The following is a 57,671-nucleotide window of genomic DNA, read 5'->3' as shown; positions in this document are numbered from 1 at the left end:
GACGGGCTGTTCGCCAGCCGCTTGAGGCACCGCTAGCAAGATCTTCAAGGGACGCTTCGGCGTCCCTTCGTCGTTTTCCGTTGCTTTTCTGTTCGGTTCCCGGTCGGCCCTCACCGTCTGATGTGCCCTGCACCTTCAGCAACGAAACCGAAATCACACCGCCGCGAGGAGCACAGGCGTACGGGGGTGCGGCCGCGCGCCCCGTGTACGGGCGGCCGCTCCGGGCCCTCGTGCCGGGGCGGCTCCGGGCAGGGGGCGGGCGGTAGAGTCCAACGGCGTGCATCTCAAGAGCCTGACACTGCGAGGATTCAAATCCTTCGCCTCCGCCACGACACTGCGTTTTGAACCCGGCATCACCTGTGTCGTGGGCCCCAACGGGTCGGGCAAGTCCAATGTCGTCGACGCCCTGTCCTGGGTCATGGGCGAGCAGGGCGCCAAGTCGCTGCGCGGCGGCAAGATGGAAGACGTGATCTTCGCCGGGACGACCGGCCGGCCGCCGCTGGGCCGCGCCGAGGTCTCGCTGACCATCGACAACTCCGACGGCGCCCTGCCCATCGACTACGCCGAGGTCACCATCACGCGGACGATGTTCCGCAACGGCGGCAGCGAGTACCAGCTCAACGGGGACACCTGCCGCCTCCTGGACATCCAGGAGCTGCTCTCGGACTCCGGCATCGGCCGGGAGATGCACGTCATCGTCGGGCAGGGCCAGCTCGACTCCGTCCTGCACGCCGACCCCATGGGGCGCCGCGCCTTCATCGAGGAGGCGGCCGGCGTCCTCAAGCACCGCAAGCGCAAGGAGAAGGCGCTGCGGAAGCTGGAGGCGATGAAGGCGAACCTGGCGCGCGTCCAGGATCTCACCGACGAGCTGCGGCGGCAGCTCAAGCCGCTGGGCCGGCAGGCCGCCGTCGCCCGCCGGGCCGCCGTCATCCAGGCCGACCTGCGCGACGCCCGGCTGCGGCTGCTCGCCGACGACCTCGTATCGCTTCGTGAAGCGCTGCGCGCGGAGATCGCTGACGAGGCGGCGCTCAAGCAGCGTAAGGAGACCGCCGAGCAGCGGCTCAAGGAGGCGACACGGCGCGAGGCCGCCCTGGAGGAGGAGGTACGGACGCTGACGCCACGCCTCCAGCGGGCCCAGCAGACGTACTACGAGCTGTCGCAGCTCGCCGAGCGGGTGCGCGGCACGGTCTCGCTGGCCGACGCGCGCGTCAAGAGCGCGACGGCCGCCCCGCCGGAGGAGCGGCGCGGCCGCGATCCGGAGGACCTGGAACGGGAGGCGGCCCGCGTCCGTGAGCAGGAGGCCGAGCTGGAAGCCGCGCTGGAGGCGGCGAGCCGGGCGCTGGAGGACACCGTCGAGCACCGGGCCGCCCTGGAGCGCCAGTTGGCGGACGAGGAGCGGCGGCTGCGGGACGCCGCGCGCGCCATGGCGGACCGGCGGGAGGGCCTGGCCAGGCTGCACGGGCAGGTCACCGCCGCGCGCGGCCGGGCGGCGTCGGCGCAGGCCGAGATCGGGCGGCTGGCGGCGGCCAGGGACGAAGCGCAGCAGCGCGCGGCCCACGCCCAGCAGCAGTACGAGACGCTCAAGGCCGAGGTGGACGGGCTGGACGCGGACGACGCCGACCTGTCGCGGCAGCACGAGGCCGCGAAGCAGGACCTGGCCGACGCGGAGGCCGCGCTGAGCGCCGCGCGCGACGCGCAGACGGCCGCCGAGCGGCAGCGCGCTGCGGTCTCCGCCCGGCACGAAGCGCTGGCCCTCGGGCTGCGCCGCAAGGACGGGACCGGCGCGCTGCTCGGCGCGGCCGACCGGCTGACCGGCCTGCTCGGCCCGGCCGCCGAACTGCTGACCGTCGCCCCGGGCCACGAGGTGCCGGTGGCGGCAGCACTCGGAGCGGCGGCGGACGCGGTGGCCGTGGCCGACCCGGCGACCGCTGCCGAAGCGATTCGCCTCCTGCGCAAGGAGGACGCGGGACGTGCCGCGATGGTGCTGGGCGCGGGCCCGGAGACGAGCCTGGACGTGGATTCCGGCGGCCTGCCGCTCGCGGCCGAACTGGTCAGCGGACCGGAGGAGTTGCTGCGTTCCGTACGGTGGCTGCTGCGCGGCGTCGTGGTCGTCGGCTCACTGGAGGACGCCGAGGAACTGGTGGCCTCCCGCCCGGAGCTGACGGCGGTGACCGCCGAAGGCGACGTCCTCGGAGCGCACTTCGCGCAGGGCGGGTCGGCCGGCGCGCCGACCCTGCTGGAAGTGCAGGCATCCGTCGACGAGGCCGCGGCCGAGGCCGCCGAACTGGGCGAACGCTGCGCGGAGCTGACCGCCGCGCACGAGGCGGCGCGGCAACGGCGGGACGCGTGTGCGCGGCTGGCCGAGGAGGCGGGGGAGCGGCGCAGCGCCGCCGACCGTGCGAAGTCCCGCGTCGCGGGCGACCTGGGCCGCCTCGGTGGCCAGGCACGCGGCGCCGCCGACGAGGCCGAGCGCTCGGCCGCGGCCGCCGCGAAGGCGGAAGAAGCACTCGAACGGGCGACCGAGGAGGCCGAGGAGCTGGCCGCCCGGCTGGCGGTGGCCGAGGAGGAGCCCGGCGACGAGGAGCCGGACACCTCCGTACGGGACCGGCTGGCCGCGGACGGCGCCAACGCGCGGCAGACGGAGATGGAGGCGCGCCTCCAGGCCCGTACGCACGAGGAGCGGGTCAAGGCCCTGGCGGGCCGGGCCGACGGTCTGGACCGCGCCGCGCGGGCCGAACGCGAGGCGCGGGCCCGTGCCGAGCAGCGGCGCGCCCGGGCCCGCCACGAGGCGGCGGTGGCGTCCGCGGTGGCCTCCGGGGCGCGGCAGTTGCTGGCGCACATCGAGGTCTCGGTCGTCCGGGCCGAGGAGGAGCGGCTGGCGGCGGAGCTGGCCAAGCAGGAGCGCGAGCAGGCGCTGGTGGCCGAGCGCAACGCGAGCCGGGAGCTGAAGGGCGAGCTGGACAAGCTGACGGACTCGGTGCACCGGGGCGAGGTGCTGGGCGCCGAGAAGCGGCTGCGGATCGAGCAACTGGAGGCCAAGGCGCTGGAGGAGCTGGGCGTCGAGCCCGCTGCGCTGGCGGCCGAGTACGGCCCCGACCAGCCCGTACCGCCGTCCCCGGCCGCGCAGGGCGAGGAGCTGCCGGAGGACCCGGAGCACCCGCGCAACCGGCCGGTGCCCTACGTACGGGCCGAGCAGGAGCAGCGGCTCAAGGCCGCCGAGCGGGCGTATCAGCAGCTCGGGAAGGTGAACCCGCTGGCGCTGGAGGAGTTCGCCGCGCTGGAGGAGCGGCACCAGTTCCTCAGCGAGCAGCTTGAAGACTTGAAGAAGACCCGGACCGACCTGCTGCGGGTGGTCAAGGAGGTCGACGAGCGGGTGGAGCAGGTCTTCACCGAGGCCTTCCACGACACCGCCAGGGAGTTCGAGGGCGTCTTCGCGCGGCTCTTCCCGGGCGGCGAGGGGCGGCTGGTGCTGACCGACCCGGACCACATGCTCACCACCGGGCTGGACGTGGAGGCCCGCCCGCCGGGCAAGAAGGTCAAGCGGCTGTCGCTGCTGTCGGGCGGTGAGCGCTCGCTGACCGCGGTGGCGCTGCTGGTCTCGATCTTCAAGGCGCGCCCCAGCCCGTTCTACGTGATGGACGAGGTCGAGGCGGCGCTGGACGACACCAATCTGCAGCGGCTGATCGGGATCATGGAGGAGCTGCAGGAGAGCTCCCAGTTGATCGTGATCACGCACCAGAAGCGGACGATGGAGGTCGCCGACGCGCTGTACGGGGTGTCGATGCAGGGCGACGGCGTCTCGAAGGTCATCAGCCAGCGGCTGCGCTGAGCGCGGCCCCGCGTAGCCGGTGCGGCGCCGGGTACTCGGTGTGACGTACACGATTACTACGGCCCGCTACGGTTCATAACTTGAACGCATCCTCCCGGAAGTCGCGCCGAAACAAATTCATTACGACCTATTGACTTCGAAACTTGAAGGCATAGGGTCTGCAATGTTGCTTTTACCTTCAAGTGGTGGGTCCCCCCAACCTATGCGCCACTGGAAGGGCCAGCCCCCTACGCCCGGCAGCGCAGCCGGGCACTGGAGTACACGTTGACCAGCACCGCGCCGCCGACGACTCCGGAAGGCCGCAAGGCCCAGCCGGACCACCTCGGCCACGTCATCTTCATCACCGCGGCTGCCGCGATGGGCGGCTTCCTCTTCGGCTATGACAGCTCCGTGATCAACGGCGCCGTCGAGGCGATCCGCGGCCGCTACGAAGTGGGCTCCGCGGGGCTCGCCCAGGTGATCGCCATCGCGCTGATCGGCTGCGCCATCGGCGCCGCCACGGCCGGCCGGATCGCCGACCGCATCGGCCGCATCCGTGTCATGCAGATCGCCGCGGCGCTCTTCACGGTCAGCGCGGTCGGCTCGGCGCTGCCGTTCGCCCTGTGGGACCTGGCCATGTGGCGCGTCCTGGGCGGCATCGCGATCGGTATGGCCTCGGTCATCGGCCCGGCCTACATCGCCGAGGTCGCGCCGCCCGCGTACCGGGGCCGCCTGGGCTCCTTCCAGCAGGCCGCGATCGTCATCGGCATCGCGATCTCGCAGTTGGTCAACTGGGGCATCCTCAACCTCGCCGGCGGCGACCAGCGCGGCAAGCTGGCGGGCCTGGAGGCCTGGCAGTGGATGCTCGGCGTGATGGTCGTACCGGCCGTGCTCTACGGCCTGCTCTCCTTCGCGATCCCCGAGTCGCCCCGCTTCCTGATCTCCGTCGGCAAGACCGCCAAGGCCAAGGAGGTGCTGGCCGAGGTCGAGGGCCACGGCGTCGACCTGGACACCCGCGTCGCGGAGATCAAGGAGGCGATGCGCCGGGAGCACAAGTCCAGCTTCAAGGACCTGCTGGGCGGCAGGTTCGGCTTCCTGCCGATCGTGTGGATCGGCATCGGCCTGTCGGTCTTCCAGCAGCTCGTCGGCATCAACGTGGCGTTCTACTACTCCTCGACGCTGTGGCAGTCCGTCGGCATCGACCCGAGCAGCTCGTTCTTCTACAGCTTCACCACCTCGATCATCAACATCATCGGCACCGTGATCGCGATGGTCTTCGTGGACCGGATCGGCCGCCGTCCGCTGGCGCTGATCGGTTCCGCCGGTATGGCCGTCGCCCTCGCGCTGGAGGCCTGGGCCTTCGCCTCGAAGACCGCGGACGGCACGCTGCCGACCGCCCAGGGCACGGTCGCCCTGGTCGCGGCCCATGCCTTCGTGCTCTTCTTCGCCCTGTCCTGGGGCGTCGTGGTCTGGGTCTTCCTCGGTGAGATGTTCCCGAACAAGATCCGCGCCGCTGCGCTCGGTGTCGCGGCGTGTGCGCAGTGGATCGCCAACTGGGCCATCACTGCCAGCTTCCCGAGCCTTTCCGACTGGAATCTTTCGGGTACCTACGTGATCTACATGATCTTCGCCCTGCTCTCGATCCCCTTCGTGCTGAAATTCGTGAAGGAGACCAAGGGCAAGGCGTTGGAGGAGATGGGCTAACACCCCCCGCCAGCCCTTCTCCTCAGTTGTGGGCGGCTGCCCCGGTCCGTGTGTCGGACCGGGGCAGCTCCTTTATTGCGCGTCGCGCCTTACGGGCACTTCTTTTCCTCGCGAATGGTTTTCCGTTGAAGCAAGAGGACGGGCCGGAGCCTCAGCGCTCCTTCAGGTGCGGAACGACCCGCTCCGCGAACAGGTGTACGGAACGCCACCCTTCGTCCACCGGCATCCCGCCGCACAGCGGATGCAGGATCAGCGACCCCGCCGGCCCCACCTCCCCGGCCAGCCGCACACACTCCTCCGGTGTCACGATGCGGTAGACCCCCTCCCGGCGCAGCGCTTCCACGTCGCCGGCGGTGGACCGCACGGCCGACTCCGCGCCGGGGGACTGCCACGAGGCGTACGTACGCGCCTCGTGCAGCAGATGCCCGCCGTACTCGGCCCAGGCCCGGTCCGGATCCTCGGACACGTGCAGCAGACTCGTGCGGGCGGAGGGCTGCAGCACCCAGCCCTCGGTCCCGTACTCGGCGCGCCGCGCGTGGTAGTACGCCTCCAGCTCGGGCAGATGCGCGCTGGGGAACAGGGGCAGCCCCAGCCGCGCGGCCCGGCGCGCGGCGGCCCGGGAACTGCCGCCGACCAGCAGCAGCGGATGGGGCTGGGTGTACGGGCGCGGGGTGACCCGCACCGTGCGGCCCCGATAGCGGAACGGCTCACCCTTCCAGGCGGCGAGCAGCGTCTCCAGCACCTCGTCCTGGAGCTTGCCCCGCCAGTGCCAGTCCCGGCCGTGCGCCGCGTACTCCTCGGGCCGGTAGCCGATGCCCGCCACGGTGACCAGCCGGCCGCCGCTCAGCAGATCCAGTACGGCGATCTCCTCGGCCAGCCGCAGCGGGTCGTGCAGCGGCGTGATCAGCGCGGAGACGGTGACGGTGATCCGCCGGGTGGCGCCCAGGACGGTGCCGGCGAACGCCAGCGGCGCCGGCATCCAGCCGTTGTCCGTGGCGTGGTGCTCCTCGGTCTGGACCGTGGTCAGGCCCCGGTCGTCGGCGAAGGCGGCCATCTCGACGGCCGCCCGGTAGCGCGCGCCGAGCGAGGCGGGGGTGGGGGAGGGATCGGCGAGGTTGAGGCGCAGGACCGTTACGGGCATGACGAACGTCCCCTTCACCGAGGCGGTGGGCCCGGTTGGCGAAGGGGACGCTAGCTGACGTCACATCAGGTGAGAAGGGTGCGGGCGCCGAATCAGCCGACCGGCGCCGGCTCCTCGGCCGGGACGGCGGCACCCGCGGGCACCGTCTCCCTCGGCTTCGGCAGCACCGCGAAGACCACCGCGGCGATCACGATCGTGGCCGCCCAGCCCAGGCCGTGCCTGCCCGGCCAGGTCTCGGCCAGCGGACCGGTGAACCAGGTGACCTTGGTCAGGCACAGGCCCACCACCAGGGCCGCGGCCCAGGCCGTCAGCGCCTGCCAGCAGAAGCCGCCCGCGTACCAGTAGCGGCTGGTGCGGCTCACGTTCATCAGGCTGTCGCCGTCGTAGCGCACGGCCATCTTCCGGCGGCGCGCCATGTCGACGGCGTACACCCCGATCCAGGCGGAGAAGGACACCGCGAGCAGCGTCAGGAAGGTGATGAACTGGCCGATGAAGTCCTTGGCCACCAGCATCATGAACGCGCCGCCGACCAGGCTGATGATCGCGTTGATGCTCACGGCCATGGCGCGGGGCAGCTTGACGCCCATGGTCTGCGCGGTGAAACCGGCCGAGTACATCGACAGGCTGTTGATCAGCAGCATCCCGACCAGCGCGGTGAGCAGGTAGGGCACCGCCAGCCAGGTCGGCAGCACCGAACCGAGGAACGACATCGGGTCGGTGTTCTGGTTGGCCAGGTCGGGCTTGGAGACGGCCATGATGCCGCCCATCAGCACCATCGGTACGAGCACCAGGGCCGCGCCGGAGATGGTGGTGCCGACGATCTTCTTGCCGGAGGCGGAGTGCGGCAGGTAGCGCGCGAAGTCCGGACCGGTGGGCACCCAGCTGATGCCGCCCGCCGCGATGGTGCCGATACCGGCGATCATCAGCGCGGTGCTGCCCGCCGACTGGGAGAAGATCTTCCCCCACGGCATCTCGGCGATCAGATAGACCAGCACCATGACGCTGAAGACGCTGAACAGGTACGTCGAGTACTTGTTGCAGACGTTGAGCGCCTTCCGGCCCATGCCGCTGACCAGGAACGTCGTCGCGACGAAGAGCAGCAGCGTGATCACGGTGAGGACGTTGTTGGCCTCGATGCCGAACAGCAGCTTCAGGACCGTCAGCACGGCGTACGCGCCACTGACCGCGTTGATCGTCTCCCAGCCGAAGCGGGCCACCCACAGGATCGCGCCCGGGAAGTAGTTGCCCCGCACGCCGAAGGCGGCGCGGGAGAGCATCGCGCCCGGCGCGCCGCCCCACTTGCCGGAGACCGACAGCACGCCGACCATCCCGAAGGAGAGGACGGAGGCGATGGCGGCCACGATCAGGACCTGCCAGAAGTTCAGACCGTTGGTGATCACCAGGGAGGCGCCCATGGTGAGCAGCAGCACGCTGATGTTGGCGGCGACCCAGGTCGGGAAGAGTTCCCGGACGCGGCCGTGGCGTTCGTGGTCGGGGACGGGCTCGATGCCTCGTTGCTCGACGGCGCCTTCGGTTTCAGGAGCGGACATGGTGTCCGTGGACGTGGTGCCCATGGTGCAGGTGTCTCCGTGCGGGTTCAGGCAGCGGCTGTGATGCCTGGCGAAGGGGAGGGGGTTGCCAGGACTCTACGCGCGTTGCGCAGCCGAGAGCTATCGTACTTTGATCCAACTTCGGTTCATACGCCTTGTTGTGTCCAACGACGACCGTGTACGGGCCCCGAACTCGTCCGAGCCTCCTGGATGATCGACTGAGACGCAGGTCAGGTGGGGTGAGTGGCGGTGCGGGAGGGGCCCCTCGGCGTCCGGTCGACGTAACGGAAAACGGCGGCACGCCCGGCGCGGGGGTGCGCGCTCCGGCGGGCGGGCGGCGTCGGACCGGGTCGTGCGGCCTACCTGCGCGGACGATCCGGGGCGGTGTTTTCACGCCCCGGAGTGTGGTATGCGATGTCCGGACTTTTCCTCCAGGGGGCGGCGAGCGGCCCCGCGGCAGGTGAACCCGGACAGGCGAGGTCCAGGTTCGGCGTGTGCGGTCCCGCACGGCAGGGTGTGACCGATACTGGACGGGTTATGGACATCGTCATCCTTGCTGTAGTCATCGCTGTGGTCGCGCTCGGCGCGATCAGCGGGCTCGTCGTCAGCAGCCGCAAGAAGAAGCAGCAGTTGCCGCCGGCCCCGCCGACCACCCCGTCCGTCACCGCGCCCCCTGCGGAACCGCAGGTCGGTGAGGACGCCGAGACCCCCGCGACGAAACCCGTCGCACGATAGAAGAAGTCGACCTGCCGCCGGCCGGGGCGCCCGTCGAGGCACCCGCCGAGGAGCCGGTGGCCGAAGCGCCGCCCGCCCCCGCCGCCCCCGAGGTCGAGGTCCCCGAGCCGACCGCCGGCCGGCTCGTACGGCTCCGCGCCCGGCTCTCCCGCTCCCAGAACTCGCTGGGCAAGGGTCTGCTCACGCTGCTCTCCCGCGAACACCTCGACGAGGACACCTGGGAGGAGATCGAGGACACGCTGCTCACCGCCGACGTGGGCGTCGCGCCCACCCAGGAACTGGTGGAGCGGCTGCGCGAGCGCGTGAAGGTGCTCGGCACCCGTACGCCCGAGGAACTGCGCGCACTGCTGCGCGAAGAGCTGCTCAAGCTGATCGGTACGGACCAGGACCGCGCGGTCGCCACCGACAACGCCGTGGGCAAGGACGGCCAGGAGATCCCCGGCGTCGTCATGGTCGTCGGCGTCAACGGCACCGGCAAGACCACGACCACCGGCAAGCTGGCCCGGGTCCTGGTCGCCGACGGCAAGTCGGTCGTCCTCGGCGCCGCCGACACCTTCCGTGCCGCCGCCGCTGACCAGCTCCAGACCTGGGGCGAGCGGGTCGGCGCCCGTACGGTCCGCGGTCCGGAGGGCGGCGACCCGGCGTCGATCGCCTTCGACGCGGTGAAGGAAGGTATCGCCGAGAGCGCCGACGTGGTCCTCATCGACACCGCGGGCCGGCTGCACACCAAGACCGGCCTGATGGACGAGCTGGGCAAGGTCAAGCGGGTCGTGGAGAAGCACGGCCCGGTCGGCGAGGTGCTCCTCGTCCTGGACGCCACCACCGGCCAGAACGGCCTGGTGCAGGCCCGCGTGTTCGCGGAGGTCGTGGACATCACCGGTGTCGTGCTGACCAAGCTGGACGGCACGGCCAAGGGCGGCATCATCGTCGCGGTCCAGCGGGAGCTGGGCGTACCGGTCAAGCTCGTCGGCCTGGGCGAGGGCGCGGACGACCTGGCGCCGTTCGAGCCGGAGGCATTCGTGGACGCCCTGATCGGCGACTAGGGCGGGCAGATGGCCTTATGGGCAGAGCCGGTTCGGTACGGCCCGGTCGGGTATGGCCGGTTCGAGTACGGCCGGGTCGGGCCTGGCCGGTTCGGGTACGGCCGGTTTCCAAGAGCCCCGCAGCGGATGATCGCTGCGGGGCTTTTTGGTGGGCGGGGGGAGTGGCGTGGCGGGCGGCGCGGTGCCGTCCGCGCCCGCGGTCACGCCGCCGACCGGTGGCACACGTACGCGAGGGTGCCCAGCAGCAGCCGGGCCTGCGGCGGCCGCCCGGCCGTGTCCAGGGTGGGCGGCCGCAGCCACCGCATCGGGCCGAGCCCGCCGAGGTCCGACGGCGGGGCTGTGACATGGTCGCCGGGGCCGCGCGGACACAGGTCGAGGGCGGCGTCGTCCCAGCCCATCCGGTAGAGCAGACCGGGCAGCCCGGCGGCGGCGCCGGGCGCCACGAAGAACAGGGCGCGGCCCGTCGGTGTGGCGGCCACCGGGCCGAGCGGCAGGCCCATCCGTTCCAGCCGTACGAGCGCGCTGCGCCCCGCCCCTTCCGGCACTTCGAGGATGTCGAAGGTCCGGCCCACCGGGAGCAGGACGGCCGCGCCGGGCGTCCTCGCCCAGACGTCGGCGGCCTTTTCCAGCGTCGCGCCGGCCGCCAGTCCGTCCGCGTGGGCCAGCGGGTGCGCGCCGGGGGCGGCGCAGTCGTCCGCACCGCACGAGCAGACCGTACGCCCGTTCCCGCCGCGGGCCGCGCGGGCGCCGGGCACCACGTCCCAGCCCCACAGTCCCGTGTACTCCGCCACCGCCGTGATCTCGGTCGAGCGGGAGCGACGCCGTGAACCGGACCGGATGTCGCGGATGCCGCCGATCGTGAAGCCCATGCCTCCTCCAACGGGTGGTACGTGCCAGTGGTTACGTGTCGGAGCGAAGGTGTGACGCTCCATCAGGAGAGGTCGGTTTCCGTGGCGCGTTGTGGTGCGGTGGGTGGTGCGGCGCGCGACGCGCGCCCGTGCGCGCTCCTTTCCGTCCGTCTCCTCTCGACCTGTGTCAAGTCAATCGCGAGGACCGGTCGGGGAGTTCATTCAAAGGGGTGGCGAATGGTGGCGTTTAGCGGATCGCCCTCGCCGTGGGCGTGATCGTAGGATTACTTTCGGTGCACTGCCTGGGGCGGGACGCCTCGGGTGTGGGTATGCCGGAGGCAACGCACCGGCGGGTGAACCCTCCCGAATCGGGTTGGCTCAATTCCGTGGTCGGGTAGGTCCATCCCGTACCGGTCGCCGCAACAGACGGCATCCTGTGGGAGGTTCAACGGCAACCTGTGGCAGATTCACGGGACGCGGCCGCGACGCACAGCGGCAGGACGGCCGTGCGGAACGGAGTGCGAACAGCGCGGTGGCGCGGTACCGAGGCGCGACGGCGACGAAGAGCGGCGACGGGCCGGCACGGCGGAGAAGCGGCAGCAGCAGGACCAGCGGTACGGAACACGCAGGTGTCACCGGTCGAGCGGGGCCGGGCACGACGAACAGCACACGCGGGCCGGCGGCAGGACACGCCGGACCGGCAGACGCAGGAAGCAGCAGAACGGGAAGTATCGCGAAGCGACACGGACGCGAAGTGCCGAAGACCGGAGCATCGGCGCCGACGACCGGTCGTACCGGCGCACCCCGTAGGGCCGACGGCTCTACGGGACGACCGGTCCTCCGGGACCGGCGGACCACCGTAGGGCGAGCGGAAGTACCGGAGCGACAGCAATACCGGGACGACAGCGGTACCGGAACATCGGCAGTACCGGAGCATTCGGCAGTACGGCAACGACAGCAGCACCGGAACATCGGCTCGAACGACAGCAATCCCACGACGTGGGCGCGGCGGCGCGGCAACCGGCCGCAGCGGCCACACGGCGGCCGGGCACCGGCGGGGCGGCACCCTCCACGTACCGCACCGGACCGGCACGGCGGCCGCGGCAAAGACTCCGCGCCGGCGCAATGAGGCACCGGGGCGGTCCGGACCGTATTAGCGGACGTATGGAAAAGAAACTCGGAAGCGGCGAAGAGCGGCGATGCGAAGCGATGACGCGGCGCAGTGAAGCAAGGCAGCAATCGGAATGGGGGCGTTCCAGTGGGCGGCAGTGGCGGCACCGGCGCTGACAAGCGCCCCAACGAACCGTTGGGCTCATGGTTCGTGCGCAGCGGCTGGTCGAAGGGCGAGCTGGCACGGCAGGTCAACCGGCGCGCCCGCCAGATGGGCGCGCACCACATCAGTACCGACACCTCGCGGGTACGGCGCTGGCTCGACGGCGAGCAGCCGCGCGAGCCCATCCCGCGCATCCTCTCCGAGCTGTTCTCGGAGCGGTTCGGGTGCGTGGTCGGCATCGAGGACCTCGGCCTGCGTTCCGCGCACCAGTCCCCGTCCGTCTCCGGCGTCGACCTGCCCTGGGCCGGCCCCCAGACCGTCTCGCTGATCAGCGAGTTCTCCCGCAGCGACCTGATGCTGGCGCGCCGCGGCTTCCTGGGCACCTCGCTGGCGCTGGCCGCCGGGCCCGCCCTCATCGAGCCGATGCAGCGCTGGCTGGTGCCGGTCTCGCCGGGCCAGGCGTCCGCCGCGCAGCAGGCGTCCCAGGAGCGTTCCCGGCGCTCCAACCGGCTGTCCACCCCGGAGCTGGACCTGTTGGAGTCAACGACCGTGATGTTCCGCCAGTGGGACGCCCAGTGCGGCGGCGGACTGCGCCGCAAGGCGGTTGTCGGACAGCTCCACGAGGTCACCGACCTGCTGCAGGAACCGCAGAGCGAAGAGGTCTCCAAGCGGCTGTTCAAGGTCGCCGCCGAACTGGCCGAACTGGCCGGGTGGATGAGTTACGACATCGGCCTGCAACCCACGGCGCAGAAGTACTTCGTGCTCGCCCTGCACGCCTCCAAGGAGGCCGGTGACCGCCCGCTGGGCTCGTACATCCTCTCCAGCATGAGCCGCCAGATGATCCACCTGGACCGCCCGGACGACGCACTGGAGCTCATCCACCTCGCGCAGTACGGCAGCCGCGAATCGGCCACGCCCCGTACGCAGGCGATGTTGTATGCGATGGAGGCGCGGGCGTACGCGAGCATGGGCCAGCCGAGCAAGGTCAAACGCGCCGTGCGGATGGCCGAGGACACCTTCGGCGACGCGTCGCCCGGCGACCCCGAGCCGGACTGGATCCGCTTCTTCTCGGAGGCCGAGCTGAACGCGGAGAACGCCCATTCCTACCGCGACCTCGCCTACGTGGCCGGGCGCAGCCCGACCTACGCCTCCCTCGCCAACCCCGTGATGCAGCGGGCGGTGGAGCTCTTCTCGCAGGACCGGGAGCACCAGCGTTCGTACGCGCTCAATCTGATCGGGATGGCGACGGTGCACCTGCTCCAGAAGGAGCCGGAGCAGTGCGCCGTCCTGGCGCAGCAGGCCATACCGCTGGCGAAGAAGGTCCGCTCGGAACGGGTCAACACCCGGCTGCGCAAGACCGTGGACACCGCGGCGCGGAACTTCGAGAGCGTGGCCGAAGTGATCCAGCTCAGCGACGAACTGGCCCAGCAACTGCCGGAAACCGGCGTGGAGGCCGTCTGACCGCACCCCCGGACCGCCCCCTTCCCGCCCCGTTTCTTCGACCGCATCTCCACAGACCCCGGCCGCGGCCCGTCACCCCGTACAGCTCGACTCGGCTCCCCCACGCCAGGTCAAACGGGTGACAGCCGCGGTCGGCTTTGTGGGTGGGGCAGCGGGTGGCCGGGAGCGGGGCGTCCGGTACGGGCGAGGTGCGGCGGTCCGGTTCGGACGTCGTCGTTTCGGTGGGTTGCGGGAGGTACCGGGCGTGGCGGGCTGATCTCGGAGTTCATGGGGGCGTAACACTGACGAGGGCTTCGTCACCGTGGGGAAACACCGACGGGTCATGGCCGAAACGGTGCTGCGACAACCTCGTGGCGAAAGTCGGCCCACCCGGAACCACGCCCGCACGGGCCGCATCGACGACAGGAGACGCCGATGCCCCCAGGCATCATGACGCTCGCGGCAGAAGAGGCCACCCTGAGTCCGGCCAACACCGGCTTCATGCTGATCTGCACCGCTCTGGTGATGCTCATGACCCCCGCCCTCGCCTTCTTCTACGGCGGCATGGTCCGGGTCAAGAGCGTGCTGAACATGCTGATGATGAGCTTCATCAGCCTGGGGATCGTCACCGTCCTGTGGGTGCTGTACGGCTTCGGGATCGCCTTCGGTCAGGACACCGGCGGCTTCCTCGGCCGGCCCGGCGACTTCGCCGGGCTCAGCGGCATCGGCCTGACCGAACTGTGGGGCACCACCTCCATCCCGGTCTACGTCTTCGCGGTCTTCCAGCTCATGTTCGCGGTGATCACCCCCGCGCTGATCAGCGGTGCCCTCGCGGACCGGGTGAAATTCACGGCGTGGGCGCTGTTCATCGCCCTGTGGGCCACCGTCGTCTACTTCCCCGTCGCGCACTGGGTGTGGGCGGAGGGCGGCTGGCTCTTCGACCTGGGGGTCATCGACTTCGCCGGCGGTACGGCCGTCCACATCAACGCGGGCGCCGCGGCCCTCGGCGTGATCTTCGTCGTCGGCCGCCGCATCGGCTTCAAGAAGGACCCGATGCGCCCGCACAGCCTGCCGCTGGTGATGCTCGGCGCCGGGCTGCTGTGGTTCGGCTGGTTCGGTTTCAACGCGGGCTCCTGGCTGAACAACGACGACGGCGTGGGCGCCGTCGCCTTCGTCAACACCCAGGTCGCCACGGCCGCCGCGATGCTCGGCTGGCTCGGGTACGAGAAGATCCGGCACGGCTCCTTCACCACCCTGGGCGCGGCCTCCGGTGCCGTGGCAGGGCTGGTCGCGATCACTCCGGCGTGCGGCGCGGTCAGCCCGCTGGGCGCGATCGGGGTGGGCGTCATCGCCGGAGTGCTGTGCGCGATGGCGGTCGGCCTGAAGTACCGGTTCGGGTACGACGACTCCCTCGACGTGGTCGGCGTCCACCTCGTCGGCGGCGTCGCCGGGTCCCTGCTGGTCGGCCTGTTCGCCACCGGCGGCGTACAGAGCGACGCCAAGGGACTCTTCTACGGCGGCGGCCTGGACCAACTGGGGAAGCAGGCCGTCGGTGTCGTCTCCGTGCTCCTGTACTCCCTCGTCGTCTCCTTCCTCCTCGCCAAGGTCATCGATGTGCTGATGGGCTTCCGGGTCTCCGAGGACGAGGAGGTCGCGGGCGTCGACCAGGCCGCGCACGCGGAGACGGCGTACGACTTCGGCGGCACGGGCGGTGGCGTGGTGGCGCGCGCGGGCGTGGGTACGGGGGGAGCGGCCTCAGCCGCCGGACCGGCCCTCGGCAGCGGCTCGTCCCCGTCCCGGGAAAAGGCGCGGGGGAAGGGCCACGATAAGAGTCATGGCACGGGCCGAGGCGCGAGCCGGGACTCGGACCAGGACGGGGACGAGGGCTCGGACACGAACCAGGGCAAGGGCGCGGGGCAGGGGAAGGGCCAGGGGCCGGCCCCGGCTTCCGGTAGCGAGAAGAGGGTGGACGCGTGAAGCTCATCACGGCAGTGATCAAGCCGTACCGGCTCGACGAGGTGAAGGAGGCCCTGCAGTCGTTCGGCGTACACGGCCTGACCGTCACCGAGGCCAGCGGATACGGCAGGCAGCGTGGACACACGGAGGTGTACCGGGGAGCGGAGTACACCGTCGACCTGGTCCCGAAGGTCCGCATCGAGGTCCTCGTGGACGACGCGGACGCCGACGAACTGATCGACATCGTGGTGAAGGCGGCCCGCACCGGCAAGATCGGCGACGGCAAGGTCTGGAGCCTCCCCGTCGAGGAAGCGGTCCGCGTCCGCACGGGCGAACGGGGGCCGGACGCGTTGTAGGTGCGGGTGCGGGTGCGGGTGCGGGTGCGGGTGCCGACGCGGGTCCGGGGCAGCGGGGATGGAATGGGCCGGGGCGGGGCGTCCTGGCCGTCGGCTCCGAGTACCGGCTGCGGGTCCCACCTCCTGAGTCCACCTCCGCCGCTGCCCTTGCCCCTGCTCCAGCGCCCGTCCCTGCTCGCGTTCTTGCAGAGCCGTACCCGCCACGGGTGGAGGAGCGCGAGTAGGAGCGCGAGGGCGGGGCCTTTGAAGATTCGGTATCTGGGGGCCGACATGACCAAGGAGCGCCTGAGTTGAGCGAGAGCGTGCGGAAGACGGCGGAGGACGGCGACCAGCGCGCCGCCGGTGCCGGAGCGGCCGGGCCGAACGCCGCCACGAGCCAGGCAGCGGACGCGACCACCGCCTTCACGGAAGCACCGGACAGCCCGCAGGACCCGCCCCCGCCCCCGGCCTCCGCGGACAGTAAAGACAGCTACGCCTCGGACCGGCTGCGGCTTCTGCAGGACACGGGCCAGGAAGGGGCTGCGCGCCGGGCCGCCCTCGCCCGGCTCACCGACGACTGGCTGGCCGGTCTGTTCGAGCGCGCGGCCGGCCGCACCGGCTCCGGCATCGCGCTGGTCGCCGTCGGCGGCTACGGCCGCGGCGAACTCTCCCCCCGCAGCGACCTGGACCTGCTCCTGCTCCACGACGGCAAAGCCGGCGCCCGCACGGTGGCCGAACTCGCCGACCGGCTCTGGTACCCCGTATGGGACCTGGGCCTCGCCCTGGACCACTCGGTACGGACGCCCGCCGAGGCCCGCAAAGCCGCTCGCGACGACGTCAAGGTCCAGCTCGGTCTGCTGGACGCCCGCCACCTGGCCGGCGACCCGGAACTGACCGGCGCCCTGCGCGGCACCGCGTTGGCCGACTGGCGCGAACAGGCCCCCAAACGCCTGCCGGAGCTGCGCGAGATCAGCCGCGAACGCGCCGACCGCCAAGGCGAGTTGCAGTACCTCCTGGAGCCGGACCTGAAGGAGGCCCGGGGCGGGCTGCGGGACGCCACCGCGCTGCGGGCGGTCGCCGCCTCCTGGCTGGCCGACGCACCGCGCGAGGGACTGGAGGCAGCCCGCACCCGCCTGCTGGACGTACGCGACGCGCTGCACCTGACAACCGGCCGCGCCACCGACCGGCTCTCTCTGCAGGAACAGGACCAGGTGGCCGAAGCGCTCGGTGTACTGGATGCGGACGTACTGCTGCGGCAGGTCTACGAATCCGCCCGCACCATCTCGTACGCGAGCGACGTCACCTGGCGTGAAGTCGGGCGGGTGCTGCGGTCCCGGTCCGTACGCCCCGTACTGCGCGGGCTGTTGCGGGGCCGTACGGCCGGAGGCGGGCCGGGGCGGGGAGAGCGGTCTCCGCTCGCCGAGGGCGTGGTCGAACTGGACGGCGAAGCCGTCCTGGCGCGGACGGCGCGGCCGGACCGCGACCCGGTGCTTCCCCTGCGCGCCGCTGCCGCCGCCGCGCAGGCCGGACTGCCGCTGTCCCTGCACGCCGTGCGCCGACTGCGGACGGGTGCCGCCACCCGGCCCCTGCCCGTGCCGTGGCCGGCCGAGGCACGCGAACAACTGGTCACCCTGCTGGGCGCGGGCGCACAGACCGTACCCGTCTGGGAGGCGCTGGAGGCGGAAGGGATCGTCACCTGGCTGCTGCCCGATTGGGAGCGGGTGCGCTGTCGTCCGCAGCGCAACGCCGTGCACCGCTGGACCGTCGACCGGCACCTGATCGAGACGGCCGTCCGCGCCGCGGCGCTCACCCGCCGCGTGCACCGCCCCGACCTGCTGCTGATCGCGGCTCTGCTGCACGACATCGGCAAGGGCTGGCCCGGTGACCACTCCGTCTCCGGCGAGACGATCGCCCGGGACATGGCGGCCAGGATCGGCTTCGACGCCCGGGACGTGACGGTGATCGCCACGCTCGTACGGCACCATCTGCTGCTCATCGAGACGGCCACCCGCCGGGACCTGTCCGATCCGGCGACGATCGAGGCGGTCGCGGACACGGTGGGCAGTACCGGCACGCTGGAACTGCTGCATGCCCTCACCGAGGCCGACGCACTGGCGACCGGACCCGCGGCCTGGAGCGCCTGGCGTGGGTCGCTCGTCGCCGATCTGGTGAAACGCGTCACGGCGCGGCTGGCGGGGGAGACCGCACCACAAGGACGCCCGGCGGACGAGCCGACCGCCGAGCAGGAGCGCCTGGCCGTCGAGGCGTGGCGTACCGGAGGCCCGGTCCTCACCCTGCGCACCCGGGCGGAGGGCCACGGCGAAACGGACCCGCCCACCGGTCCCGTCGCAGGTCCGGGCGCCGCGGCAGCTCCGGATCCGGATCCGGAGCCGGTGGGCGTCGAACTGCTGATGGCCGTACCGGACCAGCCCGGCGTGCTGCCTGCCGCAGCGGGCGTCCTCGCCATGCACCGCCTGACCGTCCGCGCCGCGGACCTGCGCAGCGTCGATCCCGGCGGCGAGGGGCCGGTGCTGCTGCTGAGCTGGCGAGTGGCCGCCGAATACGGCTCTCTCCCGCAGACCGTACGGCTGCGGGCGGACCTCGTACGGGCCCTGGACGGTTCGCTGGACGTGTCGGCCCGGCTGGCCGAGCGCGAGCAGGCGTACGCGCGCCGCTCGCGCGGAATGCAGGCCCCGCCGCCCCGGGTGACGGTCGCCTCCGGCTCCTCGCAGTTGGCAACCGTGATCGAGGTACGGGCCCAGGACGCCCAGGGACTGCTGCACCGGATCGGCCGCGCACTGGAGTCCGCGCGGGTCACCGTACGCAGCGCCCATGTGAGCACGCTGGGAGCGAACGCGGTGGATGCGTTCTACGTCACGGACGAGAAGGGAGCCCCCCTGGCAGACGAGGTGGCCGTGGAAGTGGCACGGACGGTGGAGAACGCCTTGAAGTAGCCACGCAGGCCGCCTGCCCGGTGCGGGGCGGAGCACCGATGCCGTGCCCGATGCGGGCCCGGACTCCGGAACCAGCAAGATCAACAACACGGGGATCATCGCCACAGACGGGAATGCCTCCGCAGGCCGCACCGTCTCGGCAGGCCGCACCGCCTCCGCAGGTCGGATCCCCTCCGCAGACCGCACGGCGCCCGCAGGCCGCCCCGCCTCCGCACGCCGTCCCGCTCCCGTCGACGGCACGGGCTCTCCTGACACCGCGCCTCCGTGAGACGGTGGGTGCTGCGGGATGCGCAAGGGGCGCCCGCGCTGGTTGCGCACCGGGCCCGCCGTCGTACGGGGGCCTGCCCCGGCGCCCTTCCCCGGCGGGCAGGGACACGTTGCTTGCCTGTGCGGATACCCTAGAAGCCGACTTGACCCTGCCCCCGACCCCGAGGATCGACGACCGCCGTGTTCGATACGCTTTCCGACCGCTTGGCGAGTACTTTCAAAAACCTCCGGGGCAAAGGCCGCTTGAGCGAGGCGGACATCGACGCCACGGCGCGCGAGATCCGGATCGCCCTGCTGGAGGCCGATGTCGCGCTGCCCGTCGTCCGCGCCTTCATCAAGCAGGTCAAGGAGCGGGCGACCGGCGTCGAGGTCTCCCAGGCGCTGAACCCCGCCCAGCAGGTCATCAAGATCGTCAACGAGGAGCTCGTCGGCATCCTCGGCGGCGAGACCCGCCGGCTGCGGTTCGCCAAGAACCCGCCGACCGTCATCATGCTGGCCGGTCTGCAGGGTGCCGGTAAGACGACCCTCGCCGGAAAGCTCGGCAACTGGCTCAAGCAGCAGGGCCACGCCCCGCTGCTGGTCGCCTGTGACCTGCAGCGCCCGAACGCCGTCAACCAGCTCTCGGTCGTCGCCGAGCGCGCCGACGTCGCCATCTTCGCGCCGGAGCCGGGCAACGGTGTCGGCGACCCGGTCAAGGTCGCTCAGGACTCGATCGAGTTCGCCCGCTCCAAGCAGCACGACGTGGTCATCGTCGACACCGCCGGCCGCCTCGGCATCGACCAGGAACTGATGCAGCAGGCCGCGGACATCCGCGACGCGGTCAAGCCGGACGAGGTCCTCTTCGTCGTCGACGCGATGATCGGCCAGGACGCGGTCAACACCGCCGAGGCGTTCCGCGACGGCGTCGGCTTCGACGGCGTGGTCCTCTCCAAGCTGGACGGCGACGCCCGCGGTGGTGCCGCGCTCTCCATCGCGCACGTCACCGGCAAGCAGATCATGTTCGCCTCCAACGGCGAGAAGCTGGACGACTTCGACGCGTTCCACCCGGACCGCATGGCGTCCCGCATCCTCGGCATGGGCGACATGCTCACGCTGATCGAGAAGGCCGAGCAGACCTTCAGCCAGCAAGAGGCCGAGAAGATGGCCTCGAAGCTGGCGAGCAGCAAGGGCAAGGACTTCACGCTCGACGACTTCCTGGCCCAGATGGAGCAGGTCCGCAAGATGGGCTCCATCTCCAAGCTCCTCGGGATGCTGCCCGGCATGGGGCAGATGAAGGAGCAGATCAACAACCTCGACGAGCGTGAGGTCGACCGTACGGCCGCGATCATCAAGTCGATGACGCCGGCCGAGCGCCAGGAGCCGACGATCATCAACGGCTCGCGCCGCGCCCGTATCGCCAAGGGCTCCGGTGTCGACGTCAGCGCGGTCAAGAACCTGGTCGAGCGGTTCTTCGAAGCCCGCAAGATGATGTCGAAGATGGCCCAGGGCGGCGGCATGCCGGGAATGCCTGGCATGCCGGGGATGCCGGGCATGGGTGGCGGCGCCAAGAAGAAGAAGCAGCAGAAGCAGGCCAAGGGCAAGCGCAAGAGCGGCAACCCGATGAAGCGGAAGGCCGAGGAAGAGGCAGCCGCCGCCCGCCGCGAGGCCGCACAGTCCGGCAATCCGCTGGGGCTGCCGCAGGGCGACGACGCGAAGAACTTTGAACTGCCCGACGAGTTCAAGAAGTTCATGGGCTGACGCCCGCACCGGCCCCCGGGCGGCACCCGCCGCCTCCGGGGCCGTGCACGGCGTTTGGATGTGTGATCGAGCCCCTGGCCGGAGCCCCGGCCGGGGGCTCGTCCGTACGGTCATGTCGGTACACCCGCCGATCCGGCCGCCGGCCTGAGGAGTGGAGCGCCGCTGCCGAGGGCGGTGGCACCCAGCCCCAGGGCAACCGCCGCTGTGGCCCCCACGTCCGCCAAGGTCCGGGCCGTCGGCAGCCGGTCCGGCCGGACGGCCTCAGGGCGGTGGATCAGCACCGGGACGTACTCCCGGGTGTGACAGGCGTGACCGATCACCGGGTCGTTGCCATGATCACCGGTGACGATCAGACGGTCGCCGGGGGAGGAGAGCAACGGCAGCAGTGTGCTCAGACCCGTATCGGTCCGCCGGAGCACGGCGGCGTACCTGAGGGCGTCCTGTTGGTGCCCCGCCAGGTCGGTCTCCTGGACGTTGCTGACGATCAGTGCCGTGCCCGGAGCCCGGCGGAGGGCGTCGAGGGTGAGCGCGAAGACGTCGGTGGTGCCCACGGCAGGGCGGCGCACCGCCGCGTCGCAGGCCAGCACCTCCGCGGCCTTGCCTACGAGCGTGACGGGGACACCCGCGCCCGCCACCAGCTCCGGCAGCCGGCGGCCCCGGTCCAACGGTGCGCCGAGGTGCTGCACCGCCAGCCCGCCGTTCCGGTAGAAGCCGCTCGCCGGGGTGTCCAGACCGACCGTGCCGAGGGCGCCCTCCCGTACGTAGGCGGGCAGCGGAGCGTCGGCGTGGCCGCCCACGGCGATCACCCGGGCGACGGGCGCCACCGAGCGCACCACCTGGGCGATGCGGAGAACGTCCGCGAACGAGACGTCCGCCAAGCAGCCGGAGACGTTCCAGTTGACGCCCGGGTCCGCCTCCAGGTTGTCGTGGACGAGAATCCGCCTGTCCACCACCAGCAAGGGACGCCCGTCGAGGCGGTCCGTGCCGTGCCCGTTCGCCCGCAGGGCCACGGCTACCTCGTCGAGGTGCTCGGCGAGCCGGGCCACCGTCACCCCGCTGCAGTCGGCCCCCATCATGGTCTGATGCCCGGCGTACGTGTCCGCCCCCGGATAACCGAGAGCCGCGCGGCCCGCGGCCACCGGCAGGGACGGCTCCCGCGGCAGGTCCGGGTGAGGGTGGGCGAGGCCGAGACCGAGAGCTTCCAGCGTGGGCAGCGGCAGGCGTCGGCCGGTGGCCGCGCGGTGCCGGTCGAGGAGGTGCCCGAGCGTGTCGGCGGCGGCGTCGCCGGGGCGCTGGGTGTCCGCGTCGGGCATCGCCCCGATCCCGAAGCCGTCGATCACGACGATGACGACCCTGCTCATGGCCTACCCGTGCCTTTCCCGACCGAGCCCTCCGGAAGCGGTCGGCCGAGCGCGTCGTGGCAGCCGATCAGCCGCGGGGAACCGGTGGCGAGGCCGGCGACGACGGCGACCGTACTGCGAGTGACGAAGACCTGGGTACGGAACGCGAGGACGGCGGTGTCGCCGGGCCGGGCGTCACCGGGAGCCAGCAGACGGTAGTAGTCGATGTTCTCCGCCGGGGCCCGCTGGACGGCGAGCCGGGCGCCGGTACGGGGAATCAGCGCCGATTCGACCCCCGACCTGGAGTAGAAGCCGCCACCGAGCAGAGCGGGCCGCCCGTCCGCGAGGACATGCATGACCTCGGTGACGTAGACGTAGGCGGGCCGTTCCGGCTGGCCCTGATCGACGGCGTGGAGCGGTGTGGTTCCGGTGAGGGCGTGGCCGGGCTCGCCGTGTGTGGCCCCCAGCTCGGCGAGCAGCGGCAGGGTGGCTGCGCAGGTCACGCCCGGAGCACTCAGCTTCAGGTCCGGGTGCCCGCGGGCGGCCAGCACCGCTAGGGCCTCGCGGACGCGCGCGAAGGTGGCGGTGGGACGCGGCTGCCCGGCCCCGGGAACACACTGGACGCAGGGGAACCCGGTGACCCCGGCGACACGGACCCCGGGCAACTCCTCCACCTCGGCCGCGAACTCCGCCAGCCCACCGAGCGGTACACCGCCCTCCTGCCCGGGATGAACCAGTCCCGGCGCCCCCTCGATCCGTACGAGAATGTCCTGCACCCAGCCCAGTCGGCGGGCGGCCTCCGAGACGGCTCGGGCGTTGGCCACATCGAAGACGGTCACCGCCTCGGGACGCCAGGCGAGCATTTCGGGCAGCGCGCGGTGCGGAATCTGCACCAGGTGGCCCACATTCCCGAACCGCGCGCCTGCCGCGTGCAGGGCGCCGGCTTCCGGTGCGTCGATGGCGGCGAAGCGGGGCAGGTGCCGGGCCACGGCCCGGATCAGTTCGGGGTTGCGGCCGATCTGTTTGACCACGGGCCAGAGGCCGAGGCTCCACCGACTCGCCTCTGCCGCCAGCAGTGCGGCATTGGCCTCGACGGCATCCAGATCGATGACATAGGTGTCCGGCTGGACCCTTCCGGTGCGGTGCAGCTCGACGGCGTGGTCGACCAGCTGCGGGTTACGCGCGAGGACAGCGTCGAGGAACATCGTGGTCAGCCCCCTTCCCCGGATACGGGATCGCCGGGTGCGGCGCCGGCGTCCAGGTCCCGCAGCGCGCGGCGGAGGATGTCGATGACCAGGTCGGCACCTGCCCGCATCGGATTGACCCGTACCGTCCAGTCGGCGAGCTCCGGCGCGTCCTCCAGGGCCGAGCTGGACATCCGGTAGACGAGCGGAGCGATCTCGTACCGGGAGTTGGCACCGACCGGGTACGGCGCGGCCCCGTACCGGGCCGCGACCCCCGGCACCGCCTGAGCTACGGGCCGGTCCAGCCTCAGCAGCACACAACGGTCCTGGACATTGGCGATCCGCACCTCGGCAACACCGGGCACTTCCCCGGCCGCCAACCGCTCGGCGACTTCCGTACCCGTCCTGGACTGCACCGCCCACATCACCGGTACATGGCTGAGCGCCCGCAGTGCATCGAGCGCCTGATGCCCCTGCACTTGGCCGCCGCCCGAGTAGTTGTCGTCGTGAACCCGCTCCACCACGTCGCGCGCACCGACGACCGCTCCCACCCCTTCCGGGCCGTGCAGCTTGAACAGCGAGAAGCAGGAAGCATCGGCGCCCAGTTCCACGCCGCACGCCGGGACCCGGAAGACCGCGTAGTTGTCGTCCACGATGGTGCGCACACCGGCGGCCCGGCAGGCGGCGAGCACTGCGCCCGGGTCGTGGGCGTCCGCCAGCCGCTGCCGGGTGTGCTGCACGAAGGCCCATCGGAACCGGCCGGAAGACAGAGCCCGGTCGAGCGCGGCACGGTCCTCGAAGTCCACCTCGACGGCCTCCATGCCCAGTCCGCGCAGGGTGACACCGGTGGTGCGGTAGACCGGCGCACGGTGCACGAGCAGTCGATCACCCGCGCCGACCACAGCGGCGAGCGCGGCCCGGATGGCGCCCGTCCCCGCACCCTGCACCAGCGCCGCCGCAGGAGCCCCGAAGTAGTCCGCGAGGACGGCCTCGGCCCGCGCGGTGGTGCGCGGGCGGCCCAGCCCCGGCACCACCCCTGCGTCCGCCTCGAAGAGCTGACGGCCCTCGAAATGCAGGGCCACGCACTCCACCAGCCGGAACTGGTTCGCCACCGCGTCCTCCACCGAGACCGTCGGCAACGGAAACGTCCTGGGCAGCCGCACACTCATGTCACCACCTCCCACCCCGCCCGGCACTTCCGGTGCCGGAAGGCGGGTGGGAAACCGCCACGGGATCAAAGGCGGCCCCGGAACCAAGTGCTGTTCCGGCACCAGGGAGACCAGGGAAACCGCGGAGGCCAGGGCCCGGTACCGTGCCCGGCTGCCCGGCCGGCCGCATCGCTGTCCGGGACTCGGCTGCTCCGCCTGCATCTCCGTCTCCGCCGTCATCACCTCCGGTCAGGAAACGCAGCGGATTGCGACGGGTCATCAGGTCGATCAAGTCCTCGTCGGCCCCGGCGGCCCGCACACGCGGCAGGAACGACCGGAACAGATGCCCGTACCCCTGGCCTCCCGTACCGGTCAGATAGCTGTGCCGGGAGATGTCGCAGCTGAGCAGTACGCGATCGGCGTGTCCGGCCTCCAGCAGCGCGAGCAGTGACCGCAGCCGGGTGGCATCGCTCTGGTAGTGCTCCTTGCCGATGGTGTCGAAGGCTACGTACGCGCCCGCCGCCGCCAGCTCCCGATGAGCCACGGGATCGTCGCGCAGATCCTGATGCCCGACGCTGATCCGGTGCGGCGCCAGGCCGGCCGAGGTCAGCAGCTCCAACTGGGCAGGGCCGCCGAATCCCAACTGGGCATGGGTCGCCAGCGACAGTCCGGTCGTGACGGCAGCGCGGGCGGCCGCGGTGAGCGTACGGACCTCCGGCCCGCTCGGCGTACGGCCATGACTGCCGACCTCCCCGATGACGCCGGGAAGAACACCGTGGCCGCCCGGGCCACCCGTGATCTCTTCGATCAGGATGTCGGCCAGTTCCTCGACACTCGCGCCGTCCACCTCAGCCGGGTGGAATCGCTCGTGGTACCAGCCGGTACCCGCGACAACCGCCACCCCCGACGCCCGGGAGATGCGCGCCAGCGCCGCGAAGTCCCGCCCCATGCCACGGCAGGTCAGCTCGATGACCAGCGTTAGCCCGAATTGGTCCCGCAGATCAGCCAGTTCATCTGCCACCGCTGCGGCGTGCCGGGCGCCCAGGAAAGCCGCGCGGTCGGTGGCCCGGGTGAGGTCCAGGGCCAGATGCTCATGGGCGAGTACGGGACCCCGCACGGCGCTGACGGACAGCGGCCCGGTGACGGTCCGCAAAAGAGAATTCATCACGCACTGCCTTCCTGACGTCCCCTGCACGCCTGCTCAGCTCTTGACCGGGGTGAAGAGGTGCAGCCAGTGGAGGAGGTTGAGGATGATGCCGGTGACGACGACTGCAGCGGGAGCGGCGGCCATCCGGACCACCACCCGGCCCACTGCCTCGTTCAGCAGATAGAGCCCGCCGGCTATCAGAATCCCCAGCCCGCCGCCCATGGCCTCGGCCGCCAGCAAGGAGCCGAAGAGGATGGCCAGTTGCAGGGTGTCGCCGATGGCGGCACGCAGGTGCTCCGAGGAGTCGCGCACCGACGGCAGCCCGCCCAGCACCTTCCCGATCCAACTGAGGGCCAGCACCTCACCGGCGAAGATCAACGCCCCGCAGACCATCGCCAGCCAGGGACTCGGCAGCAGGTAACCGACCGGATAGGCGAGGGTGAAACCGACGATGCCGTACGCCCCCGAGGCCAGCGCGGTGGTGGCGATCAGCGGGATGAACCCCAGCGCCCGGTAGAAGTCGACCTGCGCCGCTTCCGCGTACTGCCCCTTGGCGATCAGGAAACTGGTCGCCTCCCCACCGCCGAACACATGCAACTGGGCCAGCAGACAGACACCGGAACCCAGCACCATGAACAACGGCAGGTGCCGACGCAACCGAGCCGCGCTGGAGCCGAACAACGACACCATCGGATCCACCTCGCCTGGCGTCCCACCGACGCCCGGACCACCCGAAGCCGCTCCCTTCCCGGCTACCGGATCACCCGGAGCCTGCCCGCGCGTGGACGTCACCACGGCTGCCGTGTCACGCTCCGCCCGGCGCTGACGCACGTCTTTCGCCACCGCGAACCCGATGAGAAGCAGCACTCCGACCGCCATGGCCGGTGCCCCCGCGAACACCTCGGGCCACACCTTCATCGTCAGCACCACGAGCGCCAGCTCCACCCCACCCGCCAGAGCCCCGCGCAGCCTCCCGAACTGTCTGGTGATCGCCAGCACCGGGAACAGCGTGAAGAGAAAGAGGATCGGCGTCGCCATCTGCTGCATGGCCGTCAGGAAGTCGACCGGCAGATCGTGCGCGAGATCGTTGGCCCCGTCCAGCCCGAACACGACCACCGCGCCCCACGCGCCGCCGAGCAGCGGCGCGAGCCACTTCTCCGGTGCGAGGATGCCCAGCACGTCGGTGGGCAGGAACAGCAGCCAGGGATTGAGCACCCCGGAGGAGAGCGCCATCGGCGCCCCCAGCCCGAAGATGAATCCGGCGGAGAGCCCGAAGGACACCGCCGTGGTGGCGCTCCGGGTCGTACGGCCTTGGACGAAGTCGAGCATGAAAGGGCGTACACCGTCGTTGAAGACGGCCAGCGCCAGGTGTGAGAGGAACGCGGTCAGCGCGCACAGGGCCACGACGGTCAGTTGCTGCGCGAGCGGGAAGTCGAGACCGGTGCTCGCGGCGAAGACGGTGCTGCTCACGGGGTCACTCCTTTGTGCCCTGGCAGGTCATCGGGTCGTACGGCCCTCGCAGGCCGGGGGCACCGGGCCGGTGGCCGGCCCGGCACCGTTAGATGCGGTCAGGTGCGGGCGGCGATGGCTCCGGCCAGCTTGGGCGTGACCGCGTGGATCTGGTCCACGGCGAAGCCGAACACTTTCTTGCCCTGGTCCAGCAAGGCATTGACCTCGTCCTCCGAGGGGACCGAGCGGCCGAAGGTGTGGCAGACGGCGGATCCCATCAGCCCGACCAGCACGCCCAGCGACGCCCCGGCTCCGGTCTGGCAGGTGCCGAGGAAGTAGTCGGCCCGGCCGGCCCGCAGCCGTGTTGCCGCGTCCATGTCGTTGCAGACCACGACCTCGACGCCGGCCGGCGCCAGCCGCTCCACGGCGTCCGCGACCTCGGCCTTGCCGACTCCGCCGGTGAGGATGATCGTCATGGTGTGTCCCTTCGCAGGAGGGCGAAATGCATCGCCAGGAAGTTGATCTCGGATTCGGGGAACGGAGAACCGAAGGCGCTCTCGGCCCGTACGGAGACGGCGTGGGCCCGCCGGAGGGCCTGGGGGTGGTCGGCCAGTTCCGCCGCCGCTATGTCGTCGGTACGGAACCCCTCCACCGGCTCGCCGTCCCGCAGCCGGGTCAGTGCCATCAGCAGATGGCTGGTGAGCATTCCCGCGGTCTCCTCGGTGACCACGCACTCGTCGGCGGCCAACGCGTCCAGTTCGGTCCGTACGAAATCAGCGACCTCGGACCGCACCTGACCGCTCTCCACGAAGATCCGGATCCGTTGCGCGAGCAGGGCTTCCATGCCCGTCCCCTGGTGGTCGGTAGAAGAATTCGGCGTCTTGCGCATCGATCTGTAGCTGTGGGGAGCGCCTGCGGGCAGGCACCCGGTGACCCGTTCGGTCCTAGGGAGACAGCTCGTTCTCCCCTGGCCGCAGCCGCCACGGCCGTCTCAGTAGGAAGGAATGCGCTCCCCTCGCAGCACCTCGTCCTGGAGACCGGTGACGGCTCCAAGATCGAGTGATCCGCTCACGGCAGCCAGTGCCTCGCTGCCCTCCTTGCGGGCTATCAGTGCCGCGCTGCAATTCCGCAGCGACAGATCGCCGGGGATCTCGTCACCGAGCGGCAGCACCTCCACCTCGTCGCCAAGCTGCCCCCGCACCTCGTCGAGACTCCAGACGGTGGCGTCGGCCCGGTCTTGCGCGAACAGGTCATGGATCCGTATGAACGAGCTCTCCAGCCACGTCACGTCCTCACGGTCGGCGAACGCCCGCTCGGCCAGCGCTCGTTGATCCTCCGACGTGGTGTCCACGGCGACCCGCAGGCCGTCGGTGTCGAGCTGGACGCCGCGCCGCAGCAGCAGCCCGTGCCCCCCGACGTACGTGGCCGGGCCCAGGTCGGCGATCAGGTCGACGGGGTGCTGCTCCATCAACCGGTCGGCAGCGGAGCGGGACAGCACCGCCAGGTCGACCTTGCCGTCCAGCAGGGCGGACACCCGCGAGGCGGCACCGCGCATGAAGGTGATGGCGAAGGGCGCGCCGGCCTCCTCGAAGGCGGTCCGCAGGCCGGTGGCAAGGCCTTCGTGACGGCGCGAGTGGGGTAGCGGCATCGCGGCGAGGACGGTGCCCAGCCCGGCGAGGCGCCACAGTATGCCGCGGTCCGCGCGCACCAGGAAGGTGCCGAGGTGCCCACGGGCCACGGTCTCTAGTGCGCCCGTCTCCTCCAGCAGTTGGAGCGCGGCCTGCACCGTCCCGTTGCCGACCCCGAGCTCCGTGGCGAGGTCGCGGACCCGGGGGAGTCGCGCGGCGTCGCCCTCGGTGGGCTGGTTGATCAGCAGTGCGGAGAGGCGCCGGGCGGCGTGCCCGTTGCGGGTCAGGAACCGTTCGTCGATGCTGTTCATGGAAACGACAGTAAACAGAATTCTGGATATTGGGTATACCTCGCACGGGTGAATGCCTGGCGCCTCGGTGTTGACGCGCGCTCTCGGCTCGGACGGGGGAGGGGGCGCCGCCGGGCTCGGCTGGCCGGCCACGGTCACCCCTGTCGCGTGCCAGCGACGGGGCGGGCGGGGCCCGGCGGAGAACCGGCCGGCCTGACGGTCAGAAGGCCGGAAGAGGCGGAGCAGCCGGAAGGTCCCGACGGGACAGAAGAGCTGGGCGGGCTGGACGAGCCGACAGCGTTGCAAGCCCCCGAGGAGCCGAAAGACTCGAAAGAGCAAGGGACCGAAGCAGCGGAAGCGGTACGGACCGAAGCAGCGGAAAGGCCGAGGAAATCGCGGCGGAAGGAATCGCTGCCGAAAGGGTCACGTACGAGCGATGAGATAGCGGAACACGTTAGCCATCCAGACCGTGCCGTCCGGACGCTGATGCGGATGCAGCGCCTCACTCAGTTCCTTCTCCACCTGAGCCTGCTCGGTGACCTCCAGCGCCGCGTCGAACAGCCCCGTGGACAGCAGCCCGCGCACCGCGCTCGGCAGACTGCCGTAACCGAACGGGCAGGCCACCCGCCCCGACCCGTCGGGCCGCAGTCCTGTGCGGTCGGCCAGATCCTCAAGATCGTCCCGGCCGCTGGGCCGCCAGCCGCCCGCCGTGCGCAACGGGTCCGCCAGCCGCTGGGCCACCCGCAGCACACTCGCCGTGGCGCACCGCTCCACGGGCCCCCAGCCGCCCAGTACCACCGGGCTGCCGCGCTCCGCGAGTCCGGCGGCCGTCACCAGCGAAGCCGTCAGCCCTTCGACGCTGCTGACACAGCCAACCGGGTGAAAGGCCGTCACCAGATTGAACGCCGAGCCGTCCGGGGCGGCCGCCCGCTCGGGGCCGCCGCACGCCAGTACCGTGGCGGGTGCCGTGTCGCCGCGGGCTTCGCGCGAGGAGTCGGGGGTCAGCCGTTCCCGCGCCAGATCCAGCCGTTCGTGGTCCGCGTCCACGCCGCAGACCTGCGCTCCGCGGGCCGCGGCGATCAGCAGCGCGAGCCCGGAACCGCACCCCAGGCCCAGCAGCCTGGTGTGGGGGCCGACATCCACCCGGTCGTAGACGGCCTCGTACAGCGGCACCAGCATCCGTTCCTGGATCTCGGCCCAGTCGCGGGCGCGTCCACAGGAGCCGGCCGGTGCGGACGGGTCGTGAGAACCGGGAGAGCCGGACTGCCGGAGGTGATGCCGTACGAGCGTGGGTGTCATCGAAAGCGCCCCAATCCGCCGAGAACCCGAAGCTGTCAGTGGTCGATCTCCCCCGTGTCCCGCCCCTGTGTTCGCGTCGTGCGCCCCCGCATTCCAGACAACTCCCCATCCGGCCCGGAGTCCAGGGTTGCGCCGGGGTTGTCTCCCGCGCGCCCCTCAGTGCGCCGGGGTGCAATTTCGTTTGCCGGTACCAGGTGTCGCGCCCCTACCATGCGCGCCATGGCAAAGGCTCCCGTTCTCACGCCCCAGGCGGACGATTTTCCCCGCTGGTACCAGGATCTGATCAGCAAGGCCGAGCTGGCCGACAACGGGCCGGTGCGCGGCACCATGGTCATCCGACCGTACGGGTACGGGCTCTGGGAACGGATGCAGCAGGAGGTGGACGCGCGCATCAAGGAAGCGGGCGCCCAGAACGCCTACTTCCCGCTCCTGATCCCGCAGTCGTACCTGACCAGGGAGGCCGAGCACGTCGAGGGCTTCGCGCCGGAACTGGCGGTGGTCACCCACGGCGGCGGCAAGGAACTGGAGGAACCGGCCGTCGTCCGGCCCACCTCCGAGACCATCGTCAACGAGTACTTCTCCAAGTGGGTGCAGAGCTACCGCGACCTCCCCCTGCTCATCAACCAGTGGGCCAACGTCGTCCGTTGGGAGATGCGGCCGCGGGTGTTCCTCCGGACGACGGAATTCCTCTGGCAGGAGGGCCACACCGCGCACGCCACCTGTGAGGAGGCCCGCGACTACGCCGCCCGCATCCACCGGGACGTCTACGCCGACTTCATGGTCAACGTGCTCGCCGTCGACGTGGTGGCCGGGCGCAAGACCCCGACGGAACGGTTCGCCGGCGCCATCAACACCCTCACCCTCGAAGCGATGATGGGCGACGGCAAGGCCCTCCAGATGGCCACCAGCCACGAACTGGGCCAGAACTTCGCGCGCGCCTTCCACACGCAGTACCTCTCCAAGGATGGCACGCAGGAACTCGTCTGGCAGACCTCCTGGGGCAGCACCACCCGCATGATCGGAGCGCTGGTCATGTCGCACGGTGACGATCACGGCCTGCGCGTCCCGCCCCGGCTGGCCGCGGTGCAGGCCGTAGTCCTCGCGGTCAAGGGCGACGACGCCGTACGGGCCGAGGTCCGGCGGATCGGCGACACCCTGAGGGCGGCGGGGGTACGCGTCCAGGTGGACGACCGTACGGACATCCCCTTCGGGCGCCGCGCGGTCGACTGGGAACTGAAGGGCGTGCCGATCCGGGTCGAGGTCGGCCCGCGTGACCTGGAGAACGGCACCGCGGTGCTCGTCCGCCGTATCCCCGGAGGCAAGGAACCGGTCCGGCTCGACGCGCTCGCCTCCCTGCTCCCCGCCTTCCTGGAGGGGGACCAGGCGCTCCTCCTGCGGCAATCCCGTGAGCGCCGGCAGTCGCGCACTACGGACGTGACGACGGTCGAGGAGGCCGTCGAGGCGGCGGCCTCGGGCGGCTGGGCCCGTATCCCGTGGGCGGCACTCGGCCCCGGGGGAGAGGCCCGGCTCGCCGAGCGGGCGACGACCGTACGGTGTCTGGTCGCCGAGGACGGGTCGGTGCCCGACGCGGACGACACCCCCGGTACGATCGCGGTCGTCGCGCGCGCCTACTGAGCCCCACCGGGCTCCACTGGTGGCACGCCGCGGCCCACGGGCAACGGTTGTCCCGGCGCGTACCCATCTCTTACGCGCCGGGGCGTACGCGCGGGTACGCCCCGGCTTGCCACCCGACGCGCGCCTTCTCCGCAGTTCTGCGCACACGCCGTCCTCGAAACCCATGACCAGAAACTGACCGGTACGTGCAAATTATTTGAGATGCCCCGTAATCGGAACACTGGATGGGCCCGGCTCGTTGTCACGACGTGAGCACGACACCGCCTGTTCTCGCCGCCGAACTGGCGCTCGCGTGGGCCGACATTCAACGGCACCACCCCGAGCTGCCGGACCTGGCCGCGCCCGAGTCCTTGATCGGAGAGTCCTCGTCCGCCTGTGGGGCCGAGCTCTCCTTCGAACGGCTGCTGCATGAGGCAGTCCACGGCATCGCCGCCGCCCGCGGCGTCCGCGACACCTCACGCGCCGGCCGCTACCACAACCGCCGATTCCTCGCCATCGCCGAGGAGTTGGGCCTCGACCACGTCGACGAGCCGCACCCGAGCAGCGGCTTCTCGCTGGTCACGCTCAACCCTGAGGCCAGAAGGCGCTACCGCCCCACCATCGAGCGGCTCGCCAGAGCCCTCAAGGCGCACTCCGCCGCGACCACGGCCGACAGCGCCCGCAGTTTCCGAGGCCCGGCCGCACGGCACGGCTCCTCCGGCGGTGGCGTGCGCGTCAAGGCCGTCTGCGATTGCGGGCGAAATGTCCGGGTCGTCCCGTCCGTGCTGGCGCAGGCGCCCATCGTCTGCGGCGGCTGCGGCAAGCCCTTCCGGATTCCCGAGGTCGCTGCGGTCGGCTGACCTGGAGTGGTGTGGCACAATGGTCAGCTGTACTCGACAGTCGCACAGGACCCCTCTCTCCTCCGGCTGGCGCGTCCATCGGGCACCCGAGTACCGCAACCCCACGTGGCATCCCGTTGTGCCCAACCACGTCAAGACCAGGAGACACCACTCCCGTGGCAGTCAAGATCAAGCTGAAGCGTCTGGGCAAGATCCGCGCGCCTCACTACCGCATCATCATCGCCGACTCCCGCACCCGCCGTGACGGCCGGGCGATCGAGGAGATCGGCCTGTACCACCCGGTGCAGAACCCGTCGCGCATCGAGGTCGACTCCGAGCGTGTCCAGTACTGGCTGGGTGTCGGCGCGCAGCCGACCGAGCCCGTCATGGCCATCCTCAAGGTCACCGGTGACTGGCAGAAGTTCAAGGGCCTGCCCGCCCCGGCGCCGATGAAGGTCGCCGAGCCGAAGGCCGACAAGAGCGCCCTGTTCGAGGCTCTGGCCAAGGACGGCGACGAGCCGAAGGGTGAGGCGATCACCCCGAAGGCGAAGAAGGCTGACAAGAAGGCGGACGAGGCCGAGGCCGAGTCCACCTCCGAGTCGACCGAGTCCTGATCATGCTCGAGGAGGCCCTCGAGCACCTCGTAAAGGGCATCGTCGACAACCCCGACGACGTGCAGGTCGCTTCGCGCACCCTGCGCCGCGGGCGCGTTCTGGAGGTCCGGGTCCACCCCGACGACCTCGGGAAGGTGATCGGCCGCAACGGCCGCACCGCGCGTGCCCTGCGGACGGTCGTAGGCGCCATCGGCGGCCGCGGTATCCGGGTCGACCTCGTCGACGTGGACCAGGTCCGCTGAGCAGAACCGGGGTACCGGGCACTCCCCGGACCAGGCAGTACCGGCACGGGCCGGGGAGGGCTACGGCTCGCCCCGGCCCGTTGTCGTAGGCATCTGCGACGATGCACGTATGACCGTTACCACCGATTGACGAATCACGAGGCGAGGACCGCCACCGCGGCGAGCGGCGGGCGGCCGGCCGCGAAGAGGGGCACTGTGCAGCTGGTAGTCGCGCGGATCGGCCGCGCCCACGGCATCAAGGGCGAGGTCACCGTCGAGGTGCGTACCGACGAGCCGGAGCTGCGGCTCGCGCCCGGCGCCGTACTGGCCACGGACCCGCCCGCAACCGGCCCGCTGACCATCGAGACCGGCCGGGTGCACAGCGGGCGCCTGCTGCTGCGTTTCGAGGGCGTACGGGACCGTACGGGCGCCGAAGCGCTGCGGAACACGCTGCTGATCGCCGAGGTCGACCCCGAAGAGGTCCCCGAGGACCCCGAGGAGTTCTACGACCACCAGCTCGTAGACCTCGACGTGGTCACCCGCGACGGCACCGAGGTCGGCCGGATCGCCGAGATCTCCCACCTGCCCTACCAGGACCTGCTGATCGTCCGCCGCCCGGACGGCAGCGAGATCATGATCCCGTTCGTCTCCGAGATCGTGCCGGAGATCGACCTGGCGGAGCAGAAGGCGGTCATCGACCCCCCGCCCGGCCTGCTCGACGACAGCCAGGCCGAGGTGGCCTCGGCCCGCGACGCGTCCGACGCGGCCGCGGCCCCGAAGACGGAGGGCACCACCCCGGCCCGTGGCACCGGCGAGGACGTGTGATGCGGCTCGACGTCGTCACGATCTTCCCGGAGTACCTGGAACCGCTGAACGTCTCCCTGGTCGGCAAGGCCCGCGCCCGCGGCCAGTTGGACGTCCGCATCCACGACCTGCGGGAATGGACCCACGACAAGCACAACACCGTCGACGACACACCGTACGGCGGCGGCCCCGGCATGGTCATGAAGCCCGAGCCGTGGGGCGAGGCGCTGGACGCGGTCATCGACTCCCAGGAGGGCGACCCGGTCATCGTCGTCCCCACCCCGAGCGGCAAGCCCTTCACCCAGCAGCTCGCCGTGGAGCTCTCCGAGAAGCCCTGGCTGGTCTTCACCCCCGCCCGCTACGAGGGCATCGACCGCCGTGTCATCGAGGAGTACGGCGACCGCGTGGACGTCCGCGAGGTCTCCATCGGCGACTACGTCCTGGCCGGCGGTGAGGCCCCGTCCTGGTGATGGTCGAGGCCATCGCCAGGCTGCTGCCCGGTGTGCTGGGCAACTCGGCCTCCCACCAGGACGACTCCTTCGCCCCCGGCGCGATGGCGGACCTCCTGGAAGGCCCCGTCTACACGAAGCCTCCCGAGTGGCGCGGCCGCGGCATCCCGGAGGTGCTGCTCAGCGGGCACCACGGCAAGATCGCCCGCTGGCGCCGGGACGAAGCGTTCCGCCGTACCGACCGCAACCGCCCCGACCTCATCGAGCGCGCCGACCCGGCCGCCTTCGACAAGAAGGACCGCGAGACCCTCTCGATCCTCGGGTGGGCCGAGGGAACGGGCGGTCGATTTGGGCGTACGACCGACGACGTGGAAGAATAGGCCGCTGCTGTGTGCGTCCGGCGCGCGCCCCTGCCACAGGGGGAACGACGCCCGCCCGACGGAACGGCAACCTCAACGCAATTCTCCAGTTCCGTTGATGACCTGTGGCATCAACGAAGAAAGCAGTGGGTCATGAACCTTCTCGACTCCGTCGACTCCGCGTCGCTGCGCAGCGACATCCCGGCCTTCCGCCCGGGTGACACCGTCAACGTCCACGTGCGCGTCATCGAGGGCAACCGCTCCCGTGTGCAGCAGTTCAAGGGCGTCGTCATCCGCCGCCAGGGCGCGGGCGTCCGCGAGACCTTCACGGTCCGCAAGGTCAGCTTCTCCGTCGGCGTCGAGCGCACCTTCCCCGTGCACACCCCGATCGTCGAGAAGATCGAGCTGGTGACCCGCGGTGACGTGCGTCGCGCCAAGCTGTACTACCTCCGTGAGCTGCGCGGCAAGGCCGCGAAGATCAAGGAGAAGCGCGACAACTGAACAGACGTCCGGCGTCCTGGACCGGCCGGATAGGCTCAGGGTCCGATGGACACCGACGCACAGCTTTCGGAGCGCGACCGCTCTCCCGCCCCAGAACCGGGGCCGGAGCAGGGGTCGCGCTCCGCGCGTTTTTCCGCGCACTCTTCGTCCGGGGCATCTGAGGCATCCGGGCCGGACGGGACGGCCGGGCCCCTCGGGCCCGAGAAGCGGGCCGAACGGGGTGCAGGGCCCTCGGGGCGTACGCAGGGGGTCTCTGGGCCGGATGATCGGCCGGAGGGGGCCAGGGGCGCGCGAGGCCGGCCTGATGGGCTTGCCGGTGCGGGGGGGCGGTCGGAGAGCGGTACGGGCCCACAGGAGCGGCCGGATCAGGCCACGGGATCGCGTGATCGGAAAGCGCCGTCCCAAGAGGCGCTGCCTCAGAGCGCGTCGCTTCAGGAGCCCCAGGAGGGGGAACCGCGACGGCGCCGGTCCTGGATCCGGCGGTTCGGGTCCTGGTTGGGAGCAGGTGTGTCCGCCCTGTGGCACCGGCCCGTTCTGCTGCTCGCGGCCTGTGTGGCCTTCGTCCTGCTGCTGAGCGCCTTCGTCGTACAGCCCTTCCTGATCCCCAGCTCCTCCATGGAGAACACCCTGCGGATCGGTGACCGGGTGCTGGTCAACAAGCTGGCGTACCGCTTCGGTGGCGAACCGCGCCGGGGCGACGTGATTGTTTTCGACGGCACCGGTTCGTTCCGACAGAGCGAACCCGGCGAGAACCCGGTGACCGGACTGATCCGGGGAACGGGCGCGGCGCTGGGGTTGGCCGAGCCCGCGGCCACCGACTACATCAAGCGCGTGATCGGCGTCGGCGGGGACCGGGTGACCTGCTGCGACAAACGGGGGCGGATCAAGGTGAACGGCGAGCCGGTGGACGAGGACTACCTGTTCCCGGGGGACGCGCCGTCCTCCGACGCGTTCGACATCGTGGTGCCGGAGGGAAAGCTGTGGGTCATGGGAGACCACCGCGGCAGATCACGTGACTCACGGGACCACCTCGGCGAACCAGGAGGCGGCACCGTCCCGGTCGGCAAGGTGATCGGCCGCGCGGACTGGATCGCCTGGCCGGTGGGCCACTGGACGGCCCTGCACCGCCCGCACGCCTTCGACGGCATACCGGGCGCGGCAGGCAGCCATGGGTAACCGGGGGCGGCCCAGGCACGGGCATCAGGGGGCGGCGGGCGCGGACGAGTCGGACGGGGAAGCGGCGTACGGGGGCGGCTCGCGCGGGTCCGCCGTGTTCGGGCCCGAGTACGGAGCCGACGGAACCGGTTACGGGACCGGCCATGGGCCTGGTCACAGGTCAGACTTCGGGGCCGGCTACAGGGCTGACTCGTACGCGGGGCACGGCGGCAGCCCGTACGAAAGCGCAGGTCACGGGGACGCATCGTACGGCGAAGGAGCCGGGTCCGGCGGCGGCGCGCGCGTCAGTACGCGAACGACCAGGCCCGCCACTGGAGGACGTGCCGCACGACGTCGCCAGGCGCGCCGTATCAAACGGCGCAGGCGTCGCTCCTACCTCAAAGAGATACCGATCCTCATCGGGGTGGCCCTGGCCATCGCGCTGGTGCTCAAGACGTTCCTCGTCCAGGCCTTCGTGATCCCCTCAGGCTCCATGGAGCAGACCATCCGGATCGGCGACCGGGTCCTGGTCGACAAGCTCACCCCTGGTTCGGCTCGGAACCCGAGCGCGGTGACGTGGTCGTCTTCAAGGACCCCGGGGGGTGGCTGAAGGACGAGCAGGTCACCTCCGCCGACGACCCGGTGGTGGTCAAGCAGATCAAGGAGTTCATGACCTTCATCGGTCTGCTCCCGTCGGCCGACGAGCAGGATCTGATCAAGCGAGTGGTGGGCGTCGGGGGCGACACCGTCAAGTGCTGTGACAAGCAAGGGCATGTCACGGTCAACGGAACCCCTTGAATGAGCCGTACATACATCCGGGCGATTCGCCCTCGGAGTTCAAATTCGAGGTCAAGGTTCCGGCCGGCCGGATCTTCGTGATGGGCGACCACCGCTCCAATTCGGCGGACTCGCGGTATCACCTGGACGAGCCGTACCGTGGGACGATCTCGGTGGACAACGTGGTCGGCCGGGCCGTGGTCATCGCCTGGCCGGTGGGACACTGGCGCCGCCTGGAGGAGCCTGACACCTATGCGACCGTGCGCGACGCGCCGGGCGCGAGGGCGACGGCACGGCAGGCTCCGCATAGTCTGTCCTCCGACGGTTTGTCCGAACTCCCGACCCCTGCGGAACTCCCGCTCGTTATGGGAGTGGTGGGCCTGCACCGGCTATCGGGCAGGCAGTGGCGTGGAGTAAGGAGTGGATGTGGGGGACTTGGCGGTCGGCGCGCGGTCCGGAACCGAAGAGCCCGAAGAGCCGGCGGGAAACGGTGAGTCCGCACAGCCCGCCGCGTCCGGAGTGCCGGGAGGACCGGCGGACCCGGCACGGGCGACGGATCCGGGACAGCCGGCCGGCCCCGGTCGGCCGACGGGCCCGGGAGTGCCGTTGGACAAGGAACAGCCGGTGGACGAGGAGGAGAGCGGCAGCGTGAAGAAGGGCAAGAAGCCGCGTGCCTTCTGGAAAGAGCTGCCGATCCTCATCGGGATCGCGCTGATCCTCGCGCTGATCATCAAGACATTCCTGGTGCAGGCGTTCTCCATCCCGTCCGACTCGATGCAGGACACCCTGCAGCGCGGCGACCGGGTGCTCGTGGACAAGCTCACCCCCTGGTTCGGCTCCGAACCGGAACGTGGCGAGGTTGTCGTCTTCCACGACCCGGGCGGCTGGCTGAACGAGGTGCCCACCCCCGAGCCCAACGCGATCCAGCAGGTCCTCAGCTTCATCGGCCTGATGCCGTCGGCCGAGGAGAAGGACCTGATCAAGCGGGTCATCGCCGTCGGCGGTGACACCGTGGAGTGCCAGGGCACCGGCCCGGTCAAGGTCAACGGCACGGCCCTGAAGGAGGACTCGTACCTCTACCCGGGCAACACGCCGTGCGGGGACAAGCCGTTCGGGCCGATCAAGGTGCCGAAGGACAGCATCTGGGTCATGGGCGACCACCGCCAGGACTCCCTCGACTCGCGCTACCACACGAACCTCAAGGGCAACGGCACGGTCGAGACCAAGCAGGTCGTGGGCCGCGCCTTCACGATCGCCTGGCCGATCAACCGCTGGTCGTGGCTGTCGGTGCCGGACACCTTCGACCAGCCCGCGCTGAACAAGGCCATGGCGGCGACGCCGGCGGCGCTCGGACTCGCGGGCGCGGTGCCGATCGTGCTGTGGCGGCGCCGTAGGCGGACCGCGCGGGTGGCGCAGGCGGTGGAGCGGGCATCCGACTGAGCGGGTGACCGCGCCGGGCCGTGCGCGCGGTGCGCGGCCCGGAGGCGGGCGTGGGCCGCGAGAGTCCCGGCCCATGATGCTGACTCTCATGGTACTGACTGGGGAACGTACCCCCGGGTAGGGTGCCGTCCCAGATCTTCGACGCGGGTCGTTCGCGGGGCGGGAGCGCTGGGATGAGCAGCAGCAAGACACGTACGGGCGACGGCCGCGGCCGGACGACGGGCAGTGTGCTGTCCGGTCTGGTCGTGGCCGTCGGCTGTGTGCTGTTCCTGGGCGGCTTCGTATGGGGAGCGCTGACCTACCGCCCCTACACGGTGCCGACCGACTCGATGGCCCCGACGATCGGGGTGGGGGACCGGGTGCTGGCCGAGCGGGTGGACGGCTCCGAGGTGCGGCGCGGGGACGTCGTGGTCTTCCGGGACGCGGTGTGGGGCGACGTGCCGATGATCAAGCGGGTCGTCGGGGTGGGCGGCGACACGGTCGCCTGCTGCAGCAAGGACGGCCGGCTGACGATCAACGGCAAGCCCGTCGAAGAACCGTATCTGCACGCCACGGGCCCGGCCTCACCGACCGGCTTCAGCTCAAAGGTGCCGGTGGGCCAGCTCTTCCTTCTCGGTGATCACCGCAACGACTCCCTGGACTCCCGAACGCACCTCAAGGACGCCGACCACGGCTCCGTGTCGCGCGAGGCCGTGGACGCGCGGGTGGACGCCCGGGCGTGGCCGGTCGGCAGCATGGGCGTGGTGGAACGGCCGCAGAGCTTCGCGGCGATGCCAGGCGGCACGTCGCAGCCCGGACCGGTACGCGTCATCGTCATCGCGGTCGTCGTCGGAGCGGTGATGATCCTGGGCGGTGCGGCGTACGGGCCGGTGGCGCGATGGGGGAGGCGTAGGAATGGCTGACGTGACGGGCTCCGATGCGATGGGTGATGACGTGGTGCATGAGGCTCATGGGATGCCTGATACGGCTGGGGAACTGCCGGTGGAGGTGCGCCAGGTCTCACGGGTGGTGCTGCTCGACGGGAACGACCGGGTCCTGCTGCTGAACGGTTACGAACCAAGCGATCCGACCCGTACCTGGTGGTTCACGCCCGGCGGCGGCCTGGAGGGCGAGGAGACCCGCGAGGAGGCCGCGCGCAGGGAGCTGGCCGAAGAGACGGGGATCACCGGCGTACGGCTCGGTCCGCTGCTGTGGAAGCGGCGCTGCGCCTTCCCCTTCGACGGCAGGCGCTGGGAACAGGACGAGTGGTACTACCTGGCTCGTACCGACCGGACTGCAACCGAGATGTCGGGGCAGACAGATCTTGAGCGACGCAGCGTGTCGGGACTGAGGTGGTGGACTTTGGAAGATCTTTCCGCGTCGCATGAGACGGTGTATCCGACGGGATTCGTCGAGCTGCTGCGCAGGCTGCTCGACGAAGGACCCCCTGACGCGCCGGTGCTGCTGGCTACCGAGAGCGTCTGACGCACAATAGGGGGACGCACGGCTGAAGGGGATCTGCCATGAGCGCCGAGGACCTCGAAAAGTACGAGACCGAGATGGAGCTGAAGCTCTACCGGGAGTACCGCGATGTCGTCGGGCTGTTCAAGTATGTGATCGAGACCGAGCGTCGCTTCTATCTCACGAACGATTACGAGATGCAGGTGCACTCCGTACAGGGCGAGGTCTTCTTCGAGGTCTCGATGGCTGATGCGTGGGTCTGGGACATGTACCGGCCGGCTCGTTTCGTGAAGCAGGTACGCGTGTTGACGTTCAAGGACGTGAACATCGAGGAGCTGAACAAGAGCGACCTGGATCTTCCGGGGAGCTGAGGCGCCGCCGGGCCGGTCGAGGCAGGCGCGCGCTGGGCTCGGCGCGGGCCCTGCGGGGCTCGGAGAGGCGGGGGTATCACCGGGTCGAGTGACGAAGTTGTCCACAACCGCTCGGTAGTCCACCAAGATCCAAAAGTCCGTGGCTGAAGCGTCACAGTCGGTGCCGGAGGTGGTGCCGAGTGAACGCCACGAACGAGAAGAAGTACGGACCTGACCGGTGCGAGGCGGGCCCGCGGGAGCATCCGCGTGGTTCGTCACCCCCGGAGGAGACGCCGCGAGGACTGAGCGGCGCACCGCGGGAGTCATGCGGTGGCGCATCGCAGGCCCGAAACGGCCGGACGGCGACAAGCTGCGGAGACGGCCCGCCCGGCTCCCGTACCGTCGCCCGCCGCTCCCGATCCCGCTCCCGCCGCCTCCGACATCCCGTCGGACCGGCCACCGCCCCCTACGACCTGCCCGTCACCAGCGCACGCCGAGCGCTCGGACGCTACGGGGAAGACCTGGCCGCACGCCACCTGACCACGGTCGGCATGCGCATCCTGGATCGCAACTGGCGATGCCAGGACGGCGAGGTCGACATCGTGGCAGCCGACGGTGATGCCCTGGTGCTCTGCGAGGTCAAGGCCCGCCGCGCGGGCTCGTACGAACACCCCATGGCAGCCGTACGGCCGGAGAAGGCCGCCCGTCTTCTGCGCCTGGCGGAGCGCTGGCTGGAGGGACACGGCGGCCCACCGCCCGGCGGAGTGCGCATCGACGTGATCGGAGTGCTGCTGCCGTCGCGTGGCGCACCGCTTCTGGAGCATGTGCGGGGAGTGACCTGACATGGGATTCGCCCGTACGTGCTCGGTCGCGCTGGTCGGGGTCGAAGGCGTGGTCGTGGAGGTCCAGGCGGACCTGGAGCCGGGGGTGGCGGCCTTCGCGCTCGTCGGACTGCCGGACAAGAGCTTGATCGAATCGCGGGACAGGGTACGGGCCGCCGTCGTGAACTCCGGCGGCGAGTGGCCGCAGAAGAAGCTCACCGTCGGCCTCAGCCCGGCCTCGGTGCCCAAGGGCGGCAGCGGATTCGACCTCGCCGTGGCCTGCGCGGTGCTCGGCGCGGCGGAACGGATCGATCCGCGTGAGCTGTCCGACCTCGTCATGATCGGTGAGCTGGGGTTGGACGGACGCGTCCGACCGGTGCGTGGAGTCCTCCCGGCCGTCCTGGCGGCGGCCGACGCCGGATACCGCCAGGTGGTCGTACCGGAGAAGACCGTGGCCGAGGCATCGCTCGTCCCGGGGGTCTCCGTTCTCGGCGTACGCAGTCTCAGGCAGCTGATCGCGGTGCTCACCGACGAGCCGGTGCCGGAAGAGGAGCAGGACAACGCGATCGCCGAAGGGCGCCCCGATTCGCTGCTGGCGGGGCTGGCCGTGCCCGGTACCGGGCTGGGAGTGGAGCGCATGGGTGGCGACCGGCTGCCCGATCTGTCGGACGTCGCCGGACAGTACAGCGCACGAAGAGCCCTGGAAGTGGCGGCAGCCGGACGCCACCATATCTTCTTCCTAGGCCCTCCGGGAGCTGGGAAAACTCTCCTGGCCGAACGCCTGCCCGGGTTGCTTCCCCGCCTTTCGCCCAAGGAGTCCCTGGAGGTGACGGCGGTGCATTCGGTGGCCGGCGCCCTGCCGCCGGGGCAGCCACTTGTGGATCGCCCGCCGTACTGCGCGCCTCACCACAGCGCGACGATGGCCTCGCTCGTGGGTGGCGGCAGCGGCCTTCCCCGGCCCGGAGCCGTGTCGCTGGCGCACCACGGCGTTCTTTTCATCGACGAAGCAGCCGAATGCAACGCCCGCGTGCTGGACGCATTACGGCAGCCGCTGGAGTCGGGGTACGTCGTAGTCGCGCGGGCCGCCGGAATGATGCGTATGCCGGCGAAGTTCCTGCTGGCCCTGGCCGCCAACCCCTGCCCTTGCGGGCGCCACGGCACGCTCGGAGGCGGCTGCGAATGCCGCCCGTCCACCATCCGGCGCTACCGTGCCCGGCTGTCGGGTCCGCTGATGGACCGGGTCGACCTACGGGTGGCGGTGGAGCCCGTCGCACGCTCCGAATTGCTCTCGCTCGCCCAGAGCGCCGAAACCACTGCCGAAGTCGCCGAACGAGTACGAGCCGCCCGCGACCGCGCAGCAGCCCGGCTCGCGGACACGCCATGGAGCACCAACAGTGAGGTCCCGGGCCACGAACTGCGTACGCGCTGGCAAGTCGCCCCGGGCGCGATGGCGCAGGCAGAACACGATCTCGAAACCGGCCTCCTGACGGCCCGCGGCATGGACCGCGTACTCCGGGTCGCCTGGACCTCAGCCGACCTCGCAGGCCACGACCGCCCGACTGCCGAGGACATCAACTGGGCTTTGGAACTCCGCACGGGCATCAGGCGGGGGGTGCCTTTGGCGGCGGGGGTGAGGTGAGGGAGCGGAGCTGCGCGCTCCTTCGGTCGGGCTGGTGGGCTGGTGGGGCGGCCCTGGCGGGTGGCTCCTGGCGCTGTCGGTGTGGCGCAGTTGGTGTGGCGACGCGGATGCTGCCGTTGTGTTGGGAGTGGCGAGTGGTGCGTATGGGAGGCGTCGCCCGGCGGGATGGTTGTGGTGCTGCGTCGACGGAGCGGTCGGTGGTCCGGTGGATGACGGGCGGCAGTCGTCGGACGACCGTCAGGCGACCGGCGTCCAACGCCTGACGCCCGCCGTCCGATGCCTGCCGACTGCCGACTGCCGACTGCCGACTGCCGACCGACGACTGACGCCTACCGTCCGAGGATGGTCGAGGGGAGGAGGAGGGGAGGAGGAGGGGAGGGGGCGGGGGGGGAAGGAGAGCAAGGCGTACGAGCGCAGTTCGGCTCGATACGAACGGGCTCCGACCAGGCGCCGAAGCACGTCTCGGGCCCAGCCGTACCTCGGGCGGGTGAGAACACCCGTCACCTGAGGAGCGTAAGGCCGAATGGATGAAGGCGGGCAGCGGGCAGTCGACGGCGAGGGCTGGTCGCCGTTGGCTGCCTGGCCGACGACGTGTGGCGGATCGGTTACCAGTTACCGCTTTCGGCTACACGGCGCTGCTCGAATGACGAGGAAGCGGTAGACGGAGAAGGGGAGAGGGACATGCGGGGGACCGAAGGCTGTTCTACAGCGAGCGAGCGCCAGGGAGCCGGCGCATGAGTGAAGTGGGGGAGGAGGAGAGGGCGGCACGCGCGGCATTGACGCGTATCGCTGAGCCCGGTGACGAAGCGGTGGGCCGGTGGCTGAGGCAGACGACGCCTGTACACCTCGTACAGTCCCTGCTCGGCGAGTGGGACATGCCGCAAGGAGTGTCGAAAGAAAAATACAAGGGCCTGCGTCTGCGAGCGTCACGGACGGACGCCGACAGAGCCGCTGCAGATCTTGCGGCCGTCGCTGCACTCGGCGGCCGGTTCATCTGCCCGGGAGACGACGAGTGGCCACAGCAATTGAACGATTTAGGGGATGGCAAACCCATCGGCCTGTGGGTACGCGGGCGCGCGAACTTGCGCATGTGGGCCTTACGGTCCGTCGCGGTCGTGGGCGCTCGCGCCTGCACGGAGTACGGCGCCCACTTGGCGGCCACCCTCAGCGCCGGCCTGGCCGACCGTGGCTGGACGGTGGTGTCAGGGGCTGCTTACGGAGTGGATGGCGCGGCTCATCGAGGCGCCCTGGCAGCGAAGGGGGCCTCGGTCGCGGTACTGGCCTCCGGCGTCGACTACGCCTACCCGCGGGGACACACCGAGTTGATCCACCGACTCGCGGAACAGGGCTTGGTGATCGCGGAGTTGCCACCGGGAGATCATCCGACCCGGAGTCGATTCATCATGCGGAACCGGGTCATCGCGGCCCTCACCCGTGGCACCGTCGTCGTAGAGGCCGAACTGCGCAGCGGATCGCTGGTCACCGCCCGGCGGGCGGCAGAGCTGGGCCGGTTCACCATGGGGATGCCGGGGCCGGTCACCAGCGGGCTGTCGGCGGGCGTGCACCAACTGCTGCGCGACGAGGCCGTAGTGGTGACCGAAGCCGCCGAAGTGATCGAGCTGGTCGGCAGCATCGGCGACCTCGCTCCCGCGCAGCGTGGGCCGACCCTGGCGCGTGATCTTCTTGATCCGGTGGCGTCCCGGGTGCTCGAAGCGGTCCCCGCGCGGGGTGGTGCGGACTCGCGGCGACTGGCGCGGGACTCGGGTACGGCAGAGGAAGTCGCGCAGGGCAAGCTCTTCGAGTTGCAGTCGTTGGGATTCGTTCAAAGGTGTGGAGCTGTCTGGGAGTTGGTGCGGTGCCCCGCAGGCGCCGCAGGGCCCCGGAGAGGCGGTACTTGACCTGTGGCGAACGGGTGAAAAGGCGGGAGGAATGTGCGCAAGAGTCGGGTTTGGTGCGTTTCTGCTTACGGAGTCCTGGAGCCGCTGGGTGGCGGTAAGGCGTATCGGTGGTCACTGCGGCGATCGGTGGTGAAGCCGCGTGTGGGGGAGCGTGCGCCGGGCGCCCGTAACGACGCTTCCATCCCCCTGCGAGTGGATTTGGCGTCGCCCCCTGTAACCCGGGGGTGCGGGCAGCGGAACGTATCTGCGCACTCCCGGGCGACCCTTCATCGCGCATCGCGACACTGCAGTCACGCTACGCTCACGAGTAATTCAACCTCACGCACGTGTTCCCCAGTGTTTCGGCAGAACGGCTCAAGGCAACGAATGCCCCAGCACACCTCCGGGTCCGACCGCGCGGCCGCGCCCCCGCCGCGCGCGGTAGCGTGCGCCCCGCCGCGCCCACCTCACTGGAGGAGCTGTGGCGCGCCTACAAGATCTCGGGCGACGGGCGGCTGCGGGAGCAGCTGATCCTGCACTACTCGCCCCTGGTGAAGTACGTCGCCGGCCGGGTCAGTGTCGGCCTGCCGCCCAACGTCGAGCAGGCCGACTTCGTCTCCTCCGGAGTCTTCGGGCTCATCGACGCCATCGAGAAGTTCGATCCCGAGCGGTCGATCAAGTTCGAGACGTACGCCATCACCCGCATCCGGGGCGCGATGATCGACGAACTGCGTGCCCTGGACTGGATCCCGCGGTCGGTACGGCAAAAGGCCAGGGCGGTCGAGCGGGCGTACGCCACGCTGGAGGCCCAACTACGGCGTACCCCGTCCGAGGCGGAGGTGGCCTCGGAAATGGGCATCGCCTTGGAGGAACTCCACGGGGTCTTCAGCCAACTGTCTCTGGCCAACGTCGTCGCCCTGGAGGAACTGCTGCACGTCGGCGGTGAGGGTGGCGACCGGTTGAGCCTGATGGACACCCTGGAGGACACGGCTGCCGACAACCCGGTCGAGGTGGCCGAGGACCGTGAGCTGCGGCGGCTGCTGGCCAGGGCCATCAACACGCTTCCCGAGCGGGAGAAGACCGTCGTGACGCTCTACTACTACGAGGGTCTTACGCTCGCCGAGATCGGCAACGTCCTCGGGGTCACCGAGAGCCGGGTCAGCCAGATCCACACCAAGTCTGTACTCCAGCTCCGCGCCAAGTTGGCTGACGTGGGGCGATGAGCTGGGGCGGGGTGTGGGGAGCCGCCGGCCCCACCCGGTGGGGCGTGTCCTGGCGTGTCGTAGCCGGGGCGGAGGACTCTCGTTGTCGGGTGCTGGATAGAAGCTGGTCGGGGCTGGCTGGCCACAACAGGCAGCCGATGCTTTGCCGGAGGCATCGGTTCCTGTGTGTGGGCCGAGGCGGCGGAGTCACCTGCGTCGGCGTCCTCCCTTGGCCCGGTTCTGCACCTTGGTCTTCGCTTGGCTTTGGCCTGTGCTTACTCGGTTCCGAGCCCCGGACCTTCCGGGCTCGGCGCTCGCTTTTCGCTTCGTTTCCCCCCGCCCCCCGCCCCCCGGCCCCTCCCCTCCCCCCTGCCCACCCACCCCACCTCCTCCTCCCTCCTCTCCGCCCCGGCCCTGCCCCTCGGCCGTTCCAGCGCGGCTTGCTCACCGGCGGCGTTCGCACCGGGAGCGCCTAATTCGAGCTCCCTCCTAGGCGCACTAAAGCTCACGCCGTCCCCGCGACCGCCTCCTTGCGCTCCGCAGCGCCCGCGTCTGACCCGCAGCGCGCAGCGTCCGCGCCTGACCGTGGCGTCCGCGTCCGCCCGCCGCCACCGCGCCTGGCCGCCCCCCGAACCCGGCTTCGACGCCGTGTCCGGCCTCGGCCCCTGGGCCTGGCCGCCGCCCCGGGCCTGACTGCAGCGCCGCACTTGGCCGCTGCACTCGAACCTGGCTTCGACGCCGTGTCCGGCTTCAGCGTCTGCGCCTGGCCGCCGCTCCTGGACCTGACTGCAGTGCCCGCACCTGGCCACCGCACCCGAACCCGGCTTCGGTGCCCGCGTCCGGATTCGGGGTCCGCGCCTTGCCGTCGCACTCGGCCATGGCCGATTCGAATTGACTCGGGATCGGTGTGGGGAGCCTCGCGCATTGACCCTGCGGTCGGTGTTCTCCGACCCGCCGTCGAGAGCCCGCGGGAGGTAGCCAGCCCTGGTCAGCGCCTGGGCTTCTCGCACGTACCTGCAGTCGCTCCACGACTATCGGCATCAGCATCCACCTGCGCACCAGTACCCATGCCAGGCGCTCGTGTCCCCGTTCCGGACGTCGTGCCGGCCCTCGCTATCGTGCTTGCCTGCTTGCTCGGCCTCCTGAACGCGCCCCCGCGGTCGCCCCTGTGGCCGCTGCCCTTGTTTGTCTCCCTCCCTAGCTGAGGCTGAATCTCTGCTCTCGGGGGCTACCCCCTCCCTGGCCTGGCTGCTTTCGGTGTCTCGCCGCGTCGTCGGCCCGCCGCAGCCCCCTCACCGGCCTCGTTCGGTGTCGTTCTCCGGGGTGTCGGCATGGACACATCGTGATGCGGAGTGCCGTGTCCGGCGTGCCATCCGTAGAGTGGTGACGTGCCCAGGATTCGAGCGGCCTCTGTGGCCGAGCACCGGACGATGCAGCGTGGCGCCCTTCTGGACGCCGCCCGCACCCTGCTGTCCGAAGGCGGGACCGAGGCGTTGACCTTCCCCGCCCTCGCTGAGCGAACGGGTCTCGCGCGCTCCTCCGTCTACGAGTACTTCCGTTCCCGCGCGGCTGTCGTCGAAGAGCTCTGCGCTGTCGACTTCCCCGTGTGGGCGGCTGAGGTCGAGGCGGCGATGGAGCGGGTCGAGACACCCGAGGCCAAGATCGAGGCGTATGTGCGGCAACAGCTCGCGCTGGTCGGGGACCGCCGTCACCGGGCCGTCGTCGCGATCTCGGCTGGTGAGCTGGACGCCGGCGCGCGGGAGAAGATCCGTGCCGCGCACGGTGGGCTGATCGCGATGATCGTGGAGGCCTTGGCCGGCCTCGGGCACGAGCAGCCGCGTCTCGCCGCCATGCTGCTTCAGGGCATCGTCGACGCCGCTGTCCGCCGCATCGAGCTCGGGGCCGCGGAAGAGCCCACGCAAATCACGGAGGCCGCGGTCGCCATGGTCCTGGGTGGGGTAAAGGGCTGATCGGCCGGCCGGTCCTCTCTGCTCGGGGTGGGGGAGGGGATGGTGGTGTCGGGGATGGGGGATCGGCGCTGTTGCAGGGGGGAGTGCGAAGACCGCGTGAGGCTGGTCGGTGGGTTTCGCTTCCGTGTCCGGCCTGGGTCGGGGGATCTCGTACGGCGGGGGTGACGCGAGCGTGGGGGATCGCGGCGTCCTGGGGCGTTGTTCGGCTCGGGCACGTTGATGACCGGGAGGAGCCTCGACGGGCCGGGGTTCAGCATTGCCGCCGGGAGCAGGGACAGCGGGTCCAGGTAGGTCTTGTCGCGCAGCAGGCCCCAGTGCAGGCACGGGGTGGAGCAGTGGAACGGGCCCGGGCCGAGCTTGGCCACTGTCTGACCTGCGGTGACGTGGTCACCCTTGTGGACGGTCGGGTGGACCGGTTCGTACGTGGTGCGTAGTGGTGGGCGACCGGACCCTGAGACTTCGATCGACAGGACGCCTCGGCCTGCCACCTTGCCGGCGAAGAGCACGCGTCCAGGAGCGGCGGCCCGTACCGTCGCGTCCTCGGCCGCGAGGAGATCCACCCCCCGATGGCCGGGCGCCCAGGGGGCGGGTGGGGGCTCCCAACCGCGCGCGACGGTGGGCCGCGCGCCCGCCGCTCCAGTGACGGGCCAAGCTCGCTCGCCGGCAGCCGGCGGAGCTGGGCGGCTTTGACCAGGATCGGTCGGGTGGGGAGGTGGCGGACGGTATTCCGGTGATTCCGCAGGCTCCTTGTCCGCAGGCTCCTTGGGGGTGGGGGGAACGGCATGGGCGAATGCCACTCCAGTTGTGGTGGCCCCAGCCGTGGCGGCTCCGGCCGACAGCACGGCCGTTGCGGTGCCCGCTGCGCACAGGGCCAGGAGGCGGGCGGTTGGGGGCGTGGTGCGCCGGGCGTGCGTCACCCGTCTGGAGCTGGAATCAACGGGGGGTGGTGGCGGTAGCCCCGGGGGGTGCGTGTCAGTAGTGGGTACGGCGTGTGCGGCTCGTGCCGGTTGTCGGGTGACTGCGGTGCGTAGGGCCGCGAAGGCGGTTCGTTGTCGCATGTCACGACGGTGCCTTGATCGGCCGCAGCTTGGGGATCTTGAGCTGGATCGGTGGATTACCGACGGGTTGTGTGCAACGTCGTCACCCGTGCGATACCTCGGGCCGCCCCTGCTCGGGCCTTGTCCGGAGCGCTCATTCCCCCTGAGGACACTCCTCAAGGCGGCAAAGCTCCGGGCAGCCATCAGGGGGCACCGGAGAGGCGCGCGCATCACACCAGGAGCCCGTAAACCGTGAGGCCGGTAGGCCGCAACGCCGCAACGCCGCAACGCCGCAACGCCGCAACGCCGCAACGCCGCAACGCCGCAACGCCGCAACGCCGCAACGCCGCAACGCCGCAACGCCGCAACGCCGCAACGCCGCAACGCCGCAACGCCGCAACGCCGCAACGCCGCAACGCCGCAACGCCGCAACGCCGCAACGCCGCAACGCCGCAACGCCCAAAGAGCCTGGCAGGCCCGCACCCCGCCCCTCCCACCCCACCCCCGACCGCACCCCCGCCCCACCCCCACCCCCTGGCCGAAAGGAGTGTGTCGCCCGTCCCTTCGGCGGTCCCGTACACTTCATGTGGCGATCCGGGTCACCGGGTCGACTTCGCACGCCCCGCCACCAGCGCAACATTCCCCATTCGGGCAGCACGGTGGACGCGCCCCTCGGTCCTCGGAAGGCCCCGCAAGGTTCCTTCCCCGGCAGAGCGCGCCGGGGCGTCAGGCACCGCGGCCGCCCGGCCGCAGTGGAACCGAGTAACACGAGGAGTACGGCCATGGCCGTCGTCACGATGCGGGAGCTGCTGGAGAGCGGCGTCCACTTCGGGCACCAGACCCGCCGTTGGAACCCGAAGATGAAGCGCTTCATCTTCACGGAGCGCAACGGCATCTACATCATCGACCTGCTCCAGTCGCTGTCGTACATCGACCGCGCCTACGAGTTCGTCAAGGAGACCGTCGCCCACGGCGGCTCGGTGATGTTCGTCGGCACCAAGAAGCAGGCCCAGGAGGCCATTGCCGAGCAGGCGACCCGCGTGGGCATGCCCTACGTGAACCAGCGCTGGCTCGGCGGCATGCTGACCAACTTCTCGACCGTCTACAAGCGCCTGCAGCGCCTGAAGGAGCTCGAGCAGATCGACTTCGAGGATGTGGCCGCCTCCGGCCTCACCAAGAAGGAGCTGCTGGTTCTCTCCCGCGAGAAGGCCAAGCTGGAGAAGACCCTCGGCGGTATCCGCGAGATGCAGAAGGTGCCCAGCGCCGTCTGGATCGTGGACACCAAGAAGGAGCACATCGCCGTCGGCGAGGCGCGCAAGCTGAACATCCCGGTCGTGGCGATCCTCGACACGAACTGCGACCCGGACGAGGTCGACTACAAGATCCCGGGTAACGACGACGCGATCCGCTCCGTCACCCTGCTCACCCGCGTGATCGCCGACGCCGTCGCCGAGGGCCTCATCGCCCGCTCCGGCGTCGCCACCGGCGACCAGAAGCCGGGCGAGAAGGCCGGCGAGCCGCTCGCCGAGTGGGAGCGCGACCTGCTCGAGGGCGAGAAGAAGGCCGACGACGCCAAGGCCGACGAGGCCAAGGCCGAGGACAAGCCCGCCGAGGCCCCGGCCGCCGAGGCCCCCGCCGCCGAGGCCGAGGCCGAGAAGCCGGCCGCGGACGCCGAGCAGGCCTGACGCCGCACCATCGGTTGACGACGGCGGGGGAGGGCGCCACGAGCGCCGCCCCCGCCGTCCACCCGTAGATCTTTCGACTGTCGAGATTTCGAGAAGAGATTCACAGACCATGGCGAACTACACCGCCGCGGACGTCAAGAAGCTCCGTGAGCTGACCGGCGCCGGCATGATGGACTGCAAGAAGGCCCTGGACGAGGCCGAGGGCAGCGTCGACAAGGCCGTGGAGATCCTCCGCGTCAAGGGCCAGAAGGGCGTCGCCAAGCGCGAGAGCCGTTCGGCCGAGAACGGCGCCGTCGTCTCCCTCATCTCCGAGGACAAGACCTCCGGCGTCCTGCTGGAGCTGAAGTGCGAGACGGACTTCGTCGCCAAGGGCGAGAAGTTCCTGGCCGTCGCCAACGCGCTCGCCGCGCACGTCGCCGCCACCTCCCCGGCCGACCTGGAGACGCTGCTCGCCTCCGAGATCGAGGCCGGCAAGACCGTCCAGGCGTACGTCGACGAGGCCAACGCCACGCTCGGCGAGAAGATCGTCCTGGACCGCTTCGCGCAGTTCTCCGGCGGCTACGTGGCCGCTTACATGCACCGCACCATGCCCGACCTCCCGCCGCAGGTCGGCGTCCTGGTCGAGCTGGACAAGGAGAACGCCGAGACCGCCAAGGACGTCGCGCAGCACATCGCCGCGTTCGCGCCGAAGTACCTCACCCGTGAGGACGTTCCGGCCGACGTCGTCGAGAACGAGCGTCGCGTCGCCGAGGCCACCTCGCGTGAGGAGGGCAAGCCCGAGGCCGCCCTCCCGAAGATCGTCGAGGGTCGCGTCAACGGCTTCTTCAAGGAGAACACGCTGCTCGCGCAGCCCTTCGCGAAGGACAACAAGAAGTCCGTCGAGAAGGTCCTGAACGAGGCCGGTGTCTCGCTGAAGCGCTTCGCGCGCATCCGCGTCGGCGCCTGAGCCAAGCCGTGGGCCTTGTCGCCAAGGCCAGCGAATGACCTGCGGCCCCGCTAGGGTCGTACGCAGTCGGCCGCATACCGGCCGGCCGCAGATGTGACGAGGAGGCCATTGCCGTACAGGGATCTGCACCAGACCCCCGGCAATGGCCTTCTTCGTATGTGCACGAGGAGAGCGTGATGAATCAGGGTGCCGACGGCGCGGACACAGCCCACAAAGCCGACAGTGACGGGAAGGGACGCTTCCTTCTGAAGCTGTCGGGCGAAGCGTTCGCCGGCGGCGGCGGACTGGGTGTCGACCCCGATGTCGTGCACGCCATCGCCCGCGAGATCGCAGCCGTGGTCCGCGACGGCTACGAGATCGCCATCGTGATCGGCGGCGGCAACTTCTTCCGCGGCGCCGAACTGCAGCAGCGCGGCATGGACCGCGCCCGCTCGGACTACATGGGCATGCTCGGTACGGTCATGAACTGCCTGGCCCTCCAGGACTTCCTGGAGAAGGAGGGCATCGACTGCCGCGTACAGACCGCCATCACCATGGGACAGGTCGCGGAACCGTACATTCCGCTGCGCGCCGTCCGCCACATGGAGAAGGGCCGCGTGGTCATCTTCGGGGCGGGCATGGGCATGCCGTACTTCTCCACCGACACCACCGCGGCGCAGCGCGCCCTGGAGGTCGGCGCCGAGGCCATGCTGATGGGCAAGAACGGGGTGGACGGGGTCTACGACGCCGACCCCAAGAAGTTCCCGGACGCGGTGAAGTTCGACGCCCTGGAGTACGGCGAGGTCATCACCCGTGACCTCAAGGTCGCCGACGCGACCGCCATCACGCTCTGCCGTGACAACAAGCTTCCGATCCTCGTCTTCGAGCTGCTCGCCGAGGGCAACATCGCGCGCGCGGTGAAGGGTGAGAAGATCGGCACGCTCGTCAGCGATCAGGGCACCCGGGCCTGACGGCCCCAACTGCCGTAGTGCCGTACGGGCAGGGCTCCGTACGGGCGGCAACCCCGGGCCGTGGATGACCTCGGCACGGGGATGGACAATGGCCTGCCGGTCGGACACCGTGCAGGAGAAGACGCGCGGCAGGGGCGAGGCTCTGCTTCTTACCGAAAAGACCAGGAGCAAGTGGTGATCGAAGAGATCCTCCTCGAGGCCGAGGAGAAGATGGAGAAGGCCGTCGTGGTCGCCAAGGAGGACTTCGCCGCGATTCGCACCGGGCGTGCGCACCCGGCGATGTTCAACAAGATCGTGGCGGACTACTACGGCGCCATGACACCGATCAACCAGCTGGCGTCGTTCTCGGTGCCCGAACCGCGGATGGCCGTGGTGACCCCGTTCGACAAGAGCGCGCTGCGCAACATCGAGCAGGCCATCCGGGACTCCGACCTGGGCGTCAACCCGAGCAACGACGGCAACATCATTCGCGTGAACTTCCCGGAGCTCACCGAGGAGCGCCGCCGGGAGTTCATCAAGGTCGCCAAGAACAAGGCCGAGGACTCGAAGATCTCGATCCGCAGCATCCGGCGCAAGGCCAAGGAGACCCTCGACAAGCTCGTCAAGGACAAGGAGTCCGGCGAGGACGAGGTGCGCCGGGCGGAGAAGGAGCTCGACGACACCACCGCGAAGTACGTCGCGCAGGTGGACGAGCTCCTCAAGCACAAGGAATCCGAGCTCCTCGAGGTCTGATGAACGAGTCATCCTGGGGGGCCCCGCCTGGCGTCGGCCGAGCCGGTCAATGGGGACCACCCGACCAGGGACCCGTCGGTACGGCGGGTCCCGCGCACGACTGGGGCGCGGCGGCGCAGACTCGCCCCATGCCCATCGTGCCCGACACAGGCGGACACCAGGACGACGACCGGAATCCTCTGGACGACGACCGGGACCACCGGGACCACCGGGACGACCTGGGGGCCGCTCGGCCGAGCGGCCCCCTGTTCCGCGACGAACAGCCGCAGGAGCCCATGCCCACCTCCATGCCGGGGCCCGACAGCTCACAGCAACCCCCAAGCCGCAGAAGAAGAGCGCGGGACGCAACCTCCGGGCCGCCATAGGGGTCGGCGTCGGCCTCGGCGCGGTCATCCTCTTCTCGCTCTTCGTCTACAAGCCCCTGTTCGTGGGCGTGATAGTCGTCGCGGTGGTCGTGGGCCTGTGGGAACTGACCTCGCGGCTGGCGGAGCGCAAGGACATCAAGGTCCCCCTGGTGCCGCTCGCGCTCGGCGGTACGGCGATGGTGGTCGCCGGCTACGTACGCGGCGCCGAGGGCGCCTGGGTGGCGATGGCGCTCACCGCGCTCGCCGCCCTCGTGTGGCGCATGACGGAGGCCCCCGAGAACTACCTCAGGGACGTCACGGCAGGCGTCTTCGCGGCGTTCTACGTGCCGTTCCTGGCGACGTTCGTGGCGATGATGCTGGCCGCCGACGACGGGCCGGAGCGCGTCCTGACGTTCCTGCTGCTGACCGTCGTCAGCGACACGGGCGCGTACGCGGTCGGCTGGCGCTTCGGCAGGAACAAGCTCGCCCCGCGCATCAGCCCCGGCAAGACCCGCGAGGGCCTGTTCGGCGCGGTGCTGTTCGCCATGGTCGCGGGCGCGTTGTGCATGGAACTGATCATCACCGACGGCGCCTGGTGGCAGGGCCTGCTCCTGGGCATCGCCGTCGCGGCCAGCGCGACCCTCGGTGACCTCGGCGAGTCCATGATCAAGCGGGACCTCGGTATCAAGGACATGGGCACCCTGCTGCCCGGCCACGGCGGGATCATGGACCGCCTGGACTCCCTCCTGCCGACCGCCCCGATCGTCTGGCTGCTGTACGTGATCTTCGTCGGCTCCGGCTGACCAGCGGTTTTCCGTATGCGGTCGTAGGGCCCGCCACCCCGGGTGGCGGGCCCTACGCACGTCGAGAACAGCTCCGGATCGCGTCGGCGATCGTCACTTCGTACGTCTGCGACACTGGAAGAACCATGCCTAAGCCCGGAGAACTCACTTTCGTCGCGCCGCGTGGGGCCAAGAAGCCCCCGCGGCACCTTGCCGATCTCACCCCCGCCGAGCGGCGCGAAGCCGTGGCCGCGGCCGGTGAGAAGCCGTTCCGTGCCAAGCAGCTATCGCAGCACTACTTCGCGCGGTACGCGCACGACCCGGCGGAGTGGACGGACATCCCGGCCGCGGCGCGGGAGAAGCTGGCGTCGGAGCTGCTGCCCGAGCTGATGAGTGTGGTGCGGCACATCTCGTGCGACGACGACACCACCCGTAAGACGCTGTGGAAGCTGCACGACGGGACGCTCGTGGAGTCCGTGCTGATGCGCTACCCGGACCGCGTCACGATGTGCATCTCGTCGCAGGCCGGGTGCGGCATGAACTGTCCGTTCTGTGCGACGGGGCAGGCGGGGCTGGACCGGAACCTCTCCACCGCCGAGATCGTTCATCAGATCGTCGACGGTATGCGTGCGCTGCGTGACGGTGAGGTGCCGGGGGGTCCGGCCCGGCTGTCCAACATCGTCTTCATGGGCATGGGCGAGCCGCTGGCGAACTACAAGCGGGTCGTGGGCGCGATCCGGCGGCTGACCGACCCCGAGCCCGACGGGGTGGGCCTGTCCCAGCGGGGCATCACGGTGTCCACGGTCGGTCTGGTCCCGGCGATGCTGCGGTTCGCGGACGAGGGCCTGAAGTGCCGGCTCGCGGTGTCGCTGCACGCGCCGGACGACGAGCTGCGCGACACGCTCGTACCGGTCAACACGCGCTGGAAGGTGCGTGAGGTGCTGGACGCGGCCTGGGAGTACGCGGAGAAGTCCGGGCGCCGGATCTCGATCGAGTACGCCCTGATCCGGGACATCAACGACCAGGCGTGGCGCGGTGACCTGCTGGGACGCCTGCTCAAGGGCAGGCGGGTCCATGTGAACCTGATCCCGCTGAATCCGACGCCCGGGTCCAAGTGGACGGCGTCCCGTCCCGAGGACGAGAAGGCGTTCGTGGAGGCCATCGCCGCGCACGGCGTGCCGGTGACCGTCCGCGACACGCGCGGGCAGGAGATCGACGGCGCCTGCGGGCAGCTCGCCGCCTCGGAGCGCTGAGAGCCCGCTGGTACCGTGTGATCGAACAAATGCACATTCCGACAGGGGAGCGCCACAGCGCTGAGAGTGCGGCAGTGTCACGGACCCAGACCGAAAGGACTGGCGTCACGGACACCGAGGTGCCGCAGACCCTTGAACCTCGCCCGGGTCATTCCGGGTAGGAAGTTCGGTCGTCACTCATGCTGTTGCGCCCCGTCCGGCCTTCTTCGCGAAGCGCCGGGCGGGGCCGCGTCTCTTCCTGGCCAGCCAGGAGGAATTCAGTGAGCACCACCAGAAGGATCACCGTCACGGCGCTGGCCGTCGCGGCCGGCATGACGGCGCTCGCCGCGTGCGGGTCCGGCGGCAGCGGCGGCGACAAGGATCCGAAGACCGTCACGCTCGTCAGCCATGACTCCTTCAACGTCTCGAAGTCCGTACTGGCGGAGTTCACCGAGCAGACCGGCTACAAGGTCGACGTGCTCAAGGGCGGGGACGCGGGCAAGGCCGTCAACCAGGCGATCCTGTCCAAGGGGAACCCGCAGGGTGATGTCTTCTTCGGTATCGACAACACGCTGCTGTCGCGGGGGCTGAAGGAAGGGATCTTCAGCCCGTACCAGGCCAAGGGGCTGGAGAGCGTCCCGGCCGAGTTGCAGCTCGACCAGGCCGAGCACCGGGTGACGCCCGTCGACTACGGCGACACCTGCGTCAACTACGACCGGGCCTACTTCGCCGAGCACAAGATCGCGCCGCCGGAGACCTTCGACGACCTGCTCGAGCCCGAGTACAAGGGGCTGCTGATCACCGAGAACTCCGCCACGTCGTCGCCGGGGCTCGCCTTCCAGCTCGGCACCGTCGCCAAGTACGGCGAGTCCGGCTGGCAGGACTACTGGAAGAAGCTCAAGGCCAACGGCGTCGAGGTCGTGGACGGCTGGGAGCAGGCGTACAACGAGCGCTTCTCGGGCTCGGCGGCAGGCAAGGGCAAGGGCGACAAGCCCCTGGTGGTCTCGTACGCGTCGAGCCCGCCGGTGGAGGTGCTGGGCAAGAAGCCGGAGCCGAAGGAGGCGCCCACCGGTGTCGCGGCCGGCACCTGCTTCCGGCAGGTCGAGTTCGCGGGCCTGCTCAAGGGCGCCAAGAACGAGAAGGGCGGCAAGGCGCTGCTGGACTTCCTGCTGAGCAAGAAGTTCCAGGAGGACGTGCCGCTCCAGATGTTCGTCAACCCGGCGCGTAAGGACGCGAAGGTGCCGGAGCTGTTCACCAAGTACGGCCGGAAGATCGACAAGCCGGAGACGGTGGCTCCGGAGGCGATCACCAAGAACCGCGAACAGTGGATCAAGCAGTGGTCCTCGCTCGTCCTGAAGTGACCGGCCGCGCGAAGCGGGCGCGCGGCTCCCGGGGAACGGCCACCCGGCTGGCCCTGATGGCGCTGCCGCTCGCCTTCTTCGCGCTGTTCTTCGCCTACCCGGTCGCCGCGATCGTCGGGCGCGGGCTGAAGGACGGCGGGCAGTGGCAGCTCGGCCGGGCCGGGGAGGTGCTCTCCGACCCGGACGTCCTGCACGTCCTGTGGTTCACCGTCTGGCAGGCGGCGGCCTCGACCGGGCTCACGCTGCTGATCGCG

41 protein-coding genes and 6 pseudogenes (1 of these 47 only partly in view) are annotated in these 57,671 nt (G+C 70.5%); 34 read left to right on the top strand and 13 right to left on the bottom strand.

Annotation, left to right across the window (positions count from 1 at the left end):
- Positions 1-277 precede the first annotated feature (277 nt).
- A complete protein-coding gene (gene smc, locus EJG53_RS11455; RefSeq protein ID WP_125044758.1) occupies positions 278-3,829 on the top strand; it encodes a chromosome segregation protein SMC in 3,552 nt (1,183 codons plus the stop codon).
- A gap of 264 nt (positions 3,830-4,093) precedes the next feature.
- A complete protein-coding gene (locus EJG53_RS11450; RefSeq protein WP_125044757.1) occupies positions 4,094-5,512 on the top strand; it encodes a sugar porter family MFS transporter in 1,419 nt (472 codons plus the stop codon).
- 151 nt (positions 5,513-5,663) lie between these two features.
- Here EJG53_RS11450 and EJG53_RS11445 read toward each other — a convergent pair whose 3' ends face one another.
- Entirely contained in the window at positions 5,664-6,653 is a 990-nt protein-coding gene (locus tag EJG53_RS11445; RefSeq protein WP_125044756.1) for an LLM class flavin-dependent oxidoreductase, read from the bottom strand.
- Positions 6,654-6,745: 92 nt separating this feature from the next.
- Positions 6,746-8,227, bottom strand: a complete 1,482-nt coding sequence (locus tag EJG53_RS11440; protein ID WP_125044755.1) for a purine-cytosine permease family protein — start codon at positions 8,225-8,227, stop codon at positions 6,746-6,748.
- A gap of 513 nt (positions 8,228-8,740) precedes the next feature.
- On the opposite strand from EJG53_RS11440, the pseudogene ftsY reads away from it, so the two are divergent.
- Positions 8,741-9,981, top strand: a pseudogene (gene ftsY, locus EJG53_RS11435) (signal recognition particle-docking protein FtsY).
- A 200-nt stretch (positions 9,982-10,181) separates the two neighbouring features.
- On the opposite strand, the gene EJG53_RS11430 reads toward ftsY, so the two are convergent.
- The gene (locus EJG53_RS11430) at positions 10,182-10,850 is read right to left on the bottom strand and encodes a bifunctional DNA primase/polymerase (RefSeq protein ID WP_125044754.1); all 669 of its coding nucleotides are present in this window, start codon (positions 10,848-10,850) and stop codon (positions 10,182-10,184) included.
- 1,237 nt (positions 10,851-12,087) lie between these two features.
- On the opposite strand from EJG53_RS11430, the gene nsdA reads away from it, so the two are divergent.
- The 5 genes from nsdA to ffh all read left to right on the top strand — a co-directional run bounded on the left by nsdA (position 12,088) and on the right by ffh (position 20,791).
- Complete coding sequence (nsdA, locus tag EJG53_RS11425; protein ID WP_125044753.1) at positions 12,088-13,563, top strand: transcriptional repressor NsdA; 1,476 nt, start codon at positions 12,088-12,090, stop codon at positions 13,561-13,563.
- 414 nt (positions 13,564-13,977) lie between these two features.
- Positions 13,978-15,519, top strand: coding sequence for an ammonium transporter (locus EJG53_RS11420; protein ID WP_174856396.1), 1,542 nt, complete (start codon positions 13,978-13,980; stop codon positions 15,517-15,519).
- Complete coding sequence (locus tag EJG53_RS11415; RefSeq protein ID WP_030018395.1) at positions 15,516-15,854, top strand: P-II family nitrogen regulator; 339 nt, start codon at positions 15,516-15,518, stop codon at positions 15,852-15,854. The genes EJG53_RS11420 and EJG53_RS11415 overlap by 4 nt, the downstream gene beginning before the upstream one ends.
- A 485-nt stretch (positions 15,855-16,339) precedes the next feature.
- Positions 16,340-18,787, top strand: coding sequence for a [protein-PII] uridylyltransferase (locus EJG53_RS11410; RefSeq protein ID WP_244955612.1), 2,448 nt, complete (start codon positions 16,340-16,342; stop codon positions 18,785-18,787).
- 447 nt (positions 18,788-19,234) lie between these two features.
- Positions 19,235-20,791 carry a signal recognition particle protein gene (gene ffh / locus EJG53_RS11405; RefSeq protein WP_125044752.1) on the top strand — a complete coding sequence of 519 codons (1,557 nt, stop codon included), beginning with the start codon at positions 19,235-19,237 and terminating at the stop codon, positions 20,789-20,791.
- Positions 20,792-20,901: 110 nt separating this feature from the next.
- On the opposite strand, the gene EJG53_RS11400 is transcribed toward ffh, so the two are convergent.
- The 9 genes and pseudogenes from EJG53_RS11400 to EJG53_RS11360 all read right to left on the bottom strand — a co-directional run bounded on the left by EJG53_RS11400 (position 20,902) and on the right by EJG53_RS11360 (position 30,276).
- Positions 20,902-22,152 carry a phosphopentomutase gene (locus EJG53_RS11400; RefSeq protein ID WP_125044751.1) on the bottom strand — a complete coding sequence of 417 codons (1,251 nt, stop codon included), beginning with the start codon at positions 22,150-22,152 and terminating at the stop codon, positions 20,902-20,904.
- Positions 22,149-23,336 carry an alanine racemase gene (locus tag EJG53_RS11395; RefSeq protein ID WP_125044750.1) on the bottom strand — a complete coding sequence of 396 codons (1,188 nt, stop codon included), beginning with the start codon at positions 23,334-23,336 and terminating at the stop codon, positions 22,149-22,151. The genes EJG53_RS11400 and EJG53_RS11395 overlap by 4 nt, the downstream gene beginning before the upstream one ends.
- A gap of 5 nt (positions 23,337-23,341) precedes the next feature.
- Entirely contained in the window at positions 23,342-24,484 is a 1,143-nt protein-coding gene (locus EJG53_RS11390; RefSeq protein ID WP_125044749.1) for an aminotransferase class V-fold PLP-dependent enzyme, read from the bottom strand.
- Positions 24,485-24,707: 223 nt separating this feature from the next.
- A pseudogene (locus EJG53_RS11385) lies at positions 24,708-25,628 on the bottom strand (phosphotriesterase family protein); the annotation flags it as partial.
- A 36-nt stretch (positions 25,629-25,664) separates the two neighbouring features.
- The gene (locus EJG53_RS11380; RefSeq protein WP_125044748.1) at positions 25,665-27,080 is read right to left on the bottom strand and encodes a YhfT family protein; all 1,416 of its coding nucleotides are present in this window, start codon (positions 27,078-27,080) and stop codon (positions 25,665-25,667) included.
- A gap of 98 nt (positions 27,081-27,178) precedes the next feature.
- Positions 27,179-27,535, bottom strand: a complete 357-nt coding sequence (locus tag EJG53_RS11375; RefSeq protein WP_125044747.1) for a DUF2620 family protein — start codon at positions 27,533-27,535, stop codon at positions 27,179-27,181.
- Entirely contained in the window at positions 27,532-27,903 is a 372-nt protein-coding gene (locus EJG53_RS11370) for a PRD domain-containing protein (protein WP_125049316.1), read from the bottom strand. Before EJG53_RS11370 ends, EJG53_RS11375 begins: the two co-directional genes overlap by 4 nt.
- 147 nt (positions 27,904-28,050) lie before the next feature.
- Entirely contained in the window at positions 28,051-28,998 is a 948-nt protein-coding gene (gene yhfZ / locus EJG53_RS11365; RefSeq protein WP_125044746.1) for a GntR family transcriptional regulator YhfZ, read from the bottom strand.
- Positions 28,999-29,400: 402 nt separating this feature from the next.
- The gene (locus EJG53_RS11360; protein ID WP_125044745.1) at positions 29,401-30,276 is read right to left on the bottom strand and encodes a methyltransferase domain-containing protein; all 876 of its coding nucleotides are present in this window, start codon (positions 30,274-30,276) and stop codon (positions 29,401-29,403) included.
- A 219-nt stretch (positions 30,277-30,495) separates the two neighbouring features.
- Between EJG53_RS11360 and proS the strand changes: the two genes are divergently transcribed.
- The 18 genes and pseudogenes from proS (at position 30,496) to EJG53_RS11265 (ending at position 48,348) form a co-directional block, all read left to right on the top strand.
- A complete protein-coding gene (proS, locus tag EJG53_RS11355; RefSeq protein WP_125044744.1) occupies positions 30,496-31,911 on the top strand; it encodes a proline--tRNA ligase in 1,416 nt (471 codons plus the stop codon).
- Between the two features lie 248 nt (positions 31,912-32,159).
- Positions 32,160-32,750 carry a hypothetical protein gene (locus EJG53_RS11350; protein WP_003980231.1) on the top strand — a complete coding sequence of 197 codons (591 nt, stop codon included), beginning with the start codon at positions 32,160-32,162 and terminating at the stop codon, positions 32,748-32,750.
- Positions 32,751-32,905: 155 nt separating this feature from the next.
- Positions 32,906-33,343 (top strand): 30S ribosomal protein S16, encoded by a 438-nt coding sequence (rpsP, locus tag EJG53_RS11345; protein WP_030018410.1) that lies wholly within the window; start codon positions 32,906-32,908, stop codon positions 33,341-33,343.
- A 2-nt stretch (positions 33,344-33,345) separates the two neighbouring features.
- Positions 33,346-33,585: an RNA-binding protein gene (locus tag EJG53_RS11340; protein WP_003980229.1), complete on the top strand. Its 240-nt coding sequence runs from the start codon at positions 33,346-33,348 to the stop codon at positions 33,583-33,585.
- A 195-nt stretch (positions 33,586-33,780) separates the two neighbouring features.
- Entirely contained in the window at positions 33,781-34,389 is a 609-nt protein-coding gene (rimM, locus tag EJG53_RS11335; protein WP_125044743.1) for a ribosome maturation factor RimM, read from the top strand.
- Positions 34,389-35,197: pseudogene (gene trmD, locus EJG53_RS11330) on the top strand (tRNA (guanosine(37)-N1)-methyltransferase TrmD). The gene rimM and the pseudogene trmD overlap by 1 nt, the downstream one beginning before the upstream one ends.
- A 132-nt stretch (positions 35,198-35,329) precedes the next feature.
- Positions 35,330-35,677 carry a 50S ribosomal protein L19 gene (rplS, locus tag EJG53_RS11325; RefSeq protein WP_031007308.1) on the top strand — a complete coding sequence of 116 codons (348 nt, stop codon included), beginning with the start codon at positions 35,330-35,332 and terminating at the stop codon, positions 35,675-35,677.
- 411 nt (positions 35,678-36,088) lie between these two features.
- Entirely contained in the window at positions 36,089-36,853 is a 765-nt protein-coding gene (lepB, locus tag EJG53_RS11315; protein ID WP_371858798.1) for a signal peptidase I, read from the top strand.
- Positions 36,846-38,103: pseudogene (lepB, locus tag EJG53_RS11310) on the top strand (signal peptidase I). Before lepB (EJG53_RS11315) ends, lepB (EJG53_RS11310) begins: the two are co-directional and overlap by 8 nt.
- A complete protein-coding gene (gene lepB, locus EJG53_RS11305) occupies positions 38,045-39,049 on the top strand; it encodes a signal peptidase I (protein WP_125049314.1) in 1,005 nt (334 codons plus the stop codon). The pseudogene lepB (EJG53_RS11310) and the gene lepB (EJG53_RS11305) overlap by 59 nt, the downstream one beginning before the upstream one ends.
- Positions 39,050-39,222: 173 nt before the next feature.
- Positions 39,223-39,951, top strand: a complete 729-nt coding sequence (gene lepB, locus EJG53_RS11300) for a signal peptidase I (protein WP_125044742.1) — start codon at positions 39,223-39,225, stop codon at positions 39,949-39,951.
- A 52-nt stretch (positions 39,952-40,003) separates the two neighbouring features.
- A complete protein-coding gene (locus tag EJG53_RS11295; protein WP_125049313.1) occupies positions 40,004-40,513 on the top strand; it encodes an NUDIX hydrolase in 510 nt (169 codons plus the stop codon).
- A 38-nt stretch (positions 40,514-40,551) separates the two neighbouring features.
- Positions 40,552-40,860, top strand: coding sequence for a DUF2469 domain-containing protein (locus tag EJG53_RS11290; protein WP_003980220.1), 309 nt, complete (start codon positions 40,552-40,554; stop codon positions 40,858-40,860).
- Between the two features lie 452 nt (positions 40,861-41,312).
- Positions 41,313-41,681: a YraN family protein gene (locus EJG53_RS11285; protein WP_125049312.1), complete on the top strand. Its 369-nt coding sequence runs from the start codon at positions 41,313-41,315 to the stop codon at positions 41,679-41,681.
- Position 41,682: 1 nt separating this feature from the next.
- Complete coding sequence (locus EJG53_RS11280) at positions 41,683-43,299, top strand: YifB family Mg chelatase-like AAA ATPase (RefSeq protein ID WP_125044741.1); 1,617 nt, start codon at positions 41,683-41,685, stop codon at positions 43,297-43,299.
- A 734-nt stretch (positions 43,300-44,033) separates the two neighbouring features.
- A complete protein-coding gene (dprA, locus tag EJG53_RS11275; RefSeq protein ID WP_125044740.1) occupies positions 44,034-45,197 on the top strand; it encodes a DNA-processing protein DprA in 1,164 nt (387 codons plus the stop codon).
- 366 nt (positions 45,198-45,563) lie between these two features.
- A pseudogene (gene whiG / locus EJG53_RS11270) lies at positions 45,564-46,399 on the top strand (RNA polymerase sigma factor WhiG).
- A gap of 1,409 nt (positions 46,400-47,808) precedes the next feature.
- On the top strand, positions 47,809-48,348 hold the full coding sequence (locus tag EJG53_RS11265) for a TetR/AcrR family transcriptional regulator (protein WP_032928673.1): 540 nt from the start codon (positions 47,809-47,811) through the stop codon (positions 48,346-48,348).
- Here EJG53_RS11265 and EJG53_RS43865 read toward each other — a convergent pair.
- Positions 48,237-49,406, bottom strand: a complete 1,170-nt coding sequence (locus EJG53_RS43865; RefSeq protein WP_125044738.1) for a M23 family metallopeptidase — start codon at positions 49,404-49,406, stop codon at positions 48,237-48,239. The two genes, EJG53_RS11265 and EJG53_RS43865, sit on opposite strands and share 112 nt — an antisense overlap.
- 761 nt (positions 49,407-50,167) lie before the next feature.
- Here EJG53_RS43865 and rpsB point away from each other — a divergent pair.
- From rpsB to EJG53_RS11215, 8 genes and pseudogenes are all read left to right on the top strand, one after another.
- Positions 50,168-51,070 carry a 30S ribosomal protein S2 gene (gene rpsB, locus EJG53_RS11250; protein WP_125044737.1) on the top strand — a complete coding sequence of 301 codons (903 nt, stop codon included), beginning with the start codon at positions 50,168-50,170 and terminating at the stop codon, positions 51,068-51,070.
- Between the two features lie 109 nt (positions 51,071-51,179).
- Complete coding sequence (gene tsf, locus EJG53_RS11245) at positions 51,180-52,016, top strand: translation elongation factor Ts (protein WP_031008899.1); 837 nt, start codon at positions 51,180-51,182, stop codon at positions 52,014-52,016.
- Positions 52,017-52,192: 176 nt separating this feature from the next.
- The gene (gene pyrH, locus EJG53_RS11240; RefSeq protein WP_030017377.1) at positions 52,193-52,966 is read left to right on the top strand and encodes a UMP kinase; all 774 of its coding nucleotides are present in this window, start codon (positions 52,193-52,195) and stop codon (positions 52,964-52,966) included.
- 174 nt (positions 52,967-53,140) lie between these two features.
- Positions 53,141-53,698 (top strand): ribosome recycling factor, encoded by a 558-nt coding sequence (gene frr, locus EJG53_RS11235; protein WP_031008895.1) that lies wholly within the window; start codon positions 53,141-53,143, stop codon positions 53,696-53,698.
- Positions 53,698-54,845 (top strand): annotated as a pseudogene (locus EJG53_RS11230) (phosphatidate cytidylyltransferase). Before frr ends, EJG53_RS11230 begins: the two are co-directional and overlap by 1 nt.
- 125 nt (positions 54,846-54,970) lie before the next feature.
- Complete coding sequence (gene rlmN / locus EJG53_RS11225; protein WP_125044736.1) at positions 54,971-56,077, top strand: dual-specificity RNA methyltransferase RlmN; 1,107 nt, start codon at positions 54,971-54,973, stop codon at positions 56,075-56,077.
- Positions 56,078-56,337: 260 nt separating this feature from the next.
- Positions 56,338-57,417, top strand: a complete 1,080-nt coding sequence (locus EJG53_RS11220) for a thiamine ABC transporter substrate-binding protein (RefSeq protein WP_125044735.1) — start codon at positions 56,338-56,340, stop codon at positions 57,415-57,417.
- Between the two features lie 56 nt (positions 57,418-57,473).
- On the top strand, positions 57,474-57,671 hold the start of the coding sequence (locus EJG53_RS11215) for an ABC transporter permease (protein WP_125049311.1). The gene runs 1,416 nt beyond the window's last position; 198 of the gene's 1,614 nt are visible here — the first part of the coding sequence; the start codon lies at positions 57,474-57,476; its stop codon lies beyond the right edge, outside the window.

Source organism: Streptomyces chrestomyceticus JCM 4735, from assembly GCF_003865135.1.
In the GTDB taxonomy this organism is placed as follows: domain Bacteria; phylum Actinomycetota; class Actinomycetes; order Streptomycetales; family Streptomycetaceae; genus Streptomyces; species Streptomyces chrestomyceticus.
This window is presented reverse-complemented; position numbering and strand designations above follow the sequence as displayed.

Excerpts from the sequence above, each read along its gene's own strand:
- EJG53_RS11445 (WP_125044756.1), bottom strand. The coding sequence starts at position 6,653 with ATGCCCGTAACGGTCCTGCGCCTCAACCTCGCCGATCCCTCCCCCACC.
- EJG53_RS11440 (WP_125044755.1), bottom strand. The coding sequence starts at position 8,227 with ATGGGCACCACGTCCACGGACACCATGTCCGCTCCTGAAACCGAAGGC.
- EJG53_RS11430 (WP_125044754.1), bottom strand. The coding sequence starts at position 10,850 with ATGGGCTTCACGATCGGCGGCATCCGCGACATCCGGTCCGGTTCACGG.
- EJG53_RS11420 (WP_174856396.1), top strand. The coding sequence starts at position 13,978 with ATGCCCCCAGGCATCATGACGCTCGCGGCAGAAGAGGCCACCCTGAGT.
- EJG53_RS11400 (WP_125044751.1), bottom strand. The coding sequence starts at position 22,152 with ATGAGCAGGGTCGTCATCGTCGTGATCGACGGCTTCGGGATCGGGGCG.
- EJG53_RS11395 (WP_125044750.1), bottom strand. The coding sequence starts at position 23,336 with ATGTTCCTCGACGCTGTCCTCGCGCGTAACCCGCAGCTGGTCGACCAC.
- EJG53_RS11390 (WP_125044749.1), bottom strand. The coding sequence starts at position 24,484 with ATGAGTGTGCGGCTGCCCAGGACGTTTCCGTTGCCGACGGTCTCGGTG.
- EJG53_RS11375 (WP_125044747.1), bottom strand. The coding sequence starts at position 27,535 with ATGACGATCATCCTCACCGGCGGAGTCGGCAAGGCCGAGGTCGCGGAC.
- EJG53_RS11370 (WP_125049316.1), bottom strand. The coding sequence starts at position 27,903 with ATGGAAGCCCTGCTCGCGCAACGGATCCGGATCTTCGTGGAGAGCGGT.
- yhfZ (WP_125044746.1), bottom strand. The coding sequence starts at position 28,998 with ATGAACAGCATCGACGAACGGTTCCTGACCCGCAACGGGCACGCCGCC.
- EJG53_RS11360 (WP_125044745.1), bottom strand. The coding sequence starts at position 30,276 with ATGACACCCACGCTCGTACGGCATCACCTCCGGCAGTCCGGCTCTCCC.
- proS (WP_125044744.1), top strand. The coding sequence starts at position 30,496 with ATGGCAAAGGCTCCCGTTCTCACGCCCCAGGCGGACGATTTTCCCCGC.
- EJG53_RS11340 (WP_003980229.1), top strand. The coding sequence starts at position 33,346 with ATGCTCGAGGAGGCCCTCGAGCACCTCGTAAAGGGCATCGTCGACAAC.
- rplS (WP_031007308.1), top strand. The coding sequence starts at position 35,330 with ATGAACCTTCTCGACTCCGTCGACTCCGCGTCGCTGCGCAGCGACATC.
- lepB (WP_125044742.1), top strand. The coding sequence starts at position 39,223 with ATGAGCAGCAGCAAGACACGTACGGGCGACGGCCGCGGCCGGACGACG.
- EJG53_RS11295 (WP_125049313.1), top strand. The coding sequence starts at position 40,004 with ATGCCTGATACGGCTGGGGAACTGCCGGTGGAGGTGCGCCAGGTCTCA.
- EJG53_RS11290 (WP_003980220.1), top strand. The coding sequence starts at position 40,552 with ATGAGCGCCGAGGACCTCGAAAAGTACGAGACCGAGATGGAGCTGAAG.
- EJG53_RS11280 (WP_125044741.1), top strand. The coding sequence starts at position 41,683 with ATGGGATTCGCCCGTACGTGCTCGGTCGCGCTGGTCGGGGTCGAAGGC.
- dprA (WP_125044740.1), top strand. The coding sequence starts at position 44,034 with ATGAGTGAAGTGGGGGAGGAGGAGAGGGCGGCACGCGCGGCATTGACG.
- EJG53_RS11265 (WP_032928673.1), top strand. The coding sequence starts at position 47,809 with ATGCAGCGTGGCGCCCTTCTGGACGCCGCCCGCACCCTGCTGTCCGAA.
- EJG53_RS43865 (WP_125044738.1), bottom strand. The coding sequence starts at position 49,406 with ATGCGACAACGAACCGCCTTCGCGGCCCTACGCACCGCAGTCACCCGA.
- rpsB (WP_125044737.1), top strand. The coding sequence starts at position 50,168 with ATGGCCGTCGTCACGATGCGGGAGCTGCTGGAGAGCGGCGTCCACTTC.
- tsf (WP_031008899.1), top strand. The coding sequence starts at position 51,180 with ATGGCGAACTACACCGCCGCGGACGTCAAGAAGCTCCGTGAGCTGACC.
- pyrH (WP_030017377.1), top strand. The coding sequence starts at position 52,193 with ATGAATCAGGGTGCCGACGGCGCGGACACAGCCCACAAAGCCGACAGT.
- rlmN (WP_125044736.1), top strand. The coding sequence starts at position 54,971 with ATGCCTAAGCCCGGAGAACTCACTTTCGTCGCGCCGCGTGGGGCCAAG.